Source organism: Stenotrophomonas sp. STEN031 (genome assembly GCF_056759975.1).
Map to the genome: position 1 here is coordinate 1 of NZ_JBRREA010000007.1, position 56158 is coordinate 56158.

52 protein-coding genes (1 of these 52 cut by a window edge) are annotated in these 56158 nt (G+C 63.7%); 27 read left to right on the plus strand and 25 right to left on the minus strand.

The features are described 5' to 3' along the window. Positions 1–145: 145 nt before the first annotated feature. Positions 146–1123 carry a zinc-binding dehydrogenase gene (locus tag ACVOLQ_RS04595; protein WP_481527242.1) on the plus strand — a complete coding sequence of 326 codons (978 nt, stop codon included), beginning with the start codon at positions 146–148 and terminating at the stop codon, positions 1121–1123. A gap of 108 nt (positions 1124–1231) precedes the next feature. Here the strand turns inward: ACVOLQ_RS04595 and ACVOLQ_RS04600 are convergent, their stop codons facing one another. The 8 genes from ACVOLQ_RS04600 to ACVOLQ_RS04635 all read right to left on the minus strand — a co-directional run bounded on the left by ACVOLQ_RS04600 (position 1232) and on the right by ACVOLQ_RS04635 (position 8277). Beyond that, a complete protein-coding gene (locus tag ACVOLQ_RS04600; RefSeq protein ID WP_481527243.1) occupies positions 1232–1669 on the minus strand; it encodes a hypothetical protein in 438 nt (145 codons plus the stop codon). Between the two features lie 28 nt (positions 1670–1697). Then, entirely contained in the window at positions 1698–2561 is an 864-nt protein-coding gene (locus ACVOLQ_RS04605) for an STM4011 family radical SAM protein (protein ID WP_481527244.1), read from the minus strand. Positions 2562–2568: 7 nt separating this feature from the next. Further along, entirely contained in the window at positions 2569–3930 is a 1362-nt protein-coding gene (locus ACVOLQ_RS04610; protein ID WP_481527245.1) for an STM4012 family radical SAM protein, read from the minus strand. After that, positions 3927–4742 carry an STM4013/SEN3800 family hydrolase gene (locus tag ACVOLQ_RS04615; RefSeq protein WP_481527246.1) on the minus strand — a complete coding sequence of 272 codons (816 nt, stop codon included), beginning with the start codon at positions 4740–4742 and terminating at the stop codon, positions 3927–3929. Before ACVOLQ_RS04615 ends, ACVOLQ_RS04610 begins: the two co-directional genes overlap by 4 nt. Beyond that, positions 4735–5844: an STM4014 family protein gene (locus ACVOLQ_RS04620; RefSeq protein ID WP_481527328.1), complete on the minus strand. Its 1110-nt coding sequence runs from the start codon at positions 5842–5844 to the stop codon at positions 4735–4737. The genes ACVOLQ_RS04615 and ACVOLQ_RS04620 overlap by 8 nt, the downstream gene beginning before the upstream one ends. A gap of 22 nt (positions 5845–5866) precedes the next feature. After that, positions 5867–6778, minus strand: a complete 912-nt coding sequence (locus tag ACVOLQ_RS04625) for an STM4015 family protein (RefSeq protein WP_313643013.1) — start codon at positions 6776–6778, stop codon at positions 5867–5869. Positions 6779–7231: 453 nt separating this feature from the next. Continuing rightward, positions 7232–7624, minus strand: coding sequence for a hypothetical protein (locus ACVOLQ_RS04630; protein WP_481527247.1), 393 nt, complete (start codon positions 7622–7624; stop codon positions 7232–7234). Between the two features lie 104 nt (positions 7625–7728). Continuing rightward, complete coding sequence (locus ACVOLQ_RS04635) at positions 7729–8277, minus strand: cysteine hydrolase family protein (RefSeq protein WP_313643011.1); 549 nt, start codon at positions 8275–8277, stop codon at positions 7729–7731. A gap of 104 nt (positions 8278–8381) precedes the next feature. Between ACVOLQ_RS04635 and ACVOLQ_RS04640 the strand changes: the two genes are divergently transcribed. Next, the gene (locus ACVOLQ_RS04640) at positions 8382–9356 is read left to right on the plus strand and encodes a GlxA family transcriptional regulator (protein WP_481527248.1); all 975 of its coding nucleotides are present in this window, start codon (positions 8382–8384) and stop codon (positions 9354–9356) included. Positions 9357–9510: 154 nt separating this feature from the next. Here the strand turns inward: ACVOLQ_RS04640 and ACVOLQ_RS04645 are convergent, their stop codons facing one another. From ACVOLQ_RS04645 to ACVOLQ_RS04660, 4 genes are all read right to left on the minus strand, one after another. Then, on the minus strand, positions 9511–10611 hold the full coding sequence (locus ACVOLQ_RS04645) for a hypothetical protein (RefSeq protein WP_481527249.1): 1101 nt from the start codon (positions 10609–10611) through the stop codon (positions 9511–9513). 176 nt (positions 10612–10787) lie between these two features. Beyond that, positions 10788–11651, minus strand: a complete 864-nt coding sequence (locus ACVOLQ_RS04650; RefSeq protein WP_481527250.1) for a DUF4231 domain-containing protein — start codon at positions 11649–11651, stop codon at positions 10788–10790. A gap of 9 nt (positions 11652–11660) precedes the next feature. Next, on the minus strand, positions 11661–12131 hold the full coding sequence (locus ACVOLQ_RS04655; protein ID WP_481527251.1) for a TIR domain-containing protein: 471 nt from the start codon (positions 12129–12131) through the stop codon (positions 11661–11663). A gap of 272 nt (positions 12132–12403) precedes the next feature. Continuing rightward, complete coding sequence (locus tag ACVOLQ_RS04660) at positions 12404–12727, minus strand: DUF2834 domain-containing protein (protein WP_481527252.1); 324 nt, start codon at positions 12725–12727, stop codon at positions 12404–12406. A gap of 286 nt (positions 12728–13013) precedes the next feature. Between ACVOLQ_RS04660 and ACVOLQ_RS04665 the strand changes: the two genes are divergently transcribed. After that, a complete protein-coding gene (locus ACVOLQ_RS04665) occupies positions 13014–14360 on the plus strand; it encodes an alpha/beta hydrolase (RefSeq protein WP_481527253.1) in 1347 nt (448 codons plus the stop codon). Positions 14361–14487: 127 nt separating this feature from the next. Here ACVOLQ_RS04665 and ACVOLQ_RS04670 read toward each other — a convergent pair whose 3' ends face one another. From ACVOLQ_RS04670 to cyoA, 5 genes are all read right to left on the minus strand, one after another. After that, a complete protein-coding gene (locus ACVOLQ_RS04670; protein ID WP_481527254.1) occupies positions 14488–15162 on the minus strand; it encodes an SCO family protein in 675 nt (224 codons plus the stop codon). A 75-nt stretch (positions 15163–15237) separates the two neighbouring features. Next, positions 15238–15570, minus strand: a complete 333-nt coding sequence (gene cyoD / locus ACVOLQ_RS04675) for a cytochrome o ubiquinol oxidase subunit IV (protein ID WP_481527255.1) — start codon at positions 15568–15570, stop codon at positions 15238–15240. 2 nt (positions 15571–15572) lie between these two features. Continuing rightward, on the minus strand, positions 15573–16202 hold the full coding sequence (gene cyoC / locus ACVOLQ_RS04680) for a cytochrome o ubiquinol oxidase subunit III (protein WP_481527256.1): 630 nt from the start codon (positions 16200–16202) through the stop codon (positions 15573–15575). Beyond that, positions 16199–18181 (minus strand): cytochrome o ubiquinol oxidase subunit I, encoded by a 1983-nt coding sequence (cyoB, locus tag ACVOLQ_RS04685; protein ID WP_303748706.1) that lies wholly within the window; start codon positions 18179–18181, stop codon positions 16199–16201. Before cyoB ends, cyoC begins: the two co-directional genes overlap by 4 nt. 5 nt (positions 18182–18186) lie before the next feature. Further along, positions 18187–19086 (minus strand): ubiquinol oxidase subunit II, encoded by a 900-nt coding sequence (cyoA, locus tag ACVOLQ_RS04690; RefSeq protein ID WP_481527257.1) that lies wholly within the window; start codon positions 19084–19086, stop codon positions 18187–18189. Between the two features lie 182 nt (positions 19087–19268). Between cyoA and ACVOLQ_RS04695 the strand changes: the two genes are divergently transcribed. From ACVOLQ_RS04695 to ACVOLQ_RS04710, 4 genes are all read left to right on the plus strand, one after another. Then, complete coding sequence (locus ACVOLQ_RS04695; RefSeq protein ID WP_481527258.1) at positions 19269–20681, plus strand: aminotransferase-like domain-containing protein; 1413 nt, start codon at positions 19269–19271, stop codon at positions 20679–20681. A gap of 48 nt (positions 20682–20729) precedes the next feature. Beyond that, on the plus strand, positions 20730–21014 hold the full coding sequence (locus ACVOLQ_RS04700) for a hypothetical protein (protein ID WP_057627610.1): 285 nt from the start codon (positions 20730–20732) through the stop codon (positions 21012–21014). Continuing rightward, positions 21011–21616, plus strand: coding sequence for a DUF6436 domain-containing protein (locus ACVOLQ_RS04705; protein WP_481527259.1), 606 nt, complete (start codon positions 21011–21013; stop codon positions 21614–21616). Before ACVOLQ_RS04700 ends, ACVOLQ_RS04705 begins: the two co-directional genes overlap by 4 nt. A 198-nt stretch (positions 21617–21814) precedes the next feature. Further along, the gene (locus ACVOLQ_RS04710; RefSeq protein ID WP_481527260.1) at positions 21815–23173 is read left to right on the plus strand and encodes an aminotransferase-like domain-containing protein; all 1359 of its coding nucleotides are present in this window, start codon (positions 21815–21817) and stop codon (positions 23171–23173) included. A 710-nt stretch (positions 23174–23883) separates the two neighbouring features. Here ACVOLQ_RS04710 and ACVOLQ_RS04715 read toward each other — a convergent pair. From ACVOLQ_RS04715 to ACVOLQ_RS04725, 3 genes are all read right to left on the minus strand, one after another. Further along, on the minus strand, positions 23884–24300 hold the full coding sequence (locus ACVOLQ_RS04715) for an H-NS histone family protein (RefSeq protein ID WP_481527261.1): 417 nt from the start codon (positions 24298–24300) through the stop codon (positions 23884–23886). 294 nt (positions 24301–24594) lie between these two features. Then, complete coding sequence (locus ACVOLQ_RS04720; protein ID WP_313174082.1) at positions 24595–25335, minus strand: GntR family transcriptional regulator; 741 nt, start codon at positions 25333–25335, stop codon at positions 24595–24597. 16 nt (positions 25336–25351) lie between these two features. After that, positions 25352–26596: an acetyl-CoA hydrolase/transferase family protein gene (locus ACVOLQ_RS04725; protein ID WP_481527262.1), complete on the minus strand. Its 1245-nt coding sequence runs from the start codon at positions 26594–26596 to the stop codon at positions 25352–25354. Between the two features lie 134 nt (positions 26597–26730). On the opposite strand from ACVOLQ_RS04725, the gene ACVOLQ_RS04730 reads away from it, so the two are divergent. Genes ACVOLQ_RS04730 through ACVOLQ_RS04750 form a run of 5 tightly spaced genes read left to right on the plus strand, consistent with a single transcriptional unit; the run spans position 26731 to position 33523 of the window. After that, positions 26731–28089 (plus strand): MmgE/PrpD family protein, encoded by a 1359-nt coding sequence (locus ACVOLQ_RS04730; protein WP_481527263.1) that lies wholly within the window; start codon positions 26731–26733, stop codon positions 28087–28089. Then, positions 28089–29480, plus strand: a complete 1392-nt coding sequence (locus ACVOLQ_RS04735; protein WP_481527264.1) for an MmgE/PrpD family protein — start codon at positions 28089–28091, stop codon at positions 29478–29480. The genes ACVOLQ_RS04730 and ACVOLQ_RS04735 overlap by 1 nt, the downstream gene beginning before the upstream one ends. Beyond that, positions 29477–30874, plus strand: a complete 1398-nt coding sequence (locus tag ACVOLQ_RS04740; protein ID WP_481527265.1) for a phenylacetate--CoA ligase family protein — start codon at positions 29477–29479, stop codon at positions 30872–30874. Before ACVOLQ_RS04735 ends, ACVOLQ_RS04740 begins: the two co-directional genes overlap by 4 nt. A 10-nt stretch (positions 30875–30884) precedes the next feature. Next, positions 30885–32282 carry an amidase gene (locus ACVOLQ_RS04745; protein ID WP_481527266.1) on the plus strand — a complete coding sequence of 466 codons (1398 nt, stop codon included), beginning with the start codon at positions 30885–30887 and terminating at the stop codon, positions 32280–32282. After that, positions 32279–33523 (plus strand): CaiB/BaiF CoA transferase family protein, encoded by a 1245-nt coding sequence (locus tag ACVOLQ_RS04750; RefSeq protein ID WP_481527267.1) that lies wholly within the window; start codon positions 32279–32281, stop codon positions 33521–33523. Before ACVOLQ_RS04745 ends, ACVOLQ_RS04750 begins: the two co-directional genes overlap by 4 nt. A 261-nt stretch (positions 33524–33784) precedes the next feature. On the opposite strand, the gene trmL is transcribed toward ACVOLQ_RS04750, so the two are convergent. Further along, positions 33785–34264 carry a tRNA (uridine(34)/cytosine(34)/5-carboxymethylaminomethyluridine(34)-2'-O)-methyltransferase TrmL gene (gene trmL / locus ACVOLQ_RS04755; protein WP_057627589.1) on the minus strand — a complete coding sequence of 160 codons (480 nt, stop codon included), beginning with the start codon at positions 34262–34264 and terminating at the stop codon, positions 33785–33787. 37 nt (positions 34265–34301) lie between these two features. Beyond that, a complete protein-coding gene (locus tag ACVOLQ_RS04760) occupies positions 34302–34706 on the minus strand; it encodes a hypothetical protein (protein WP_313174069.1) in 405 nt (134 codons plus the stop codon). 352 nt (positions 34707–35058) lie between these two features. On the opposite strand from ACVOLQ_RS04760, the gene ACVOLQ_RS04765 reads away from it, so the two are divergent. The 5 genes from ACVOLQ_RS04765 to ACVOLQ_RS04785 all read left to right on the plus strand — a co-directional run bounded on the left by ACVOLQ_RS04765 (position 35059) and on the right by ACVOLQ_RS04785 (position 42295). After that, positions 35059–37914: a M16 family metallopeptidase gene (locus tag ACVOLQ_RS04765; protein WP_481527268.1), complete on the plus strand. Its 2856-nt coding sequence runs from the start codon at positions 35059–35061 to the stop codon at positions 37912–37914. 550 nt (positions 37915–38464) lie between these two features. Further along, entirely contained in the window at positions 38465–38782 is a 318-nt protein-coding gene (locus tag ACVOLQ_RS04770; protein ID WP_313174066.1) for a DUF4156 domain-containing protein, read from the plus strand. Positions 38783–38904: 122 nt separating this feature from the next. Then, a complete protein-coding gene (locus tag ACVOLQ_RS04775; protein ID WP_313174064.1) occupies positions 38905–39921 on the plus strand; it encodes a 3-oxoacyl-ACP synthase III in 1017 nt (338 codons plus the stop codon). A 235-nt stretch (positions 39922–40156) separates the two neighbouring features. Beyond that, positions 40157–41050: an alpha/beta fold hydrolase gene (locus tag ACVOLQ_RS04780; protein ID WP_481527269.1), complete on the plus strand. Its 894-nt coding sequence runs from the start codon at positions 40157–40159 to the stop codon at positions 41048–41050. Positions 41051–41605: 555 nt separating this feature from the next. Then, positions 41606–42295: a phospholipase D-like domain-containing protein gene (locus ACVOLQ_RS04785; RefSeq protein ID WP_313174061.1), complete on the plus strand. Its 690-nt coding sequence runs from the start codon at positions 41606–41608 to the stop codon at positions 42293–42295. Between the two features lie 262 nt (positions 42296–42557). Here the strand turns inward: ACVOLQ_RS04785 and ACVOLQ_RS04790 are convergent, their stop codons facing one another. Further along, positions 42558–42989 (minus strand): YkgJ family cysteine cluster protein, encoded by a 432-nt coding sequence (locus ACVOLQ_RS04790; protein WP_313174059.1) that lies wholly within the window; start codon positions 42987–42989, stop codon positions 42558–42560. 104 nt (positions 42990–43093) lie between these two features. Between ACVOLQ_RS04790 and oleC the strand changes: the two genes are divergently transcribed. From oleC to ACVOLQ_RS04810, 4 genes are all read left to right on the plus strand, one after another. Then, a complete protein-coding gene (gene oleC, locus ACVOLQ_RS04795) occupies positions 43094–44737 on the plus strand; it encodes an olefin beta-lactone synthetase (protein WP_481527270.1) in 1644 nt (547 codons plus the stop codon). A gap of 242 nt (positions 44738–44979) precedes the next feature. Beyond that, on the plus strand, positions 44980–45366 hold the full coding sequence (locus ACVOLQ_RS04800) for an endonuclease domain-containing protein (RefSeq protein ID WP_313494335.1): 387 nt from the start codon (positions 44980–44982) through the stop codon (positions 45364–45366). Between the two features lie 259 nt (positions 45367–45625). Beyond that, positions 45626–46612, plus strand: coding sequence for a 2-alkyl-3-oxoalkanoate reductase (gene oleD, locus ACVOLQ_RS04805; RefSeq protein ID WP_313494333.1), 987 nt, complete (start codon positions 45626–45628; stop codon positions 46610–46612). A gap of 102 nt (positions 46613–46714) precedes the next feature. Further along, entirely contained in the window at positions 46715–46870 is a 156-nt protein-coding gene (locus ACVOLQ_RS04810; RefSeq protein WP_282269396.1) for a DUF1328 domain-containing protein, read from the plus strand. Positions 46871–46945: 75 nt separating this feature from the next. Here the strand turns inward: ACVOLQ_RS04810 and ddlA are convergent, their stop codons facing one another. Next, the gene (gene ddlA / locus ACVOLQ_RS04815; RefSeq protein WP_481527271.1) at positions 46946–48049 is read right to left on the minus strand and encodes a D-alanine--D-alanine ligase; all 1104 of its coding nucleotides are present in this window, start codon (positions 48047–48049) and stop codon (positions 46946–46948) included. A 309-nt stretch (positions 48050–48358) separates the two neighbouring features. Here ddlA and ACVOLQ_RS04820 point away from each other — a divergent pair, with 309 nt between their 5' ends. The 3 genes from ACVOLQ_RS04820 to ACVOLQ_RS04830 are packed head-to-tail and all read left to right on the plus strand — an operon-like array spanning position 48359 to position 51413. After that, positions 48359–49009, plus strand: coding sequence for a ubiquinone biosynthesis accessory factor UbiJ (locus ACVOLQ_RS04820; protein WP_481527272.1), 651 nt, complete (start codon positions 48359–48361; stop codon positions 49007–49009). Further along, a complete protein-coding gene (gene ubiB, locus ACVOLQ_RS04825) occupies positions 49006–50673 on the plus strand; it encodes a ubiquinone biosynthesis regulatory protein kinase UbiB (protein WP_312916569.1) in 1668 nt (555 codons plus the stop codon). Before ACVOLQ_RS04820 ends, ubiB begins: the two co-directional genes overlap by 4 nt. Then, entirely contained in the window at positions 50670–51413 is a 744-nt protein-coding gene (locus ACVOLQ_RS04830) for a pseudouridine synthase (RefSeq protein WP_481527273.1), read from the plus strand. Before ubiB ends, ACVOLQ_RS04830 begins: the two co-directional genes overlap by 4 nt. A 310-nt stretch (positions 51414–51723) precedes the next feature. Here the strand turns inward: ACVOLQ_RS04830 and ACVOLQ_RS04835 are convergent, their stop codons facing one another. After that, positions 51724–52248, minus strand: coding sequence for a DUF2059 domain-containing protein (locus tag ACVOLQ_RS04835; RefSeq protein ID WP_313494328.1), 525 nt, complete (start codon positions 52246–52248; stop codon positions 51724–51726). 311 nt (positions 52249–52559) lie between these two features. Here ACVOLQ_RS04835 and ACVOLQ_RS04840 point away from each other — a divergent pair, with 311 nt between their 5' ends. The 3 genes in view from ACVOLQ_RS04840 to ACVOLQ_RS04850 are tightly spaced (at most 17 nt apart) and all read left to right on the plus strand, a layout consistent with a single transcriptional unit that may run on beyond the window. Next, entirely contained in the window at positions 52560–53621 is a 1062-nt protein-coding gene (locus ACVOLQ_RS04840) for a HEAT repeat domain-containing protein (protein WP_481527274.1), read from the plus strand. Continuing rightward, entirely contained in the window at positions 53618–55141 is a 1524-nt protein-coding gene (locus tag ACVOLQ_RS04845; RefSeq protein ID WP_481527275.1) for a glycosyltransferase family 2 protein, read from the plus strand. The genes ACVOLQ_RS04840 and ACVOLQ_RS04845 overlap by 4 nt, the downstream gene beginning before the upstream one ends. A 17-nt stretch (positions 55142–55158) precedes the next feature. After that, positions 55159–56158: the 5' portion of a YaiO family outer membrane beta-barrel protein gene (locus ACVOLQ_RS04850; RefSeq protein WP_481527276.1), read on the plus strand. It continues 278 nt past the right edge of the window; the window shows 1000 of its 1278 coding nt (coding positions 1–1000); the start codon lies at positions 55159–55161; its stop codon lies off the right edge, out of view.

Sequence of the window (56158 nt, forward strand, 5' to 3'; positions counted from 1 at the left end):
CCGCCCGGGCCTTTTGGGCTTGGGGGGCCCCACACACCCGCCACTTTTTCACCTACAAACCCCCGCCCAAAACCGGGGCCCTTGGGGGGTTGTCTCCCAAACCCCCCCCGCCCACCCCGGTTTTAACCCGCAACAGGAGACAAACATGCGCAGCGCCATCCACACCACCTTCGGTGAACCCGCCGACGTGCTGGCCTTGGGCGACAGCACCATCCCGCAGCCCGGCCCCGGCGAAGTAAGGATCAAGACCCTGCTTGCGCCCATCCACAACCACGACCTGTGGACCGTACGCGGCAAGTACGGCTACAAGCCCACCTTGCCAGCCATCGGTGGCAGTGAAGCGGTAGGCATCGTTGAAGCACTGGGCGAGGGCGTCGAGGGCATCACCATCGGCCAGCGCGTCATGGCCGCCTCGGTGCACGGCACCTGGGCCGAATACTTCATCGCGCCTGCACGCATGGTCATTCCAGTGCCTGACGGCATCGCCGATGAAGCCGCAGCACAGCTGATCGCCATGCCGCTGAGCGCGCTGATGCTGCTGGAGTTCCTGCAGGCCGAACCTGGCCAATGGATCGTGCAGAACACCGCCAACGGTGCGGTCGGCAAGACCCTGGCCATGCTCGCCGCCGCACGCGGCGTGCACGTACTCGGGCTCGTGCGTCGCGATGCCGGTGTCGATGAGCTCAAAGCGCTTGGCATCGACAACGTGCTGTCCACCACCCAGCCGGATTGGAAGGCGCGCGCACAGGCATTGCTTGGCGACACGCTGGCACACGCCGCCGTCGATTCCATCGGCGGCCAGGCCAGCGCGGATCTGGTGTCACTGTTGGGTGACAACGGCACGCTGGTCTCGTTCGGCACCATGGCCGGCGAAGCCATGCAGATTCCCTCAGGCGACCTGATCTTCAAACAGGCCACGGTGAAGGGCTTCTGGGGCAGCAAGGTCAGCCAGCAGATGTCGTTGGAGAACAAGCGTCGACTGGTAGGCGAGCTGCTTCAGCGTGTGCTGAGTGGTGAGCTGGAACTGCCGGTGCAGGCGATCTACGGGCTGGGTGACGTTGCCAAGGCGGTGACGGCGAGCTTGCTGCCCGGACGAAAGGGCAAAGTGTTGTTGCGCCCCTGATTTTGGTCGTCAGAGCGATGTGGAGAGGCGACCTTGAATATGCGTCCAGGGTCGCTTTTCCATTCTTCAATGACAGCCAACGGCATCAATGGATGGCGCGCAAACCAATCAATCTGTGAGAGCTGAATAGATCTTCGCCGCAAGTTCGTGAGCTGTGCCCTGATTTTCAAGAATCAAGGCTTCAACTTCGTCATTTTTGGATTTGTATTTGGGTACCGTAACCAACTTGAATCCTGGGCTGAAGGAATCCAGCATCGCTCCAAAATCGCCCCTTGTGCGAGCTGCGCACACGATGATCTTGCAGTGCTCGGCGGCGAGTTCATCAATAAACCCCCTCAAAGGGGCTGACACATCACCTCGGTTGACGATGCCAACCTTTACGCCATTAATGGCAACGATCGCACTGAAATCTATCTTTCGCCCGATCATCTCGAAACTGATTGGCTTGGTATACGGGTGTGCCAAGAGCAACTTGTACAGGATGTGCAGTGTCGTGCTCTTTCCCACATTGCTGGGGCCACGTAGTGCGATAAGTCGCTTCTTCATCTATGAGCTCTCTATTCGATGGGTGAGATCAAATTCTTGGTGTTGACGGAGGCCGAAACCGCTCCAGCACCCCCGCTGGATAATCCCGCTGAAACGGCAGATCCTTGCGGTGCGCATAGCCGATGTAGCAATCACAGCGCTGGTTCGGGCAGCCACGCGGTCTCAGCTGGGCCGCAAAGCTGCCGTCGTACAGATTGCCCAACGGCTCGGCGACGAAGTGGCAGCGTTTGACGTTGCCATCGCCGTCCACTGACACCACGTTTTCGCCGGTGAAGCAGGGTGCGCCCAGGCTTGCCGAGGGTTCGAGGTTGAACAGGAAGTGCGGGTCCACGCGTTGCAGCTGCTGGATCTCGGCATCGCTGTAATAGCCGGCAGGGCGCTCGTCGTAGGCGTTGATCCACATCGGCACCTTGTCCGGCAGCTCCCCGCGCAGCAGCTGGATTTCATCCAGGTGCTCACGCATCGCCACCATGCCAACCGTGTAACGCACGCCACGCCGGGCCAGTTCATCGCAGCGGGCGAGGAAGGCGGCGCGGGTCACCTGCCCCGGGTGATAGGTGCACCACAGCGCGAAGCTGTCGAGATTGACCTCGTCCAGCCAGCGCGTACCGATGCACAGATTGGTCTGGATCACCACACGACGGACGTGCGGCATATGGCTCAGCTGCACCATTGCGTCGCGGTAGTGGCGGCGCACCAATCCTTCGCCCCAGGGCGTGAATAGCACCGACAGCTCCATCGTCTGCCGTTCCGCCCAATCGACGAAGCGCGCAAGGTCCTCGGCGTCGCGGCGCAGGGCGGCGCGGGTGTCGTAGGTTTTGGCGAAGGGGCAGTACGGGCAGTCGTAGTTGCAACTGCTCAGCCGGCCGCGATAGAGGATGGAAAGATGCATGCGCGGCTCAATCCAACTGATAGTCGCGCATGCGCTCGGCCACGCCGGCGGAGATCAGCCACGGACCGATGGTGTCGGCACGGGCAAGCCCGGTGTCATTCAACGCGACCAGTGCATCCTCGCGCGTCGCCAAGCCTTGCTCGAACAACTCGTCCAGCTGCGGCAAGTCGTCGAAGCACTCCGTGCCGAAGCGCTCGCGGTATTGCGCAAGATCCAACCCCGGCTGCGCCAGCAGTGACTGGATGACGAAGCGGCGACGGCGCTCGTCCTCATCGAGCTGCACCCCGTAGTCGATGTGGGCGAACGAGGCCTCATCGCGTTCCAGGTAGTGCGCAAGAATGTCTGCCACCGAGCGCCGACTGACCCCGTACTCGCTGGAGTAGTGCAGGCCGCTGGTATACGAGCGGGCGCCGCAGCCGATGCCGACCATGCCGTCGCTCTGGCAGCAGTAGGCCGGCCCGCCGGAGTCCGGCGCGTTGGCCGCGCGGAACATGCGCATCGAGACCTGCTCATAGCCTGCGGCAAGCAGGCGCTCGCGGCCGGCTTCATACAGGGCCAGGCGGTTGTCCACCGATTCGGGATGAATGACGAACGAGCGCTTGCCGCCTTCCTTCGCACCGATGCGGTCCAGCCCGGTGTGCGGGCGCACGTACAGCGGATAGAGGTAGAGCTCCTCCGGCTGGAAGGCGAGGGCGCTGTCGATCGAGGTCAGGAAGCTGGCCACGGTCTGCCCGGCAATGCCGTAGATCAGGTCCAGGTTGAGCGTTGGGATACCCGCCGCACGAATTTGCGCGATGGCTTCCTCGACCACCGCGCGTTGCTGCGGCCGCACCAGCGAGCGCACTTCCGCATCGCTGAAGCTCTGGATGCCCATGCTGACGCGGTCGATGCCGACGTCGCGGCAGATTTTCATCTTCGCCGCGTCAACCGTTTCCGGCGACACCTCGATGCCAGCAGGAATCGAATGCAGGTCGATGTTGGCGTGGCGCTGCACGAAGTCGAACAGCCGCTGCAGTTGCGGCGCATCCAGATAGGTAGGCGTGCCGCCGCCCAGCGCGAAGCGCACGAAGCGGTGTTCACCCAAGGCATCGGCAGTCACCCGCAACTGCTTCTCCATCTGCGCCAGATAGGCTTCCACCTGCGCCGGTGCCGGCCGTGCCATCGCGAACAGATTGCAGAAGCCGCAACGGTAGCTGCAGAACGGCACGTGCAGGTACAGGAACAGCGCATCACGCGGCTCGTTCGCCCAGGCATCGGCAAGCAGCGGTGGCTGGGTGATCGGCCGGTACGCTGACTTGTGCGGGTAGGAGTAGGAATAAGCCTGATAGGGCTCGAGCCGCAGCAGCTCTGACAAACGATGGACGGTCATGGGCTCAACAAAAAATGCGCATAGGGGACGTTCATCACCGTCTCGTGGGCGAGGCGGTGGCCGTGGAAGCCATCCTCACCGTAAGCGGTGCCATGGTCGGAACAGAGGATCACGAAGGCCGGCCCACGCGCACGCAAGGCCGCGAACAACGCCGCCAACTCGCCATCAACGTAGCGCAGCGCGGCGCAGTGGCTGTCCAGTCCATCCGCGTCGCAATCGGGCAGGTAATGCCGGTTGGGCTGGTGGATGGCCGAGACATTGATGAAGAGGAAGCAGCGTTGGTCGCCCGCGGCCTGCAGGCGCTCGCAGGCCAGTGCTACCTGGCGCGCGGTGGAGTCGATCGCGGTCACGCCGAGCTCGGGCTGCCAGTGGCTTTCCTCGAACAGGCCTGGCAGTTGCGAGCCCAGCGCATTGCGGCGGTTGAAGAAGCCAACGCCGCCAATGCAGATGCTGCGGTAGCCCTGGTCACGGAAGCCACCGACGATATCGGCACGGCCGGAGAACACGAAGGTTTCCGGCACGATGGTCTCGCTGCCTTCAAATTCCAGCGCGAACAGGCGCGGATGCGGGCCCGGCTGCGCAGGCGTGGGCAGGAAGCCGGCAAAGAACGCCGAGTGCGCCGCATAGGTGAAGCTGCCCGGCGTATGCCGCAGCTCCCAGCCATCGGCCGGCAGGTGCGGCGCAAGCACCGGCAGTTCGCCGCGCTCGAAGCAGCGCTGGGCCGCATCGAAGCGCAGCGCATCCAGGGTGATCATCACCACGTCATGGCTGCCGACGATGCGGTGCATGTCGGGCAAGCGGGTCTCAAGCATGGGCGTACTCGTTGATGGCAGAACGCGTAGGCGCCAACAGCGCCTGGTCTTCGTAGGTGGTGCGCCCGTCATGGCGCAGGTCCAGCAGCAGGTCACCGAAGCCATTGGCTTCCAGCACCCAGCTGCGCGTGCCGCGCACGATCAGGTCGAAGCCGATCATGCGGCTGGCAGGAAATGCAGCCGCGGCCTTCACCGTGGCAGCTTGCAGATGGTGGATGGCATCGGCATCCAGCAGTGCTTCCAGCTGCGTGCGCGCATTGCCCAGGTGCAGGTTGGTCAGCGCACCCGCGCTCATCCGCGCCACCCGCTGCCGTGGCTGGCCATCCAGCGCGACCACGCGCACGTCATAGCGGCGGCCATCGCTGCCCGGCACGCTGGGCTTGGGAATCCAGCGCTCGATGTAGGCGCCTTGCTCGGCCAGCAGGTCCACCAACCGTGCGATATCGCCGTGCCGGTCATAACGGCGCTGCCGCAGCGAATTGAACACCCGCCAGCGGCCGTCCTGTTCCACCAGCTCCGCCGAACCATAGGCCACCTCGCGTCCATCGTGGTTGCGCGCGTAAGCCAGCACGCCCGCGCCGGACGAACCGTAGCGAGCCTTGATGAAGACACGCTGACAGGCCGCATCGCGCAGCCGCGCGCACATATCTTCGTAGCCGCTGATTGCACCGAACAAGGGCGGCACCGCCACGCCCGCATCGGCCAGCAGCTGCTGGCAGCGGAGCTTGTCCGACATGCAGGCCAGATCGGCCGGTGCATTGAGGTAATGCGGCCCCGTCGGAAGCGACGCCAGCACATCGGCAAAGCCGGCATACCAGAACTGCTGATGCACCAGCTCGCCATGCGCGGCAGGCAAGGGCGCATCGGCGGCAGCGCCGGACAACTCCCAGCCACGCAGCACCAAGGCCTGATGCAGCGCAGGTGCTTCGCCGGGTGACTCCAGTTTGACGATGGCGCCGGGCGCCTGCGCGAGTGCCTCAAGCAGGCGTGCAGGCTCGGCGAGCAGGGTTTCGTAATCGAACACATGCGCTGCAGGCGCGCCCTGATCGTGCAGGGCACGCTGCAGCCACCCGATACGGCGGCTGCAGCGCGGGCCGATCAACAGCCAATTGGCCATCTTCGCCTTACTCGGACACCGCCACGTAGCGGTCGCCGTCGTCTTCTTCTTCCGGATCGTCCAGCACCACCGTGCACGGCAGCGCCTGCAGCTTCTGCTGCCAGGCTGCGGAAATGTAGTGATGGCTCAGGTCGATGCGCTGCAGGCTGCCCAGGTTCGGGCTCTCGCACAGCGCCTGCGCGCCAACATCGCCGATCGTGCCCAGCGACAGGTCCAGCGTCTGCAGCGTGCCCAGCCAGGGCTCGCCGGCCAGCCACACCGCCAGTTCGTCGCTGATCATGGCGTTGCGCAGGCCCAGGTACTGCAGGCGCTCCGGCCCGATCGCCGACAACAGGCGCTGGTAGACCGCCACATCGCCATCGAAGCCATAACCGTCATCGCCAAGCCACAGCTCAAGATGGCGCAGGGCCGGCAGCGTGGAGTTGGCGATGGCAATGACGATCTCGTTCGGCAGGCCGCCGCTCTCGATCGCCAGTTCCTGCAGCGACGCATGTGTGAAGGGCTGCAATTCAAGTTCGGAGGTACCACGGATACGCAGCGACTCCAAGCCCGGGAAGGCCTCCAGTAGCGGGTTGTAGGAGATCTGGTTGATCCACGACATCTCGCAGTCTTCGTAGGTCATGTCGCCCACGAACAGCGCCTTCAGGTTGCCCAGCTCGGCACGGCGCGCAATCAACCCATCGATCAGGCCCTGCGGGCCCTCGCCGGAGGCTTCATCCCATGCGCCGATGACCAGCACTTCAATCGACTGCGGATCAACCTGCTCGAAGAAATTGGCCAGCAGCTCCTCCTGGCTCTCGTCGCTGTCGTATTCCTGCATCAAGCGGTAAGCGACATCGCCGGCTACGGCCGAGCCCCCCATCTTGAAGTCAACGACTTTCTTGCCACGATAAACCTGCGTGTATTCGCCAATGGTCACGGTACGTCCTTGCCGGAAATGGTGCCGTAGCATAACCGAGAGGATGCGAATGCTGGCAGCAATGCATCACGTTCGATGGAAGGCATACAGCCTTCGTCGTTCCGTAATCATCCTGTGCTAACGCAGCAATCAAGCGCAAACAAGCACGCAGAAGAACCAGGCGAAGCCAGCTCAACCCCCTCCCTTGCGCGTAGCGCAGGGGAGGGCTGGGGAGGGGTGCTCTCCGCAGCAAGCCAGCAGCGCAAACAATCCCAGCTTCGCGGCTCACGCCGCTCCTACAAAAGCGCGCCAGTTACGCAGCAGCTCAAAGCGAAGCCAGCTCCAGCCCCCTCCCTTGCGCGCAGCGCAGGGGAGGGTTGGGGAGGGGTGCTCTACGCAGTAACCCAGCAGATCAAGCACCCCCAGCTTCGCAGCCAACCCACCTCCCACAAAACCAAGCAACCAGCTTCAGAACTACAACGAACTACAAACAGCCACATAATTCCCCTGGCTGATATTCAAATACTTAACCCCGTTGTAGTACTTGTACCCAACCCCCATCACCCGATGCCCACTCTCGGTAGGGAACACCACAAACTCATACTCATCCCCAAACAGCGGATCAGCAGGCGTAAAGCTCAAATTGACCTTGTCGCCAAGATCATCGTGCTTCCGCTTCCAGGTCATCTTCCCCTGCAAGTCCTCGCCCAGAAGCTTCACCTGCGCCCGCTGCGTCTTGGTGTCCCAGGAGATCAATTCCGGGCCAATCGAATCACCCTCGATCTTGCAGATGGTCGTTTCGGCAGAAGCCGGCGCAGCAACGCCCAACAGAAGAAGGGCAGCCAGGCGAGATGGTTTGAGTTGCATTGTGTAAGTCCAGTAGTTCGGGCCAGCGTTGCTCCGCAACGCCGTGCCGCGTTGTACCAGACACACGCAGTTGAAAGCCATCGTCAGAACCATCCCGCACAAAATCATTCCGCCAAATACACATCCGTAGCAAGCACCCGCCCATACCCGAACTCAAACGACGCCATCATCGCCGCATGCACCTGCGCAGCCGGCGCCACAACGCCGTTGAATTCCAGGTCACGCGTGGCGCAGGCGTCGTGCAGCACGGTGACCGCATAGCCCATGTCGGCGGACGCACGCACCACCGCATCCACGCACATATGGCTCATCGCACCAAGCACAACCACGTCCTCGATCCCACGCGCCTCAAGCTGCTGCTTCAGATCGGTATCGCGGAACGAATTGACGTGGTTCTTGACGATCACCGGCTCATCGCCGATGGGCGCGACAGCGGCCATGATCCGCACCCCATCCGAGCCCGGCACGAAGATCGGCGCATCACTGCTGGCGGATTCATGGCGGACATGCAGCACCGGCACGCCCTTGGTCCGCGCATCGGCAATCACGCGCACCGCATTGGTAGTGGCGGCATCAATGCCCACCAAGGGCAGCTTGCCGGTGGCAAGGTATTCATTCTGAAGATCGACGACGATAATGGCGCGCTTGCTCATGTACGGCTCCCTGATGGGTGGTTGAATGGTGTGGGAGAAGTCTCCGCGACCAGCCTGCCACCACGAAGAGGCGCTACCGACATTCTTGAGGGCTGTACCGACAGATGCGCACCGACGGTCACATCCAAGTGGGAATCCTGCTGTATCCCGGCGCCCAGCTGGCGGCGGTGCTCGGCCTGACCGACCTGTTCGCTCTGGCCGGCAGGCTCGCCAGCGAACGCGCAGCACCCGCCGCCCCCGAGCTGCAGGTCACGCACTGGCGCATTGAGGTGCCCGGCCAAGCGCCGCAGGCCGTCTACAGCTCAAGCCAGTCGCCCAGCGGCACACCGCAGGTAATGATCCTGCCGCCCAGCATGCAACCGCCGATTTCCACCGAAGCCGCCGCGCCCTACCTGGGCTGGCTGCGCGCACTGCACGACGACGGCACCACGCTCGCATCGGTCTGCGCCGGCGCATTCCTGCTGGCCGAAACCGGGCGCCTGGCCGGCCGCACCATCACCACCAACTGGCAATACGCTGACCTGTTGGCCGCGCGCTTTCCGGACGTGACGCTGGACGTGGACCAGATGCTCATCGACGGCGGCGACATCTTCAGCGCAGGCGGTGCCATGGCCTGGACCGACCTCGGCCTGCGGCTGGTAGACCGCTACCTCGGCGCCGCAGTGATGCTGGATGTGGCACGCACGCTGTTGATCGACCCACCCGGCCGCCAGCAGCGCTACTACAGCAGCTTCTCGCCACGCCTGACGCACGGCGACGCCGCAGTGCTGGCCGTGCAGCAATGGCTGCACGACACCCATGCCAAACAGGTCGCATCCGCCGAACTCGCACAACGCGCAGGGCTGGAAGAGCGCACCTTCCTGCGCCGCTTCCAGAAAGCCACCGGCATGACCGCCACCGAATACTGCCAACGCGTACGCGTGGCCCGCGCACGGGAGATGCTGCAGACCAGTAACCTGCCGCTGGAGCGGATTGCCTGGGACGTGGGGTACAGCGACCCAGGCTCGTTCCGGAAGGTGTTCAGTCGGATTGTGGGGCTGTCGCCGGGGGAGTATCGGAGGCGGTTTGGTGGGCGGTGATTGAGTAGTGGTGAGTGGAACGAAAGAACCGCTCTATTCTTCTTGCTCTCATCGGCAGCTTCCGGGTGCTCTTTCGACCGCTTTGAGCAACAAACGGTCGTTCAATGTCGGAGTTAAGAAGGTGTCGCGAAGCGGCGTCGGCTTGAACAAGTCGCTAGATATCACTCATAGCTCCTTTGGGAGACTTCGCGACGCTTGTGTTGATAGAAGTCCGATCAAGGAAACGTTCCATCATTTGAGGAAGATGCTGGATCATGAAGAAAACCTCCTCGTCGTCAGGGCGATACATTTCACGGAGAAACGGCCCGTGCATGGTCGCTTCGCTAATCGCTAGGAAGTTGCGGCGTGCCTCAGAGATTTCTTTCATGCTGCCCTTGCGAAGAGCATGGTAGAGATCCAATCCAAGCTCGTACAGCCAAGGAAAATCGTCCCGCATTAAGGAAATGGACAGCAGCCAAGCTGCGGCGGGTCCTCCGCGTCCTTTGCGAAACACGGGATGAAATAGCAACTCCTCGAACATCATGGGATGTAAGCGACGGACTCGCTTAATGCCTCCTCGCCTCGTCGCTGAGCGCACCCTGTCATCGACTCTTTCGGGAAGCTCCCGAACCATTACTTTCACTTCTTCGAAGAGCTTTGCCACACCGGAGTCGTCTGCACCAGTCTGGGGTGTCGGCTTGCCCTTGGTTGTTTTTAGCTTTGCCGCTCCTTCAAGGAAAACCCGTACCTGCATTCTTACAGCTTCTTCCCGAGGTGATGCTTCGGGATTTCTCCTGATCAATTGGATAACAAGCTTCGTTAACGAGTCTTCGTCATCTCCGCAGTTCTGGAACTGACCGAAAGGTCCAGTGCTTACCTTCTCAAGCGGCACTCCCATTGCCACTCCAAGCACATTCGTGTCGAGCTTGCCCTTAGCCACTCCCGCCTCATACAGAATCCATGGACGATCGATACTGTGCTGGGTGAGAAGTGCAACAACATCTGTTGCGTCGCCGAGCTGGGACATGATGGCTTTGTACCACTCCGTTCCGAACTCGATTCCAGACGTTCCTTTTTTATCAGATGACCGGAATGACTTCATCGTGCCTGCACTAACGTCAGAGAGAAGATTGGCGAAAGCTTCAGCCAAATCTGCGTCACGACTATCATGGCTGATGAACACTAGAGTGCGTCCGCGGGACGTTACAGCCTGCGCTTCATCAACGGATTCACTGATTACTACCGGCAGTACGGGGCCAGTCTTCTTTCGAACCATTGCTTCCCCCTCTTTTGCGGACGGCTAACCCTCCGCGTTGGTTAAATTTTGAATATATGGTTAAGTTTGCAATGGCGGATTTTCGATCGCATAAAGAGGGCTCGGTGCAACCCTTTGTTCATGCCGAAGCATATTTTTGCCACGCCCCACCAGTTCTTTAGATATCTCTGAGCAATTTAGACGTCTTTCCTGGCTATCCACTGGGTATGCTCGCGGGAAAATGCATTCTCGGCATCACCCACAAAAAGTGAAAACTTTTCGTCGGTGTCGGGAAGTAGAGACTGCTCCCTGATCAGACCAATTTCGTGGGCCGTGAGCGCGTAGGAGCTTGCAAGTTCCGAGAACCTCTTTGCTTGCATCCAGCTCAACAAGCTAGCTGCGGCAGCTACAAAAATGTCGGTAGGCCAGAAGGGTTGATCTGGGCTGGCGATCCGGACAATAGCGCAGACGACTGCAATCGAGTTAATGGCAATCAAAGCCCAGAAAAAACCTCTCGACTTACGTCGATTGAAGGCCGCCTTCTTTGCGTACCAAGTGAGCTGATCACCAATCCGACTGGTTGCATAGGTCGCGCGCCGTTTCTCAAGATCTCCGGCTCGCATCTGATCCATGACAGGCGTTATCTGGGCTCCATCCAAGTGCTCAGTGAGTGATTGGACGACATCGCGGTTCTGCTCGACGACCGCCTTAAGCTTCTGGCGAAAGTCGCTTCGGGCCATGGCGTCATCTCCATGGAACGGCTCAGCACGGCAGACATAGCGCCATGTGATGGTCTTGATGGACTCCGCGACCGCTCGACCCGCGTACCAGAGCCTTTCCGGCCTGAGCGCAAATAGGTAGACCGAGCAGCCGAGGGCGCCGAGCAGGGCGCCGAGTTGGAGGGCTGCAACCGACCAGTGCGGGATGCTGATAATCGACAGGATTGCAGCGATCACGAGAGTCACGAGGTGTACCTTCAAGGCTAGCAAGAACTGCGTCTGCGAAGCGAGGGAGAGCTCGTCAGCAGAACGGTAGAGGGCTGGAAAGTCCTGCTCGTGCATGTGTTTGCCTCAATATCCCAACTGTCTGTAGATCTCGTCCTTGTAGTGCCAGTCGTCGTTAGGCTGTTTCACCCAATTCTCCAGAGTATGGGCAATGATCTTCGGAGAGAAGGGAACAAAGATGGTGCCTATATTCCGAATGATCGGCGGGCAGGTCGCGTCAACGACCTTTCGGGAGCCGTCGAGGTTGATGCCAATGATGCGGCAGCCCTTCTCGATTGCGACTTCCATCTCCCAGCGCACGTACTTATGCTTGCTGCGGGTGTCCTGCCCGATCAGGACCGCGAAGGTACCTGCCATGTTTATCCGCTCGCGACACTTGGTCTTGATGTATGCCTCGCTCTCAGAGTTGATCTCTTTATCGAGCTGGCAGTCGGTGAAGTTGAAATCAATATGTTCGTTCGCCTTCCAGGCCTGCATGAGCCAGTAGTGACGAATATCGGTGCTGCTGAAGCTGACGAACGTCCTAGGAAGTCCCATTTCCCGATCCCCTGTGCTGATTGATCCACATATATTTGCATTTTGTTAGGTTTTCAACCACTACCTGCCTCAGAGAATCTCTGTTTAGCGTCGGCAGGAGAGATTGGTTTGGGGGAGGAGTTGGAGGCGCTCTTACGTTTCCATATGCTCCCTGTCTTGTCCTGTCCTGGAACTCGATGACCGCTCTTTTCGTGAAAGTGCTTATGGCAGCACCGTGCACCCCAGTGAGTTGAGTCAATGGCTGCTGCGTCGACCTTCTGTTATCGGGACGATCAGGGTTCTTCCTTCTTTGTTGCGAGGTGGCGTTCCCTGAGATATAAAAATAGCGGTAGTGCCAGCGATGGGCCAATCACAATGCTGGACAACGGCATCCACAAACGACGCATCCCTAGCTTGCGTCCCTCGACGCAGATAAGCGCAATGGTCGCAAGCCCCGAGATCAGTACATCCGCCCAAGCGAATGCTGCAATGTCGCTGGACGTCGCCTGCTGCAGCAGTAGCGGCACATTGAGGCCGTTAGCGGATAGCCATGGCACAAACTGCGCGAGGGGCAGGGCGGTGCCTGCGACGCAGAGAAGTAGGTAAACAAACCGCATGTTGCTCTCCGGCTGATTCGGTTGGGCGTCTCTGCCTTGGATTATCGCTTGGACCAAGGAGACTGGGGTCTTGTCGGCCGGCGAGCTCGGGAGTTTCAGTTCGATCGAGGAACACCAACCCGCAATTATTTCTGAACCCCGTAAGAGCTCGGCGGCACCAAGCAGCACTTAGGCGTGCTCAGCCCCCAATCACCCATTACCGATAGACATTCCCGCCACCCCAACACACTGGCATTCTGTCGCCTGCTCATCAGGGGATGAAAGTCGATGCTTCGATCTGTTGTTCTTGCGGCTGCACTGTTTGCAGCGCTTCCCGCGCGCGGAGCTGGCTTTCGAGGCGCCGGTGGCCTGCGCTGATGCGGATTCGTCTCCTGCACTGAAAGGCAGCCTCTGTGTCACTACCCATGTTCCGCTGCGGCATGCGTTGCCGGCCGATGGTTCGCTGAAGCTGTTCGTGCGGTGGTTTCCGGCCGAGACGGTGGAGCGGCGTGGGGAGGTCTGGTTGTTGGCTGGTGGGCCTGGTGAGTCCGGGGCGTCGTTGTATCCGGTGGTTGCGACCTTCCGGCGTGCGTTTCCCGGTTATGACCTGGTGATTCCGGACCATCGCGGCGTGGGCCGGTCGGAGCGCATCTGCCCGGTGCAGGAGGCGGCGGACAGCGCCGATGGTGTTGCACTGGCCGGGGGCGAGTGGGGTGGCTGCATTGGCGCGATGTATGCGGATGCGGCGCGCACGCAGGCGTTCTCGGTGACCGAGGCGGCGCAGGATCTTGCGCTGCTGATGTCGCGCTATCGCGGCAATGGGCCGACCTATCTGTATGGGGTGTCGTATGGCACGCAGCTGGCCTTGCGTGCGCTGCAGGTGGCGTCGATGCCGCTGGATGGTTTGATCCTGGATGGGTTGGTGCCGCTGGAGACCACCGAGCAGTGGGATCTGAGCCGGCGCACGGCGCTGGTGGATGCAGTGGGGCGTGCGGTGCTGGGCGAGCAGAAGGTGGCGGTCTATCAGCGTGTGCTGGCCGCTGCGCCGACGGCGCCGTGGAAGGACGAGGTGCCGGGTGGTGATCTGCGCCGGTTGCTGGGCTCGCTGCTGAACTTCCCTGCGCTGCGTGCGCGTATTCCCGACATCGTTGATGGGCTGGCGGTGGACGATACGTCCGCGCTGCTGGCGACGGTGGCGGAGTTGAAGACGGCGATGGCGCGGATGGGGCAGGGCGGTAACAACCAGCCTTCGTTGCCGCTGGTGATGTTGATCTCGGCGTCGGAGAACAACGCGCGGCCGGGGCTTACGCGCGAGTTGGTGGAGCAGGAGGCTGCTGGGGCTTTGTTTGTCAGCGCGATCCCGGGGTTTCTGGTGGGGGCGCCTGTGCCTGCTTATGCGAAGGATGCTTGGTTTGGGAAGTCGCCTGGGGTGCTACCGATGACTTTGGTTGTGCATGGGACCCTGGATCCGAATACGGCGTATGCGGGGGCGGTGGAGCATGCGGCTGTGCTTGGGAAGGCTGGGAAGGTGAGCTTTAGTACGGTGGAGGGTGGGGCGCATTTGTTGGCTTACTTTGCGCCAGGGTGTTTTGTTGAGGCGGTTGGGGTGTTTGTTGCTGGGGGGGAGGTTGGTGGTAGGTGTGTTGAGCGGTGAGTTGGTTGGGTCTTGCTGCTGAGTTTGGTTGGGGTGTTGGAGGTTTGGGGTTGGTGGTTTTGTTCTGCCCTCACCCCAACCCCTCTCCCGCGGGCGGGAGAGGGGCTTGGATCGCTTGGGTTCGGGGCTATCCGGTTGCGTCACAGATTGCTGGGTTTGGGCGTGTTGGCTCCAGCGTTAGTCGCTGCACATCTGAAAACAGCTGCTCTACTGGCATGCCGTATGGCGCGAACAAACGCAGCCGTCCTTGGCGATCGAATACGTAGCCGCCTGCGGTGTGGCTCATCGAGTAGGCGCCGGGGTGCTTGCCTTCTTCGCGGTCGTAGAAGGCTTTGAACGATGCTGCCATTGCGGCCAGTTGCGCATCGTCACCAACCAGCGCAGTCGCAGTTGGGTCAAACGCTCTTACATAAGTCTCGGCAACAGCTGGCGTGTCGCGTGCCGGGTCCACGGTGACGAAGATCACCTGCAGTTTGTCGGCGTCCGAGCCCATCAGGTGCTTTACGCGGTTCAACTCCACCATGGTGGTGGGGCAGACGTCTGGGCAGCTGGTGAAGCCGAAGAAGAGATACGTCACTTTGCCGTTGAGATCGGCCGGGCTGCGGTTTACGCCTGTGCTGTCGGGCATTGTCCATTGCTGGCCGAGTGCTTCGCAGGCGATGTCCTTGCCGTAGAAATCCACCTTGGGCTTTGCGGCACAGGCGACCAGCAGCAGGGTGGCGGCGCTTATCGCGATGGTGGACAGGTGCAGTTTGCGGGCCAGTGCGGCGAGGCCGGTGGCGGGGGTGTTGGTGCGGGACATGGCTATGGTCGCTGAAGGACGGACAGCCGAACTGCATGCGACGGGCCGGCATGGTGTGCCGGCCCGTTGCGTGCGTCAGTTGACCATCATGTGGAAGTGCATGCTCCAGATGATCCAGATGGAGAGCGCTACCACGATGAAAAGAATGACCAGGGTGAAAACAAAACTGGCCAGGTTCCAGCCGCCCTCCGAGGAGCGGTTCATGTGCAGGAAGTACATCAGCTGCACGATGATCTGCACGACGGCAAAGCCGACCAGCAGGGCCATCGTCAATGGCCGCGACAGCGTCGGGTTCATCACCAGCAGGAAGGGGATGACGGTGAGCACGGCGCAGATCACGAAGCCGATCAGGTAGGACTTGGTGGAGCCATGTCCGCTGCCGGCGCGGGAGGTGTCGTTGTCGGACATGTTCAGAACACTCCAATCAGATAGACAAAGGTGAAGACGCAGATCCAGACCAGATCCAGGAAGTGCCAGAACAGGCTCAGGCAGGAGATGCGGGTGACGTTGGTCGGGGTGAGCCCCCGACGCTTCACCTGGTGCATCACCACCGCCATCCAGATCAGGCCGCTGGCCACGTGCAGGCCGTGCGTGCCAACCAGCGCGAAGAACGCGGACAGGTAGGCGCTGGTGGTGGGGCCGGCGCCAATGTGGATGAGGTGGTTGAACTCATACACTTCCATGCCGATGAAGCCGGCACCGAGTGCGAAGGTCACGCCCAGCCAGGTCAGCACGGCCCGCTTGTCCTGGCGGTGCATCGCCAGCACGGCCTGGCCATAGGTGATGCTGGATACCAGCAGCAGGAAGGTCTCCACCAGCACGAACGGCAGCGAGAACAGCTCGGCACCGGTCGGGCCGCCTGCATACGCGTTGCTGAGAACCGCGTAGGAGGCGAACAGCGAGCCGAACAGCACCAGGTCGGACATGAGGTAGACCCACATGCCGAAGACCTTCATGCCGCCCTGGTCGTGGCCATGGTCGTCATGGCTGTGCTCGGCCACCTGTGCGTTGTCTACGGCGACGTTGGACATGATGTTCATGCAATCACCCTGTGCTGCTTGAGCTTGTTCTGGTGTTGGTTCTCGATGGCGGCCACTTCTTCGGCGCTGACGTAGTAATCCACGTCCTCGTCGTAGGAGCGCACGATCAAGGTGACGATCATCGCCACGAAGCTCGCACCGGCCAGCCACCAGATGTGCCAGATCAAGGCGAAGCACAGCGCCAGGATCCAGATGTTGAGGATCAGCGGCACGCCGGTGTTACGCGGCATGTGGATCGGTGCGTAGTGCTTGGGCGGCTTGGGGAGGCCTTGCTTCTTGGCTTCGTGGAAGGCGTCCAGGGTGTCGGCCTTGGGCACCACGGCGAAGTTGTAGAACGGCGGCGGCGAAGGCGTCTGCCATTCCAGCGTGCGTGCATTCCACGGGTCGCCGGTGATGTCCTGGTTCTGCTTGCGGTCGCGGATGCTGACGTAGATCTGCACCAGCATCAGCACGATGCCTGCGAACACGAACAGCGCGCCGACGAAGGCGGCAATCAGGTAGGGCGTCCACGCCGGGTTGTCGTACTGGTTCATGCGCCGGGTCATGCCCATGAAGCCGAGCATGTACAGCGGCATGAAGGCCAGGTAGAAGCCGATGATCCAGCAGGCGAACGACCACTTGCCCAGGCGCTCGTTGAGGGTGAAGCCGAACACCTTCGGGAACCAGTAGACGAAGCCGGCCAGGTAGCCGAACAGCGCGCCACCGATGATGGTGTTGTGGAAGTGGGCCACCAGGAACAGGCTGTTGTGCAGCAGGAAGTCCGCGCCCGGGATGGCCAGCAGCACGCCGGTCATGCCGCCGATGGTGAAGGTGACCAGGAAGGCGATGGTCCACAGCATCGGCACGCTGAACTCGACGCGGCCGCCATACATGGTGAACAACCAGGTGAAGATTTTCACGCCGGTCGGGATCGCGATGATCATCGTCATGATGCCGAAGAAGGCATTGACGCTGGCACCGGAGCCCATGGTGAAGAAGTGGTGCAGCCACACCACGAACGACAGGATGCCGATCGCCAGCGTTGCACCCACCATCGACTTGTAGCCGAACAGCTTCTTGCGCGAGAACGTGGCGGTGATCTCGGAGAAGATGCCGAACGCCGGCAATACCAGGATGTACACCTCCGGGTGGCCCCAGGCCCACACCAGGTTGACGTACATCATCGGGTTGCCACCCAGGTCATTGGTGTAGAAGTTGAAGTCCAGGTAGCGGTCCAGGGTGAGCGCGCCGAGGGCGACGGTCAGGATCGGGAACGCGGCAATGATGATGACGCTGGTGACCAGCACGGTCCAGGTGAACACCGGCATCTTCATCAAGGTCATGCCCGGCGCACGCATGCGCAGGATGGTGATGAACAGGTTGACGCCGGTCAGCAGTGTGCCGACACCGGAGGCCTGCAACGCCCAGATGTAGTAATCAACACCTACCCCTGGACTGAACTCGATGCCGGACAACGGCGGGTACGCCACCCAGCCGGTCATCGCGAACTCGCCAAGGCCCAGCGAGATCATCATCAGCGCAGCGCCGACCACGAAGATCCAGAAGCTGAAGGCATTGAGGAAGGGGAAGGCCATGTCGCGCGCGCCGATCTGCAGCGGCACCACGATGTTCATCAGGCCAACCACGAACGGTGTGGCCACGAAGAAGATCATGATCACGCCATGCGCGGTGAAGATCTGGTCGTAGTGTTCCGGTGGCAGGAAACCATCACTGCCGGGACCGGCCGCGGCCAGCTGCGCGCGCATCATCAGTGCATCGGCAAAGCCGCGCACCAGCATCACCAGCGCCACCACGATGTACATGATGCCGATCTTCTTGTGGTCCACGGTGGTGAACCAGTCGCGCCACAGCACGCCCCACAACTTGAAATAGGTGACGGCGGCGAGCAATGCGATGCCGCCAAGCACCATGCCCGCCAATGTCACAACGACGATCGGGTCGTGCAACGGCACGGCGTCCCACGTCAACTTACCGAACATGCTCATTACTCCTGGGAGGCCTTGGAAGCTGCGTTGTGGCCGGACGTGGCCGCGGTGTTCTCACCCACACCGATGAACTGGTCGATGACCTTCTTGAACAGCAGCGGCTCGACGCTGGCGAAGTGGCGCACCGGTTCCTTGCGGGTGGGCGCGGCCAGACGCTTGAATTCGTCGAAGCTCAGTTGATCCGGCGACTGCCGCACCTGCGCAACCCAGTCATCGAACTGCGGCTGGCTCATCGCGGTGGCGACAAACTTCATGTTGGAGAAGCCATGGCCGCTGTAATTGCCCGACATGCCGTCGAACTTGCCCTGCTCGTTGGCCACCAGATGCAGCTGCGTGCGCATGCCGGCCATCGCATAGATCTGCCCACCCAGCTGCGGGATGAAGAAGGTATTCATCGTCGAGTTGGAGGTGATGTCGAAGGCCAGCTGTTGCCCGGCCGGGAAGTTGAGCTGGTTGACCGTGGCGATGCCCAGGTCCGGGTAGACGAACACCCACTTCCAGTCGGTGGCGATCACTTCCACATGCAGCGGCTCGCCGGGAATATCCAGCGGCTTGTAAGGGTCAAGCGCGTGGGTGGATTTCCACACGATCACGGCCAGCACGGCGACGATGATCAGGGGCACGCCCCAGACCACGATTTCCACCTTGGTCGAGTGCGCCCAATCGGGCATGTACTTGGCCTTGGTATTGCCGGAGCGGTAGCGCCAGGCAAAGACGAAGGTCAGCACGATGGCCGGTATCACCACGATCAGCATCAAGGCGATGCAGATCAGGATCAGGTCGCGCTGGGCAATGCCCACGTCGCCCTTGGAGTCCAGTAGTACCCAGTTGCAGCCAGACAGGCCCACGCATGCCAAAGCGGCCAGCGCTGGGCGGATGCGTTTCCAGCAGATATTCATTGAAGGTCGACCCTGTTGAAGGAGCTCTTGAGCGGGGACCGCCGATGCCCGGCGCATAGGCCGGGAGCGGCTACACTGTCCGTACGGCGGTGCCTACAAAAGGATTGCTGATCCAGTCAAGTCCATACAAGATACAACATTGTATGGGTTGGTGCACGTACAAAGCAGGGAAGGTTCACCCGATGCAGCAGCCAGCCGCAGGCCGACGCCTGAAAAAGCCCAACCGGACCTGGGTCCGTCCCTTCGCCGAGGGCAGCGGTCCGCTCTACCTGCAGATTGCCCAGCAGGTACGCGATGCCGTGGACGATGGCGTGCTGCAACCCGGTGACCGCCTGCCGCCGCAACGCGACCTGGCCCAGCTGATGGGCGTGGACCTGACCACGGTCACTCGTGCCTACGCCGAGCTGCGCCAGTCTGACCTGCTCGACGCGCAGGGCGCCGGCGGCACATTCATCGCCATGTCGGCCGGCAACAGCGCCACCTCGGTGGACCTGAGCATGAACATCCCGCCGCTGCTGGGCAGCAGCCCGTTCGCGCAGAGCATGGAGCGCGGCTTCCAGCAGCTCAGCCAGCAGCTGGGGCAGGGTGAGTTGATGAGTTACCACGTCGGCGCCGGCTCCCGCGATGACCGCGCGGCCGCCGTGCAGTGGCTGGCGCCGATCCTGGGCAACGTCTCCGCCGAGCGGGTGGTGATCTGCCCCGGCGCGCAGGCCGCGCTATGCGCCATCGTGCTGGCCAAGACCCAGCCGGGTGACCTGATCGCCGCCGAACAGCTCACCTATCCGGGCCTGCTGGCCGCCGCCCGCGTACTGCAGCGGGGCATCGTCCCCATCGCCATGGACGCCGAAGGCATGCTGCCTGACGCCTTGGAAGCAGCCTGCCAGCAGCGCAAGCCGGCCCTGATCTACCTGATCCCGACCATCCAGAACCCGACCGCCGCGACCATGTCGCAGGCCCGCCGTGCCGCCATCCTGGCGATTGCCCGCCGCCATGGCGTGGCGGTGGTGGAGGACGATCCATATTGGCTGCTGGCCGCCGATGCAGCGCCGCCGCTGGCGGTGGATAGCCACCCGGACGCGCCGGTCTACTACGTTTCCACCCTGTCCAAGTGCCTGGCGCCGGGCCTGCGCACCGCCTATCTGGTGGTGCCGCCGGGCGAGCCGATGGAGCCGCTGCTGGACGCCTTGCGCTCGATCGCGCTGATGCCGACCCAGTCGATGGTGGCGGTGGCCTCGCATTGGATCCGCAGCGGCCAGGCTGATGAGATGGTGCGCCGCTTCCAGCAGGAGCTGCGCCAACGCCAGCAGATCGCCGCGCGCATCCTGCCCAAGCCCTATCAGGCGCACCCGTCCGGCCTGCATGTGTGGCTGCCGTTGCCGCCACGGCTGGACCAGTACCGGCTGATCCAGGCCGCGCAGGCGCAGGGCCTGGGCATCGCCAGCTCGGAGGCTTTCAGCATCGAGGAGCAGGCCGGCAATGCCATCCGCCTGTCCTTGGGCGGAGCGGTGGACCAGCACAGTCTGGCGGCGGCATTGACCAAGCTCACCGAGGTCATCTCGGCTGCGCCTGAGACGCGGACGCAGGCTATCGTTTAACTGGCCTCCGGTCATATCCATACAAAAGTGATACATTGCATATCTTGTATGGATATGCGGGTAGCTGCTGTGCGTCGGGACAAGCTGAAATTTCATCTGGTGATGCTGGGCTGCGCCGGTTTCGTGGTGCTGGCGCTGGCGTCGCTGGTCTATGTCTGCTCGCGGCCGCAGACCGCCGACGTGCAGGCCAGTGAGCGCGCGGCTATCGAGCAGTGCCTGCAGCGCAGCCGCGCGCCGGAGCGCACCGAGATCTACCGCCGCGCCCAGGCAGATTCCTGCGCCGAGATGCTGGAACAGTACGAGCACAAGTTCGGCGCGGACGCCGCCTCGTGAGCCCGCACAACGGCGCATCGCCGCGCCGGCGTGGGATGCGGCTGTGGATCGCGGCGGGCTGTGTGCTGATGGCCGGTATCGCGACAGCGCTGTGGCAGTACTTCGGCCTCAGCGAGCAGGCCACTTTCGCCGAGCAGGCCATCGTCTTCGACGACACCCAACTCAAGCTGCCGCCGGAACTGGCCGGTGCCAACGGACGTATCCGCGTTGTGCATTTCTGGGACCCGGCCTGCAAGGTCTGCAACCGCGAAACCGGGGCGCACCTGAGCTATCTGATCAGCATGTACCGCCGCGCCAACATCGATTTCTACGCGGTGCGCCGCCCGGGCACCACAGGCGAGTTGCCCGAGTATCTGCGTGGTCGTTTGACGGAACTGGCGACGATCGAAGGTGCCGAACATATCCCGGCCAGCCCTGCGGTTGCGATCTGGGACAGGGCAGGGCATCTGGCCTACGCCGGTCCGTACAGCATTGGCATGGTCTGCAACTCGGCCAATAGTTTTGTCGAGCCGATTCTCGACAAGCTGGTTGATGGACAGACCGTGCGCCCGCGTGGACTGCTGGCGGTGGGTTGTTACTGCCCTTGGCAAAGCAAACCTTGATCCGCTGCTGATGAATCCGCATGCATGCCAGCGTGCGTGGACGTTCTGTCCGCGCACAAAACACAGCGGGTACCCGCTCCAACCGACCGATGGTTGTGAGCAGGCACCCGCCGCTGATGCAGACAATACGTGGCTACATCGTCCATACATGGTGCGACAGGATGTCGCAGTTTTTGCCGTTAAATATGGGGTTTGGCGATGAACTGGATGGACAGCGCGCTGCGCAGCAACGGCCCGATCTACCTGCGCATCGTCAACAGCATCGAGCGCAGCATGAACACCGGCGAGCTGGTGCCCGGCCATCGCCTGCCGTCGCAGCGCGCCTTGGCCAAGCAGCTCGGCATCGACCTGACCACGGTGACGCGCGCCTTCCATGAAGCACGCAGACGCGGACTGATCGAAGCGCGCGGTCCGCAGGGCAGTTTCATCGCACCGCCGAAAGCCGCCTTCGGGCAACCGGTGGACCTGAGCATGAACGTGCCACCGGTACCGGATGCCTTGGCTTTGAACGATGCCTTGCGACGTGGCGCTGCTGCCGTGCTCGCACGCAGCAATGCGCCCAACCTGATGACGTATCACCTCGCTGGCGGCAGCCCGACTGACAGACATGCAGCGATAAGTTGGCTGCAGCCGATGCTTGGCGATATTGCCGATACGGCGTTGGTGGTGGCGGAGGGCGCGCAGTCGGCGCTGGCCTCGATCCTGATAAGCCAGACCCAGGAAGGCGAGGTGATTCTCTGCGATCACCTGGTGTATCCGGGCCTGCTGCAGGCGGCACGATCCTTGGGACGACGCTTGCTGCCGGTCGATGGCGATGCGGAGGGGATGTGCCCGGACGCGCTTGAGCGTGCGTCGCGGCAGAGCGGGGCGCGCGTGGTTTACCTCAATCCCACCTGCAACAACCCGACGGCGTTGACGATTCCCTCGCAGCGACGGGTTGAGCTGGCACGTGTGCTGCAGCGGCTGGATCTGCTGGCCATCGAGGATGATCCTTACTGGCATCACGCTGTGGAAAAGCCAGCGCCGATTGCGACGCTGGCACCGGCGCATGTGTACTACGTATCAACCTTGTCGAAGGCGATCAGCCCGGGTCTGCGCACTGCGTTCGTTCGCTGTCCATCGGAGCAGCATGCCGAAGCGCTGGCGACGGCGTTGCGTTCGATCTGTTTGATGGGCCACCCGTTGGTGATGGCGCTGGTAAGCCAGCTGCTGTTGGATGGTTCGGCGACTGCATTGTTGAATCAGGTGTTGGATGAAGCACACGAACGCACCGCGCTGGCCGCTCATCTGCTGGTGCCTTCGTTGAAGGTGCAGGCAGCCGGGTTACATGCCTGGTGCAGCGTACCCGAACCTTGGACCGATGCAGGTTTTGTGCGTGCCGCCCAGCTGCAGGGTCTGGCTATATCGCCTTCATCGGCATTCAGGCCGGACGGCGCACAGCGCAGCCGAGGCTTCAGGCTGTCATTGGGGCAGGCAAGCAACCGACGCCAACTGCAAAGCGCCCTGCGCCGCATCAACCAACTGGTCGACACCCCGGATTCAAGCAGCGCGGCATGAACCCGTAGTGCCGAGCCATGCTCGGCAAGCGGCATTACAAGCAATGCCGCAACTGTAGTGCCGAGCCATGCTCGGCAAGAGGCATTACAAGCAATGCCCCAGCTGTAGTGCCGAGCCATGCTCGGCAAGAGGCATTACAAGCAATGCCCCAGCTGTAGTGCCGAGCCATGCTCGGAAGGGGCTTTACAAGCAATGTTGCAGGAGCTGCGTAAGCCGCGAGGCTGACGATGCATCAACCGAAGATCAACCGCGAACAGCACCCCTCCCCAACCCTCCCCTTGCCTGCGGCAAAGGGAGGGGGTGCAGTGCCGAGCCGTGCTCGGCAGGGGCTTTACAAGCAATGTTGCAGGAGCTGCGTAAGCCGCGAGGCTGACGATGCATCAACCGAAGATCAACCGCGAACAGCACCCCTCCCCAACCCTCGCCTTGCCTGCGGCAAAGGGAGGGGGCAAAAGCGTGCATCGCCAGCCATTTGCAGGCGCAGCACAAGCCTGTAGTGCCGAGCCATGCTCGGCAGAGGCTTTACAAGCAAAGCTGCAATGTAGTGCCGAGCCATGCTCGGCAGGAGCGTTACAAGCGTTGCCGCAGGAGCCGCGAAGCAAACCAGCCAGTCGTAGCCGGGAGCCATGCAACGCCGCAGTTCAATTTCCACCAGCTTCGCGGCTGACGCCGCTCCTACAAGAGCGGCATCAATCGCTGGTCCGCCGCCTTCAGCCCTGCTTGAACAGCTTGCGCTTGCCGGTCAGCACCGTTTCCTTCGGGGTGAGCTTTGCCACGCCGGGGATCAGGAAATCGGTGGTGGTCTGCCCGAAGCGGATCTTGGAGGCCAGCCAGAGCGGCATCTTGCCGCGGCCGGTCCAGGTGTTCCAACGGTTTTCCGGGTCGCGGTACTTGGGCTTGACCTTTGGCCCCTTGCGCCGGGCTGGCTTGCTCTTCACGGCCGCGGCATCGGCCCCCGGGCCGAACAGCTCTTCGATCGTATAGCCGGTCTGCTTGGCCAATGCGGTGAGTTTGCGCCTGACCTTTTCCGCAGGTTGACGTTGGGTGAGCGCTTTGTGCCTGTCCTGTGCGGCGCGGATGAGAGTGTTCAGCTCTCGAAGATCAAGGGGGGTTAGGTCGATACTCATGGCGTAAGCGTCAGTTCTTGGCTTTGGAGTGTCAAGCTGCCGCTGTGAAACAGGGTCGGCGGGGCGGCATTGGGGGCCGGAACGCAGTGAATTGGGGGGGGCCTAGACCGCGTAGCCCCGGTATGGCCCCCCCCGCCCCGGGGGGTTTTCTCCGGGGGGGGAAATATCCCGGGGACCCCAATCCCCGGGGGGCCCTGCGCTTACCCGGGCTACTTCCTTGGCGGGACCTAAAAGAAACCCGATGCCAGGGATCTGACATCGGGTCTCGGGTGGCGCAAATACGGGTGGCTTCGATCAGCGGTGATTGCGCGAAAGCACCATCGAGTACGCAAACCGGCCCGGCGGGTGCAGGCTGGTCGCGATCAGCAGCAGGCGGCCATTGGCATCGCGGTAACGGCGCTGCACGCGCATTGCCGGCTCGCTCTTCTTGATGTCCAGCAGCTTGGCATCAGCCGCTTCAAACGAGGCTGCATCGAATACCTGCTCCACCCGCGACAGCTTGGTCGGGTCGAGGAACTTGGCCAGCGCCCGCGCGGCGCCGGCCACTTCCAGCAGTTTCTCGGTCGGCACCCCGGTGCGCACCGGGATCAGCATCTCGGTGACGGCGATCGGCTCGCGGGTCTGTTCTTCCAGGCGCAGGCAGTGCAGGCGCAGGTATTCCTTGCCTTCGTGGATGTCCAGGCGCTGCGCCATCGCAGGGTCGGCCAGTTTGCGCTCGGCTTCCAGCACCTGCAGGCGGGTACTGTTGCCGTACTGCATCAGCAGATCAACGGTGTCTATCTCATGCTCGTAGCGCATCGCCGAGTTCTGCGCGATCACCCGCGTGCCAGCGCCGGGCCGGCGCTGCACCAGGCCGGCGCTGATCAGTTGCGCCAAGGCTGCGCGTGCGGTGTGGCGGCTGACGCTGAAGCGTTCGCACAACTCCAGCTCGGTGGGTAGCAAGGTACCAACGGCGTACTCGCCCTTCTCGATTGCCGCCTGCAATAAGTCGCCCAGTTCGGCATAGCGGGGCTTGCTGCGTCGCGTACCAGTCATATGTACAGATCCTTGTTCAAAGTCTGAGCGAGAGTTCCTGCCAGCTGCGCTGCAGGGGTTCACGGTGTTCGGGTGCGGCGATGGCGATCAGGGCCTGGGCCCGTGCATGGACATCGAGATGGCGTAGATCGGCTACGCCATGTTCGCTGACGATGCAGTCGGCATCTACGCGGGCAAGGCTTACGGGACCGGCGGGGAGCATCGGCACGATCCTGCTTTCGCCCTTCGGGGTACTGGCAGGGAGTGCAATGATGCCGCGACCGGCACTCGATTGGCGAGCGCCTTGCAGGAAATCGGGCAGGCCACCCACACCACTCAGTTGGCGTCCAGACAGGAATTCGCCGTTCACCTGGCCCAGCAGATCCACTGACAACGCGCTGTTGATGGCGGTCAGGCGTGGGATACCACCCAGTACGTTGTGGTCGTGGGTATGGCCAACCTCGCGGAAGCTGATGCTGCGCGGGGCGATGTCGTACAGCGCCTGTGTGCCCAGCGCGACGCCGGCCACCATTGCATCCGGTGCCGCCGACAGCGCACCGGATTCGAGCAGGCCCAGCAGCCCGTCCGAGACCATGCCGCTGTGGATGCGCAGATTGCGGCGCTCGCGCACCGCGCGCAGCACCGCTGATTGCAGGCGGCCCAGGCCGAGCTGCAGGGTCGCGCCGTCTTCCACCAGGGTGGCGACCTGCGCGGCGACCGCGTCCATCGCGGCATCGGCAGGCGGATCGGGAATGGCCAGCAACGGCGCATCCTGCTCGATGGCGGCGGTAAACCGCGCCAACGGGATCGACGGCCCGCGCGTGCGCGGCATGCGCGGGTTGATATGCGCCAGGATGCGGGTGGCGCGCGGCCATACCGCGGGGGTGAAGTCGCAGGCAATGCCCAGCGAACAGTTGCCATCCTCGTCCGGCGGGGCCACCTGCACGAGGACGGTGTCAAAGGCCACGCTTTCGCGCAGCCAGCGCCAGGTGGCGGTATAGGTCATCGGCAGGTAGTCGACGCGGCCATCCAGCCACGAGCTGCGCAGATCGCCGCTGAGGAAGATCGTGCGCTGGCGTGCCTGTGCGTGCAGGCCGGCAAAGTCGAAGGTATTGACCGTGGGGATGTGCACGCCGGTGAAGCGCAGCCCGCCGCAGCGCTCGCTACCGCTGCGCAGCCAGTGTTCGAACAGCAAGGAATGGCCGGCACAGCCGGGCGCGAAGACTTCGGGTCCTTGCGCGAGGTAATCAAAGAAAGTGTCGACATCCAGAATTCGGGGCATGGGGCGGATTGCAGCGTTCGGGAGACGGATCATATGATATGTCCGGACAAAGTCGGTTATGCTCCTTTCACGCGGTTGCCGTTCCCACCACCCAAACCCGCTGTTGCGGGCCTGCACCGAGACCTCATCGCGCGATGACCACGCCTGCTGCCAGCCTTACCGAACAGCTTGCCCGGCGCCTGCAACGGCCGGTGGATGCCGCCGCCAGGCAACGCGCCGCGTTGTTGCTGGTCGATTGGCTGGGCTGCGCCTTGGCTGCCTTGCGCTACCCGCTTGCAAACCAGCTGCGCGCGGTGGTGCAGGCGCAGGCCAGTGGCAATGTGGTTGCTCTGGGGGCGGGCCGGCGAACTGCCGCCGACGCCCTGCTGCTGAATGCCGCACTCGGCAATGTGCTGGAAATGGACGATGTGCATCGGGGGGCCATCCTGCATCCTGGCCCGGTAGTGATCCCGGTTGCACTTGCTGCGGCGCAGGCCGAAGGCGCGGATGCGACGGCGCTGCTCGATGCCATCGTGCGTGGCTATGAGGCCACGATCCGCGTCGGCCGTGCGTTGGGCAAGGCGCATTACCGTTACTGGCATCCTACCTCGACTGCTGGCGCCTTTGGTGCCGCCACAGCGGCAGCATCAATACTGCGCCTGCCACAAGAATCGCTGGCCGACGCGCTGGGCAATGCCGGCAGTCGCACCGGCGGGCTGTGGCAGATGCGCCACGAGCCGGTGCCGACCAAGTCATTGCATAACGCAGAGGCCGCACGCAGTGGCTGGCTGGCGGCACAATTGGCGCTGGCTGGCATGCGTGGGCCGCGCAGGATACTGGAAGGCGAGCAGGGGCTGTTTGCCGCTACCGCGCCGGACGCCGTGCCGGAACTGGTGGTTGCCGATGAGGACAACTGGCTGATCCACAGCACCAGCCTGAAGCCGTGGCCGGCCTGCCGGCATGCACATCCGGCGATCGATGCGATGCTGGAAGCGATGGCGCAGCTCGATGTAGCAGACATTGCGCAGATTGAACGCATCGAAGTACGCACTTATGCCGAGGCCTTGCGCTTCTGCGACCGCGCCCAGCCGCAGACCGAGCTGGAGGCCAAGTTCAGCCTGCAGCACGCGCTGGCCTCGATCCTGGTCAATGGTCGGCCGCAACTGGAGCACTACACCGCCGAAGCCTGTAGCGATGCCGAGCTGGCGCCGTGGCGGCAGCGCATCGCGCTGGTCGCCGATGCGGCCTGCAGCGAGCGGTTCCCCGCGCACTACGGCGCCAACGTGCAGCTTTGGCTGGCCGATGGCCGCAGCGTGCAGGCCGAGCGCGTCGATGCCTGGGGCGACCCGGAATGCCCGATGTCGGCCGAGGATGTGCTGGCCAAGGCGCTGGCCTTGGCACAATGGGGTGGCGTATCCGCGGGCCTGGCGCAACCCCTCTTTGGGCAGGTGCAGGCGCTGGCCGAAGGCGGCAGTCTGGATGCCTTGAACGCCATGTTGGCGCGGGTGGCCTGATGCGATTGACTGAAGCATTGTTGCAGCATGCAAGCACGCTGCGTTTTGACGACCTGTCACCGGAAGCGGTGGCGGCAACGCGGGTCTTCGTGATGGATTCGGTGGCGGTGGGCATCTCCGGCTCCGGTCCGCAGGTGCCACTGACCCAAACTGTTCGACGCACTGCCGCGAGCTTCGGCAGCGGCAATGCCGCGCGGGTCTGGGTGACCGGTGAAGCCATGCCTGCAGCGAGCACCGCGATGGTCAATGGCTACCAGATACACAGCCAGGAATTTGATTGCGTGCATATGCCGGCGGTAGTGCATCCACTGGCGGTGATCCAGTCGGCGCTGTTTGCCGCCGCCGAGCAACGAGCGAATGCTGATGCTGTGGCGGTCGATGGCAAGGCCTTGATCGCAGCGCTCAATGTTGCGGTCGATGTAGCTACCTTGATCGGCATCAGCGGCCGGGCACCGATGCGTTTCTTCCGCCCGTCGATGTGCGGCGCACTGGGTGCGGCAGCGGGTATCGCCCACCTGCACGGCGCCGATGAGGAGCTCCTGCGACGCGCGCTCGGCCTGACCTACAGCCATCTGTCCGGCACCATGCAGGCACATGTGGAAGGATCGCCGACCCTGGCCTTGCAGGTCGCATTGAACGCGCGCGCCGCCTTGAGCTGCTGGGAGCTGGCGCGCAATGGCTTCCCGGCGCCGCGCGAGATGCTGGAAGGTCCGTTCGGTTATTTGCCGTTGATTGAAGGCGAGTTCGATGTCGGCCCGGCGCTGCAGAAACTGGCCACACGCGAAGCGCAGATCCTCACTGTCAGCCACAAGGTGTTCCCGACCGGCGGCGCCGCGCATGCCGCGCAGGACATGCTGATGGAGCTGCGCCAGCAGCACGGCCTGAATCTGGACAATGTTGCCCGCATCGAATTGCAGGCACCGCCGCTGGTGCGCCGGCTGGTCGGCCGCAGCTATCAGCCCGCGATGGAGACGAGCTACGCACGACTCTGCCTGCCATTCCTGCTTGGCACCGTCTTGCTGGATGGCAAGGTCGGCCTGTCGGCGTATGCGCGGGAGAAGTTGGCCGACGCACGGCTGGCGGCGTTCGCCACGCAGGTCAGCCTGATGCCGAATGACTGCGAAGACCCCAATGCACTGGTGCCGCAGTCGATCACGGTGACCCTGCGTGATGGCCAGGTGTTGCACAACCACCGGGATGCCGCCATCGGCTCGCCGCAACGGCCGCTGTCGCGCGCCCAGCAACTGGAAAAGTTCCACCACTGCCTTGACCACGCCGCGCGTCCGTTCGATGCCGGCCACCGCAATGCCCTGATCTCCCACTTCGACCATCTGCAGGACATCGACGATGTCAGGCAGCTGGTCGACCTGCTGATTGTCGAGACCCCATGACCTACGCCACCTATTTCGAGTCGTTCGATGTCAAGGAGCTGCTCAAGCAGTTCCCGCTGGACCAGGCTTTCACCGACAAGTTCAAAAACATCAGCCGCGAGGAACTGCGTGCCGAGCAGAACGCGATGTTCCTGCGTTGCGTGGCCCGCGCCTGGCAGATCCCGTTCTACCAGCGCCTGTGGGGCAATGCAGGCATCAAGCCTGAAGACATCCAGAGCCTGGATGACATCACCAAGCTGCCGGTATTCGGCAAGCACGAAATCATGGCGTCGGTGGAAGCCAATCCGCCGCTGGGTGATTTCCACGGCTGGCAGGACGGCACCGAAGCCGGCAACAAGCCGCTGGTGTTCCACACCACCTCCGGTACCACCGGCCGCCCGCAGCCGCTGGTGTTCTCGCCGCATTCGCGCGAAGTGCAGAGCCTGCTGCTGGCGCGCCTGTACCGCTGGCAGGGCATGCAGCCCGGTGACGTGGTGCACTCGGTCTACGGCCACGGCATGATCAACGGCGGCCACTACGTGCGCGAGGCGGTGACGCACTACACGCAGGCGCTGTTCTGCTCGGCCGGCACCGGCATCGAGATGCGCTCGGCGCAGCAGGTGCAGCTGATGAAGAACATGGGCGCCAATGTGATTGTTGGCTTCGCCGACTACATCAAGAAGCTGGCCGACGTGGCCCGCGAGAACGGTCTGGTGCCGGGCAAGGACATCCCGGTGCGGATGATCTGCGGCCACCTCGGTCGTGAATCGCGCGAGTCGCTGTCGGCGGCCTGGGGCGGTGTCGAACTGTACGACTGGTATGGCGTGGGCGACACCGGCGCGATTGCCGGGCAGGGCCCGGATCAGGATGGCCTGTACCTGATGGAAGACGCGCAGTACGTCGAAATCCTCGACGTCGACAGCGGTACGCCGGTGGCTGACGGTGACACCGGCGACATGGTGGTCACCTGCCTGTACAAGGACGACATCTACCCGATCATCCGCTTCAACACCCACGACGTGACCCGCGTGCTGACCACGCCGTCGTCGCTGGGCATGAACCTGCGCCGCATCGAGGGTTTCCTCGGCCGCAGCGACAACATGGTCAAGATCCGCGGCATCAACGTATTCCCGCAGGCGATGGCGCCGGTACTGGAAGAACACGCCGCGTTCGCCGGTGAGTTCATCTGTGTCGCCAGCCGCGACGAAGGCGGCCGCGATGATCTGGCCGTGCACGTCGAAACCCGAGGCGCGCTGGATGACGCACAGCTGGCCGCGGAGTTCGCTGCGTTGCTGCGCCAGCGCCTCGGTGTTGAAATGAGCATCGTGCTGGCGGCGCCGGGTGAGCTGGCGGCGTTGACCGGTATCGAGGTACGGCAGAAGCCGGTACGCCTGATCGATAAACGTTTCGCTTGAGGAAGACCGCGTGAGCAAGGCCGATGCGCAGTTGTTGAGCATGGACATGACGGCACAGGCAGCCTTGCTGGCGGCCGGCGAAATCAGCTGCACGCAGCTGATCGAGCAGCAGCTGGCGGCCATTGCCGCCAGCCAGGCGCAGATCAACAGCTATATCCACATCGATGCGGAAGGCGCATTGGCTGCGGCCGCGCAGTCCCAGCAACGTCGCCAACGTGGCCTGGCGCGTCCGTTGGAAGGCCTGCCGATCGCGGTCAAGGACAATATCGATGTGGCCGGCATGGTCACCACCGCCGGCATGGAAACCCGTCGGCACAGTGCCCCGGCTGTCACCGACAATCCTGCCGTGGCGGCATTGCGGGCGGCGGGTGCGGTGATTGTCGGCAAGCTCAACATGCATGAAGCGGCGATGGGCGCCGACAACGACAACCCGTTCTACGGTGCCTGTCACAACCCGCACAGGCACGGTCATACGCCGGGCGGTTCCAGTGGCGGCAGCGGTGCAGCGGTTGCGGCGGGCTTGTGCGCAGCGGCGCTGGGCACCGACACCATGGGTTCGGTGCGCATCCCGGCAAGCTATTGCGGCGTGGTCGGGCTCAAGCCCAGTTGGGGCGCGATCAGCACGCGCGGCACGGTGGCCCTGTGCCGGCGGCTGGATCACATCGGCCCGTTGACGCGTTCGGCGCGTGACCTGCGTCTATTGCTGCAGCTGATGTCCGGGTTCGATCCGGACAGCGCGCAGTCGCGCTTCATCCAATACGCAGCGCCAGATGTGCAGGGACTGCGTATCGGCGTAGTGGACCTGTTCGACGCAACCGATGTCGCGCCCGACGTGCAGGCCGCATTCGAGGATGGGCTGCGCGTGCTGGTTGGCCTGGGCCATCAACTGAAGCCGTTGGCGGCGCCGGCATTTGCCTCGGCCCGCGCACGTCGCGCCGGCCTGCTGATGAGCGAAGCCGAACTGCTGGTCGAACACGCCGATGCCTGGGCCGGTGATCGCAGCAAATTCTCGCCGTTGCTGGTCAAGCTGATGTCCTGGGCCGAAGGCCGCAGCGCTGCCGAACTGGCTGCCGCCTCGCAACTGGCCGACCGTGGCCAGGTGCAGCTGCAGCAGTGGCTGGCGCGTTGCGACGTGCTGGTGATGCCGACTGCGCCGCAGCGTGCATTCGCCTTCGGCACCCCGGTGCCGGCCAGTCAGGCCGACCTCACCGCTTACGCCAACCTTGCCGGCAACCCCGCCTTGTCGGTACCGCTGCCGGTAACTGCGGGAGAGTTGCCCGCCGGCATGCAGCTGATCGGCAATGTGGGCGACGAACTCACGCTGATTGCGCTGGCGGAGGCGTTCCAGCAAGCGATTGGCTGGCAGCCCGCGCTGCCGGAAGCCTGCAAGACCTGGTGGCCGCAATGAAGCTGCTCGATGGTGTTCGTGTTCTCGACCTGTCGCGCATCCTTGCCGGCCCCTGGGCCACCCAGGTGCTGGCCGACTTCGGCGCCGATGTCATCAAGGTCGAGCGGCCTGGCGTGGGTGACGATACCCGCAGTTGGGGGCCACCCTATCTGAAAGACGCCGAGGGCAATGACAGCAGCGAGTCGGCGTATTACCTGTGCGCCAACCGCGGCAAGCGCTCGGTGGCGATTGATTTCACCACCGCCGAAGGACAGGCGCTGCTACGCGAGCTGGTCGTGCACTGCGACGTACTGGTGGAGAACTACAAGGTTGGCGGCCTGAAGAAGTACGGGCTGGATTACACCAGCGTGCAGGCCATCAACCCGAAGCTGGTGTATTGCTCGATCACCGGCTACGGCCAGGATGGTCCTTATGCGCAGCGCGCTGGTTACGATGCGGCGATCCAGGCCATTGGCGGATTGATGAGCGTCACTGGCGAACCGGACGGCGCGCCGGGTGCAGGCCCGCAAAAGGTAGGTGTGGCGGCGACCGATCTGATGACCGGGATGTATGCGGCGACGGCGATCCTGGCTGCGTTGCGTCATGCCGAGCGTACTGGCGTGGGTCAGCAGATTGATCTGGCATTGTTGGATACCCAGGTCGCCTGGTTGGCCAACCAGGCCTCCAACTATCTGATCGGCGGTGTGGTGCCGACCCGGCAGGGCACGGCGCATCCGAACATCGTGCCGTACCAGGTGATGCCGGCCGCTGATGGCTATTTCATGTTGGCGGTGGGCAACGATGGCCAGTTCGCACGCTTGTGCGGGGTGATCGGTGAGCCGGAGCTGGCGCGCGATCCGCGCTATGCCAGCAACAACGCACGGGTTGCCCACCGCGAGATGTTGGTGCCGCATCTGCAGCAGGTGTTGCGCACGCGGCCGGCGGCTGAGTGGTTGGCGGCGCTGGAGAAAGCGGTGGTGCCGGCCAATCCGGTCAATCGCATCGATCAGGTGTTTGCCGATCCGCAGGTGCAGGCGCGTGGTTTGCGGATCGAATTGCCGCATGCCGGCGGCGGCAGTGTGGCGATGGTGCGCAACCCGCTGAAGTTCTCGGCGACGCCCTTGCGTCATGAGCAGGCGGCGCCGGTGCTGGGGCAGCACACCGCTGAGGTGTTGGGTGAGGTGCTTGCTGTTGATGGCGAGCGGCTGCGGGTGTTGCAGGAGTTGGGTGTGGTTGGGTTTGCTGCTGAAGCTAAAAGCTAAAAGCTAAAAGCTAAAAGCTAAAAGCTAAAAGCTAAAAGCTAAAAGCGTTACCCCTCCCCAACCCTCCCTTTGGCTGCGCCAAAGGGAGGGGGCGCATGCCTGCAATCTGTCAGGTCGCCGCGACCCGCTCTGCTCCCTCCCTTTGGCGCAGCCAAAGGGAGGGTTGGGGAGGGGTGCTTTTGGCGATCAACTGTCAGCCGACGCATTGCCAGCTTCGCGGCTTACGCCGCTCCCACAAAAATAAAAAAAACAAAGCGCCAATCACGCCCCGCCAGGGAACCCCTGCTGCCGCCACGCCTCATACACCACCACGGCGACCGAGTTGGACAGGTTCAGGCTGCGGTTGTTGGGCTGCATCGGCAGGCGCAGGCGGTGGCCATCCGGCAGGGAATCAAGCAGATCCTGCGGCAGGCCACGGGTCTCGGGGCCGAACAGGAAGGCATCGCCATCGGCGAACTGCACGGTGTCATAGCGAACGCTGGAGCGGGTACTCAATGCAAACAAACGCTTCGGGGCGATGCGCGCCAAGGCGGTTTCCAGGTCCGGATGGACCTGCATCTGTGCGTACTCGTGATAGTCCAGGCCGGCGCGCTTGAGCTGCTTGTCACTGAGGTCGAAACCCAAAGGCTCGATCAGGTGCAGCCGCGCGCCGGTGTTGGCGCAGAGCCGGATCACATTGCCGGTGTTCGGCGGGATCTCGGGCTGGTAAAGCACTACATCGAAAACAGGGGCAGAAGTCATCGGCGCAGTTTACGCCGGGTATTGCGTCATCGCTGGCTTAGTTGGAAACCATGCCCTGCGCGACGACCTTGCCGATGGCTTCGGCGGCGGCTTCAGCTGCCATGGCCTGCACCTGCTCCACCTCCGGGCGGACGGTGATAGCCGGCAGCGACACCATCCATTGGCCGGCGCGGGTGCCGATGGCGACCGGGCTGGCGGAGGCCAGCTGGCTGGCGGTCTGTTCGGCCATCAGTTCGACGATCTGACCGACGGTCGGGCGGACCTGCACGACAGCCAGGGTCGGGATGTTGCTGTTGGCTTCGTGCTGGGCCTGCGCCAGCTGATCAGCGGAAGGGCGGACCTGTACGGCGTCGAGGGTGACGATATCCGAAGCCTGGACCGAAGAAGCAAAGCCGGTGCTGGCGACCAGGGCGATGGCAAGGGCGAGAGACTTGGCGTTCATGGCGGGACCTGTTTGGTGTGTGTGGGCAGTGGTGTGGTAGTAAGGTAGTACAGTGATTTTCGTAGCGCAAGGACTTTCGCTACTTTTTTTGTTTTGTTCAGTAATCAGTCATTTATCGTCTGAAGCGATCTGGCTGCGAGTAACAGGCAGCAGGATGCGTGCCAATCGCATCTGATTGATAAATAAAGAATTGTTGTTTATGGAAAGTGTCCGCTGTCCGGACACTCCCCGCGTCTGCAGTGACCGGACGGACACCGGCGCAGCTGCTTCGTTACCCATGACGCATGGCGTATGCCGTTGTGACGGTGCCCGGTTAGGATCTGCGTTCACCTTCATACCCAAGGGAAATGGAATGAACGCAGCTATGCCCCGTACCGCCTTGTTGACCCTGGCCCTGAGTGCCGCCCTCGGCGGATTTGTTGGCATGCCACTGGTTGCGGAGGCCAAGCCGGCCGCTGCCGCTGCGTCGGTGGACATCCCGTATGAAGAGTTCACCCTGCCCAACGGCCTGCGCGTGGTGGTGCACACCGACCGCAAGGCACCGATCGTGGCGGTGAACATCTGGTACCACGTCGGTGCCAAGGACGAACCGGCTGGCCGCACCGGCTTCGCACATCTGTTCGAACACTTGATGTTCCAGCGCAGCGAAAACCACGACGGCGAGTTCTTCGAACCCTTCAAGCAGGTCGGCGCCACCGACCAGAACGGCACCACCAATACCGACCGCACCAATTACTTCCAGAACGTGCCGACCACCGCGTTGGACATGGCACTGTGGATGGAGTCGGACCGCATGGGCCATCTGGTCGGCGCCATCGATCAGGCTGCACTCGATGAGCAGCGCGGCGTGGTGCAGAACGAAAAGCGCCAAGGCGAAAACCAGCCTTACGGCCAGGTCTGGGACAAGCTGACCCGTGCCATGTATCCGGCCGGCCATCCGTACCACCACGGTGTGATCGGCTCGATGAACGATCTCAACGCCGCCTCGTTGGACGACGTCAAAACCTGGTTCCACACCTGGTATGGCCCGAACAACGCGGTGTTGGTGCTGGCCGGTGACATCGACGTGGCCACCGCCAAGGAAAAGGCTGCCAAGTTCTTCGGTGACATTCCGGCTGGTCCGACCATGGCGCAGCCGGCGGTGAACGTTGCGCAGCGCGCTGCCACCACCCGCGAAGTGATGACCGACAAGGTGCCGCAGGCGCGCATCTACCGCGCCTGGAACGTGGCCCAGGTCGGCACCACCGATATCGATCAGCTCGACTTGTTCTCCTACGTGCTGGGCGGCGCCAAGTCCTCGCGGCTGGACCAGCGCCTGCTGCACAAGGACAAGCTGGTCGACAACATCAGCGCGATGACCGATGCCTCGCAGCTCGGCTCCAACTTCCTGATCATGGCGACGGTCAAGCAGGGCGTGGACCCGGCCAAGGTCGAGGCGGCCATCGACGAAGAACTGAAGCGACTGATCGCCGAAGGCCCGACTGCCGATGAGCTGGAGCGCGCCAAGGTGCAGTCACGTGCCGGCTTCGTGCGTGGCATCGAGCGTATTGGTGGCTTCGGCGGCAAGGCCGACGCACTCGCACAGTGCGCCGTCTACGAAGGCAACCCGGGTTGCTTCCGCACCTCGCTGGCCAATGTGGAGGCGGCTTCCGCTGCAGACGTAAAGGCTGCCGGTGCCAAGTGGCTGGGCGTGGGCGACCACACCCTGGTGGTCGAGCCGGGCGAGCGCGTTGCCTTGGCCGAGCTGCCGTCGGTCAAGCCGGCGCCGTTCAACGTGCCCGCCGTGGACCCCAAGTACAAGACGCTGCCGAGCCAGGTGGATCGCAGCGCCGGCGTGCCCAAGACCACCAGCTTCCCGGAACTGAAGTTCCCGCAGCTGCAGCGTGCAACGCTGAAGAACGGCACCCAGGTGGTGCTGGCCGAGCGCCATGATGTTCCGGTGGTGCAGTTCAGCTATGAGTTCCCGGGGGGCTTCACCGCCGACCGTGGCCGCAAGCCGGGCACCGCCAACTTCACCATGGGCATGCTGGACGAAGGCGCTGGCCAGCTCGGCTCGCTGGCGTTCGCCGATGCTGTGGAAAGCCTGGGTGCCCGCGTCAGCGCAGGTGCGTCGTTGGATGGTTCCAACGTGTACCTGTCGGCACTGAAGGAAAACCTGGCGCCGTCGCTGGCGCTGTATGCCGACGTGGTGCGTGCACCGCGCTTCGAGCAGGGCGAGATCGACCGCATCAAGGCCACCTGGATTGCTGGCATCCAGCAGGAAAAGGCGCAGCCGAACGCGGTGGCGATGCGCGTGCTGCCGCCGCTGCTGTACGGCGCCGGCCACCCGTATGCGATTCCGTTCACTGGCAGCGGCAATGAAGCGGCGATCCAGTCGCTGACCCGCGACGACCTGACTTCCTTCCACAAGCAGTGGATTCGTCCGGAAGGCGCCACCCTGATCGTGGTCGGTGACACCACCATGAAAGACCTGGTGCCGCTGCTGGAGCGCAGCTTCGGTGACTGGAAGGGCGAGGGCGCACGGCCGAAGGTGGAGACCCTGACCAATGTGGATCGCCCGCAGGCATCGCGCGTGTTCCTGATCGACCAGCCGGGCGCGGTGCAGGCCAACCTGTTCGCCGGTCAAGTGGCGCCGTCGACGATGGACCCGGGCACCACCCGCTTCGACATCGCCAATGGCGTGCTGGGTGGCGACTTCACCTCGCGCCTGAACATGAACCTGCGTGAGGACAAGCACTGGTCCTACGGCGCGCGTTCGTCGGCCTCCAATGCGCTGGGCCAGCGCCCGTGGATGGCGGTTGCACCGGTACAGATCGACAAGACCGGTGATGCGATGAAGGAGATGAACGCCGAGATCAGCCAGTTCGCCAGCGGCCAGCGTCCGCCGACCGATGCCGAGGTCAACCGTATCCGCAACATCCAGACGCTGAGCCTGCCCGGTGCCTACGAAACCGCATCGGCGGTGATGAGCACCATCGGTGGCATCGTGCGTTATGGCCGCCCGGACGACTATGTGTTCAAGCGCAAGGCCGAGATCGAAGCGATGACCCCGGCGCAGGTTGCCGAGGCCGCCAAGACCCTGGATCCGTCCAAGCTGACCTGGGTGGTGGTAGGCGACCTGAAGCAGACCGAGGCCCCGGTGCGCGCACTGAAGCTGGGCGAAGTGACCGTGATCGACGCCGACGGCAAGCCGGTGGAGAAGAAGTAAGCGGCAGGGCGCAGCCCGCCGCCTCGGCTTAAGCCCCTCTCCCGTTTACGGGAGAGGGGTTGGGGTGAGGGCAGCTTTCGCTGGTAAAGCCCCTGCCGAGCATGGCTCGGCTCTACATTTCCGCCTCCTCCCTTTCGCGCAGCGAAGGGGAGGGCTGGGGAGGGGTAGTTTTTGCTTTGAGCCCCTTTCCCGTTTACGGGAGAGGGGTTGGGGTGAGGGCAGCTTTTGCTGGTAAAGCCCCTGCCGAGCATGGCTCGGCACTACATTTCCGCCCCCTCCCTTTCGCGCAGCGAAGGGGAGGGCCAGGGAGGGGGGCTTTTGCTTTGAGCCCCTCTCCCGTTCACGGGAGAGGGGTTGGGGTGAGGGCAGCTTTTCGCAGGTAAAGCCCCTGCCGAGCATGGCTCGGCACTACAGCCCCCTCCCTTTCTCGCAGCAAAGGGGCGGCCGGGGAGGGGTAGGTTTTGTCTTTGCCGCGCGCCCAATCACCGGGATCACCACCTGTTCATCCATTCGCGGCACAATCCGGGTTGATCTTCACAAGGAATAGTCCATGCGCGTCCTGCTTCTGTCCGCCCTGATCGCCAGCACCGCCGCCTGCACCTGGGTGCCGATTGAATCCGGCGGCAAGGCCGTACGGGTATTGCCTGCCGGCCCGGTGGCCCCGGGCTGCGTGAACAAGGGCGAGATCGTGGTGTCGGTGAAGAGCAAGGTCGGTTTCTACAACCGCAACCCCTTGCGCGTGCAGGAAGAACTGGAAACCCTGGCCCGCAACGAGGCCCCCAGTGCCGGTGCCAATGCCGTACAGGCCAGTGGCCAGCCGGCCGATGGCAGCCAGCGCTTTGCGGCCTTCCAGTGCCCGCCGCGCTGAGGTCCCAGGCCCTCTCACGGCCCCGGCGGCTCCATACGCCGGGCCGCCGATTTGTAAAGATGCGGTAAAAAGGCGCAGGCGCTAGAATAGCGACCCCTTCGCCTGAGTCTTGGCGCTTTCTGATGCCTTTTCAAAATGTCTCGATCGCGGGACTGGCGCATATTGATGCGCCGCATACGCTGACCTCAAAGGAAATCAACGAGCGGCTCCAGCCCACGCTGGAACGCCTGGGCATCCGTGCCGACGTGCTGGGCGATATCGCCGGCATCCACGCGCGCCGCCTTTGGGACCAGGGTACACAGGCCTCGGACGCCGCCACCATGGCTGGCCGCAAGGCGCTGGAAGATGCCGGCATCACCGCCGACAAGGTGGGCCTGCTGGTCAACACTTCCGTCAGCCGTGATTACCTGGAGCCGTCCACCGCTTCCATCGTGTCCGGCAACCTGGGCATCGGCGAAGACTGCGTCACCTTCGACATCGCCAACGCCTGCCTGGCCTTCATCAACGGCATGGACGTGGCCGCGCGCATGCTGGAGCGCGGTGACATCGACTACGCGCTGATCGTGGACGGTGAAACCTCCAACCTGGTCTATGAAAAGACCCTGGAGCGCATGATGTCCCCGGACATCACCGCCCAGCAGCTGCGCGACGAAGTGGCCGCGCTGACCACCGGTTCCGGTGCGGCAGCAATGGTAATGGCGCGCTCGGAGCTGGTGCCGGACGCCCCGCGCTACAAGGGCGGCGTGACCCGTGCGGCCAACCAGTGGAACAAGCTGTGCGTGGGCAACCTGGATCGCATGGTCACCGACACCCGCATGCTGCTGATCGAAGGCATCAAGCTGGCCACCAAGACCTTTGAAGCCACGCGCGAAGCGCTGGGCTGGGCGGTGGAGGAGATCGACCAGTTCGTGATCCACCAGGTCAGCCAGCCGCATACCAATGCCTTCATCAAGGCCTTCGGCATCGACCCGAAGAAGGTGATGACCATCTTCGGCGAGCACGGCAACATCGGCCCGGCCTCGGTACCGATCGTGCTGAGCAAGCTGCGCCAGCTGGGCAAGCTCAAGAAGGGCGACCGCGTCGCGCTGATGGGCATTGGCTCGGGCTTGAACTGCACGATGGCCGAGGTGGTCTGGTAAGTTCCGGCCCTGTCGCGAACCTCGGGACCACATGTTTTTCCTTCTCCCCTTGCGGGAGAAACAAAGGGCCTGCCCCCGCGAAGGCGGGGGTGCCCGAAGGGCGGAAGGGGGACGCGTGCGCAGCACGCAAGCGCCTGGAGTTCGAGCAGTTGTTCAAGCTCCTCCGCTCCGACCAACCCTCTCCCCAACCCCTCTCCCGACGGGAGCGGGGCTTAGCAGCCGCAGGTGCAGCCCGATGAACAAACTTCCCGGTTACCCCAGCAAGACCCATCGCTTCGAAGTGCGCCCCGGCGTGTCGATGAACTACATCGATGAAGGCCCGCGCGATGGCGAGGTAGTGGTGATGCTGCACGGCAACCCGTCGTGGAGCTATCTGTGGCGGCACCTGGTCAATGGCCTCAGCGACAAATATCGCTGCATCGTGCCCGACCATATCGGCATGGGCCTGTCCGACAAGCCCGGTGACAGCCACTACGAATACACCTTGCAGTCACGTGTGGATGATCTGGATGCGCTGCTCAAACACCTGGGCATCACCGGCCCGGTGACCCTGGCCGTGCACGACTGGGGCGGCATGATCGGCTTCGGTTGGGCGCTGTCCCACCACGACCAGGTCAAGCGCCTGGTGATCACCAATACCGCCTCGTTCCCGTTGCCGCCGGAGAAGCCGATGCCGTGGCAGATCGCCATGGGCCGGCACTGGAAGCTGGGTGAGTGGTTCATCCGCACCTTCAATGCGTTCTCGTCCGGTGCCTCCTGGCTGGGCGTGAGCCGGCGCATGCCGGCGGATGTGCGTCGCGCCTATGTGTCGCCGTACAACAACTGGGACAACCGCATTTCCACGATCCGCTTCATGCAGGACATCCCGCTGTCGCCGGCCGACAAGGCTTGGTCGCTGCTGGAGCGTGCAGCGGCGGCATTGCCGTCGTTCGCCGATCGCCCGGTCTACATCGCCTGGGGCCTGCGTGACATCTGCTTCGACCATCACTTCCTGACCGGCTTCCGCAAGGCACTGCCGCAGGCCGAAGTGACCACGTTTGAAGATGCCAACCACTACGTGCTGGAAGACAAGCACGAAGTGATCGTGCCGGCTGTGCGCGCCTTCCTGGAGCGCAACCCGCTGGGGTGAGCCGGGGCTTGTGGGAGCGAGGGCACTTGTAGGAGCGGCGTCAGCCGCGAGGCAAGGGATAGATCCGCTACGGCTACCTCTGCATCCTGCAAGCTGTTGCCTGGCGTTTCGCGCAAAGCGCGCGCGATGCCTGCTTCTGCCCCCTCCCTTGCGCCGCAGGCGGAGGGGAGGGTTGGGGAGGGGTGAGCTTTAGTGGCCTATCCCCTTGCCCCAGCTTCGCGGCAGACGCGGCTCCTACAAAACAGCTTGGCGCGCGCGATGCCTGCTTCTGCCTCCTCCCTTGCGCCGAAGGCGGAGGGGAGGGTTGGGGAGGGGTAAGCTTTCGTGGACTTTCCCCTTGCACCAGCTTCGCGGATTACGACGCTACAACCAAACAGCTGAGCGCCCGCCATGCCAGCATCAGCACCCTCCCTTGCGCCGCAGGCGGAGGGGAGGGTTGGGGAGGGGTAGCTTTTGCGGCCGTTCTCTTTGCACCAGCTTCGCGGCTTACGCCGCTCCTACAGGGGCGCGCGCGGGTATGCGAAGCTCTGTGCTTCTTTGCACAGGGAGTGAAGGATGGATTTCGACAGCCTGGACCGTCAGCTGCGCGACAGCGCGCAGGACCTCAGCTTGAGCAACGAGGAACGCTCCGCACTGCGCGAGCTGGGCGTCGAACTACCGCCCGACCGCCTGCGCTTCCTGCGCAATCGTGCCTTCGATATCGCCCGCGAACAGATAACCAGTGATCCTGCCGAAGCGCTGCCGATGCTGAAGTGGGTAGAACAGGTGGTGCGCACGCTGGACGTCAACGCCGGCCCGATTGAAACCCTGACGAGTACCTACTTCTCGCCGGGCGATGCCTGCATGCAACGCCTGCGCGCGCTGTGCGCCAGCGCGAAGCAGACCCTGGACATCTGCGTGTTCACCATCTCCGATGACCGCTTGAGCGGGGTCATCCTGGACGCACACAAACGCGGCGTGACGGTGCGCATCATCAGCGACAACGACAAGGTCTACGACGATGGCAACGATATCCGTCGTTTGAATGAAAGCGGCATACCGGTACGGGTGGACCACAGCGAATACCACATGCACCACAAGTTCGCGCTGTTCGATGGCAAGCAACTGGCCAACGGCAGCTTCAACTGGACCCGCACCGCGACCGAGCACAACGATGAGAATCTGGTGGTCAGCAATGACCGCAACCTGGTGCGCAGCTTCACGCAGCAGTTCGAGGTGCTTTGGGGGCGTTACAAGGCGCTTTGAAGGGCGGGCTTTCGCTTCTCGCCTTTCGCTTCTGACTTTTTGCTTTTATGTCGTTGATTTATTTGCCGTCATTCCCGCGCAGGCGGGAATCGCTCTGGCTCTTGCTTCGGCTTCTGCCTTGGCTTTGGACAGGGCAAGGGCGAAGAGCAACAGCAAGAGCGATTCCCGCCTGCGCGGGAATGACGGCGTAAGGGCAAAGCCCAAAGCCCAAAGCCCAAAGCCCAAAGCCCAAAGCCCAAAGCCAACAACTACCGCATCATCCTCAAGCCGCAATCGGCGTATTCGGCGGTGACGACGGGCTGTTGCCGTTGTCGTCGGGATGGTTGTCGTCGTTGTCTGCATCATCGCGCCAGCGCCAATCGGCCAGGGTCAGTGGCTCCATGCCGTGGGCGACGCGGGCGCGGTCGCACTGCGAGCTGGCCTTGCCGTATTCCCAGGAGGCGTCCACCTCGCGGCAAACGCTGGGCCGGTTCGGGTGGATGGTGCAACGCGAGTACACGCCAATCTCCGAATCCAGGGCCACGCAGCGGATCGGGTCCGAGTAGGTGCCCTGCATGCACAGCCGGTGCGGGTCCAGGCGCTGGGTCAGCTGATGGGGCACGCCGCCTTCGGTGACTTCGTCCGATTCCATCCAGTGGAAGGCAACGCGGTATTGGGTGCAGCAGGCACCGCAGGTCAGGCAGGGATGGGGCATGGGATACCGGCCTTGGCGGCAGGAACAGGACAGAAGGAAGGTGCGAAATTTTCCACGGTGACGGCCTGCGCGCAAGATTTTTCTGCATTGGCGACAATAGGAAGATGAACGAAACCTGCAATATCGCCGCGCGCCTGCCCGAGCTGGCGCGTGAACGGCCCGACCAGATCGCCATCCGTTGCCCCGGCAAGCCTGCCGCCAACGGCATGGCCGCCTACGACGTGACCCTGGACTACCGCACGCTGGATGCCCGCAGCGACGCCATTGCCGCTGGGTTGGCGGCCAACGGCATCGGCCGCGGGGTGCGCGCGGTGGTGATGGTGCGGCCGGGGCCGGAGTTCTTCCTGCTGATGTTCGCCCTGTTCAAGATCGGCGCGGTGCCGGTGCTGGTCGACCCGGGCATAGATAAGCGCGCGCTGAAGCAGTGCCTGGACGAAGCGCAGCCGCAGGCCTTCATCGGCATCCCGCTGGCGCAATTTGCGCGGGTACTGCTGGGTTGGGCCAAGGCGGCCAGGGTCAAGGTCACGGTGGGCCGGCGCTGGGGCTGGGGGGGCATCACCCTGGCAAAGATCGAGGCTGACGGCGCCGGTGCGGGTAGTCAGCTGGCTGCCACCGCGCCGGACGATGTGGCCGCGATCCTGTTCACCAGTGGCTCCACCGGCGTGCCCAAGGGCGTGGTCTATCGCCATCGCCATTTCGTCGGCCAGGTGGAACTGCTGCGCAATGCCTTCGGCATGCAGCCCGGTGGCATCGACCTGCCGACCTTCCCGCCGTTCGCGCTGTTCGACCCGGCGCTTGGCCTGACCTCGGTGATTCCGGACATGGACCCGACCCGGCCGGGCAGCGCCGATCCGCGCAAGCTGCACGATGCCATTGCCCGTTTTGGCGTGACCCAGCTGTTCGGTTCGCCGGCATTGATGCGGGTGCTGGCCGAGCACGGCCAACCGCTGCCAACGGTGACCCGCGCCACCTCGGCGGGTGCGCCGGTGCCGCCGGAGATCGTGTCGAAGATCCGTTCGCTGATGCCGGAGGACGGCCAGTTCTGGACGCCATACGGCGCCACCGAATGCCTGCCGGTTGCCGTGATTGAAGGTCGCGAACTGGTCGATACGCGTGAGGCCACCGAGGCTGGTGCGGGGACCTGCGTTGGTCGCGTGGTCACGCCGAATGTCGTGCGCATCATTGCCATCACCGACGAACCCATCGCTGACTGGAGTGGCGTGCGTGAACTGCCAGCCAGGGAGGTGGGTGAAATCACCGTGGTTGGCCCGACCACGACCGACAGCTATTTCAACCGACCGCAGGCAACGGCCGCGGCCAAGATCCGTGAAGTGCTCGCCGATGGCGCCGAGCGCATCGTGCACCGGATGGGCGACGTGGGCTGGTTCGATGCCGAAGGGCGGCTGTGGTTCTGCGGGCGCAAGACCCATCGCGTCGAGACTGCAGCGGGGGCGCTGTATACCGAGCAGGTGGAGCCGGTGTTCAACACCGTGGCTGGTGTGCGGCGCACGGCTTTGGTCGGTGTTGGTGAGCTGGGCCAGCAGGTGCCGGTGCTGTGTTACGAACTGCTGCCGGATCAGCACTTCGCTGAAATCGAAACGCAGTTGCGGGCCATGGCATTGCGTCATCCAGGTTTGGCAGGTATCGAACATTTCCTACGTCATCCGGGCTTCCCGGTGGATATCCGCCACAACGCCAAGATCGGGCGTGAGAAGTTGGCGGTGTGGGCGCAGGCGCAGTTGGGGTGATGCCGAAGGGCTTGGGGCGTAAGGCCTTAAGCAGAAGCACCCCTCCCAACCCTCCCCTCCGCCTTCGGCGCAAGGGAGGGCTAAGGCTTTGCCCCCTCCCTTTGCCGCAGGCAAGGGGAGGGTTGGGGAGGGGTAAAGCGCAGTGCTCTTTGAGTCGAGGGATAGCTTTAATCCAGTGATTCCCTGACAGGCTCCCATCGCCAGCAATCGCAGGCTTTCCGTAATAAAAACGGGGCGCTGCAATGGACAAGCTGCGAAGGCGCGCAAGAGCCCTGCGCAACACACCCACCGATGCAGAAGACCGTCTATGGCAGCAACTGCGCCGACGGCAGTTGGCTGGCTTCCGCTTCCGTCGGCAGATGCCCTTGGCCGGGTACATCGCCGACTTCGTCTGCCTTGATGCACGGCTGATCGTCGAGCTGGACGGCGGGCAGCATCTTGAGCAGCTTGCCTATGACCAACGGCGAACCGAGGTGCTGCAGGGATTGGGCTTCAGGGTGCTGCGCTACTGGAATGACGAGGTTCTGCAGCGGATGCCGGCTGTGTTGGAGGATATTCTGCGGGCCTTGGCGTACGGCGAAGAGCACCCCTCCCAACCCTCCCCTTCGCTGCGCGAAAGGGAGGGCTAAAGCCTGGCTGCTCGACGCACCCGCAGCGCTGCTGCTGTTGCCCCCTCCCTTTGCCGCAGGCAAGGGGAGGGCTGGGGAGGGGTGCTTTGGCTTCCTCCCTTGCGCCGAAGGCGGAGGGAGGGCTGGGGAGGGGTGACGCTCTCCGCCAACATCCCCGGCAAAGCACCCGAACACCACTGCTGCGATACTGACGGACAAATCTCATCGCTTCCGCCACCGCAGGTCGGCGCGGAAGCCCAGCAGCAGAGCGATCAAACGAATGAAGATTCTGGTTACCGGTGGTGGTGGTTTTCTCGGTCAGGCCTTGTGCCGTGGCCTGGTCGAACGCGGTCATCAGGTGCTGAGCTTCAATCGCGGGCACTACCCGGCATTGCAGGAAATCGGGGTCGGCCAGATCCGTGGCGACCTGGCCGACGCCAATGCCGTGCATCACGCCGCGGCAGGTGTTGATGCGATCTTCCACAATGCCGCCAAGGCCGGCGCCTGGGGCAGCTACAACAGTTACTTCCAGGCCAATGTGGTCGGCACCCGCAACGTGCTGGCCGCCTGCAAGGCGCATGGCATCGGTCGCCTGGTCTACACCTCCACGCCCAGCGTCACCCATCGTGCCACCCATCCCGTGGAAGGTCTGGGGGCGGACGAAGTGCCCTATGGTGAGGACTTCCAGGCACCGTACGCCGCCACCAAGACCATTGCCGAGCAGGAAGTACTGGCTGCCAATGGTGCCGATCTGGCCACCATCGCCCTGCGCCCGAGGCTGATCTGGGGCCCGGGTGACAACCAGTTGGTGCCGCGCCTGGCCGAGCGTGCCCGCGCCGGCCGCCTGCGTTTTGTCGGCGATGGCAACAACAAGGTCGATACCACCTTCATCGACAATGCCGCGCAGGCGCATTTCGATGCCTTCGATCATCTGGTGGTTGGTGCGGCCTGTGCGGGCAAGGCCTACTTCATTTCCAACGGCGAACCGCTGCCGATGCGCGAACTGCTCAACCGCCTGCTTGCAGCGGTGGGCGCGCCTGGCGTGGAGAAGTCGATCTCGTTCAAGACCGCCTACCGGATCGGCTCGGTCTGCGAAAAACTGTGGCCATTGCTGCGCCTGTCCGGCGAACCGCCAATGACCCGCTTCCTCGCCGAGCAGCTGTGCACGCCGCACTGGTACTCGATGGAGCCGGCACGGCGTGATTTCGGCTATGTGCCGCGGGTCTCCATCGAGGAAGGCCTGCGGCGGTTGGCGGCGGCACGCTGAACGCAGGGGGGTGATCGTCATCTCGCGCTCACGTACCCATCACTGCCTCACTACCGGCGATTGCCGAGGATGGAGCCCTGATTCCAACAGAGGACCCAGCCCATGCTGCATTACGCCGTCGTTTTCTTCGTCATCGCCATCATTGCCGCCGTGCTTGGCTTCAGTGGCATTGCCGGTGCGGCCAGCAATATCGCGTGGATCCTGTTCGTCGTCTTCCTGATCCTTGCGGTGGTGTCGATGTTCCGCAAGAAAGGCTGATCGTTCCTGACGCCAGAAACAGAACGGCCCGCATCCTCCTGGAGGGTGCGGGCCGCGTCGTTTCAGTGGTTTCGATCAGGCCGACGTGCTGATCGAGCTGCGCAGACCCTTGTCTGCAGCGTGACGCTCCAGCGCCAGCTCGATCAGGCGCGTGATCAGCGCGGTATAGCCCAGCCCGCTGGCGCCCCACAGCTTGGGATACATGCTGATCTTGGTGAAACCGGGCAGGGTGTTCAGTTCGTTGATGACGACGTCGCCGGCCTCGGTGAGGAACACGTCAACGCGGGCCATGCCGATGCAGTCCAGCGCCTGGTAGGCGCGCACGGCGATTTCGCGGATGCGCTGCTGCGCGTCCGCGGCGATATCGGCCGGGATCACCGTCTCCGCGCCGCTGGCGCTGATGTACTTGGTGTCATAGGCGTAGAAGTCGTCATGCACCACCACTTCGCCGCAGACGCTGGCTTCGGGCAGGTTGTTGCCCAGCACGGCGCATTCGATCTCGCGGCCGACGATGGCCGATTCGACCAGCACCTTGTGGTCGAACGACAGCGCCAGCGCCATCGCGGTGGCGAACTCGTCAGCATTGCGCACCTTGCTCACGCCTACCGACGAGCCCTGGTTGGCCGGCTTGACGAACAAGGGCAGGCCAAGCTGGGCGACCAGTGCGTCGTAATCGGCCGCTGCGGCGGTGACGTGGTTGAAGCAGGCAAACGGTGCCACCGCCAGGCCGGCATCACGCAGCAGGCGCTTGGCGATGTCCTTGTCCATCGCCGCCGCCGAGCCCAGCACGCCGGGGCCGGCGAACGGCAGGTTGAGCGTGCGCAGCAGACCCTGCAGGGTGCCGTCTTCGCCCAGAGTGCCGTGCACGATCGGGAACACCACATCCAATTGCGGTACCTCGCGACCATCGGCGGCCAGCAGCTGGCCGCGCTCGGCACCCGGCAGCACCGACAGGATCGGCCCAGAGGTATCCAGCGCGATGCGCTTGGGGTCATCGGCGTTGAGCAGGAAACCGGCGGTGTCGCACAGGTGCCACAGGCCCTGCTTGTCCACGCCGATCAGGCTGACGTCGAACCGCTCCTTGTCCAGCGCATCGAGGATGTTCTTCGCCGACTGCAGCGAGACCTCGTGCTCGGCCGAACGACCGCCGAAGATGATGCCAACCCGGGTCTTGCCCATTGCCTGTGTGCTCCTGCCGCTGTGTTTGGTGGTGTCTGCATAGCATGAACGCAAACGCCGGGATTGGGGATGCGGGATTGGGGATTTGTTTATCGCGGCGCGGCTGACATGAACAAACCCTGTGCGGACGATGCATCAGAGCCCGTAGCCCGGGTAAGCGCAGCGCACCCGGGAGCAAGCCCGCACCGCCCTTCCACGCGTCCGCCAACGGCCCCGGGTGCGCTGGGCTTACCGGGGCTACGTCGTGGGGGCTTCGCAACATCGTGCCTGGCAGGCTCCCGATCCCGGCCCTCCGGTAGAATGCCCGGCATGCCTGCATCCCCCTTCAAAATGATCAAGCCGCTGGCCGGCCGTGCGCTGGAAGTGGCCTTGAACCGCGCGCTGGCGCTGGACCCGGATACCCGCACCGCACTGGCCTCGCTGGATGGCCAGTGCATCGCCCTGACCCTGGAATCGCCGTCGCTGGCGATGCAGATCGGGGTCGCCGGCGAACGCCTGACCGTGGGTCCGGTCGATACTTCGCTGGAGCCCGACCTGGCCGTGCGCAGCACCCTGGGCGGGGTGCTGGCGCAGCTGCTGTTCCTCGCCAACGCGCGCCGCGGCAACAATGCGCCGGCCGGCCGGGTCAAGGTCTCCGGCGATGCCGAGCTGGCGCGCCGCCTGCAGCAGCTGGCCACCCGTTTTGATCCGGATTGGCAGCAGCCTTTTGTCAAAGCCTTTGGCGAGATCCTCGGCGTGCAGATCGCGCAGACCCTGCGTGCAGCCCTGCTGCAGGCCAGGCGCAGCGCCAAGGATCTGGCCGAGACCGCCGCCGAATACGTTACCGAGGAGTCGCGTGATGTCGTTGCCCGTGCCGAGCTGGATGCCTTCCATGATGATGTGGACGTGATCCGCGATGACGTCGAACGCATGGCCGCGCGCATCGCGCGCCTGCGTCAGCGCGCCGGAGGTGCTGCATGAAGGCGACCCGCGCCATGTTCCGCGCCAGCCGTATCGGCCGGGTGATCCTGCGCTATCGCCTGGATGACCTGCTCGATGGCACCCCGGTCGAGCGCTGGTTGCGCCTGGCCAAGCCCTTCGTGCCGCGCGCCAGTGCCGATATCGCCTCGCAGTCGCGCGGTGCGCGCCTGCGCCTGGCGCTGCAGGAGCTGGGGCCGATCTTCGTCAAGTTCGGGCAGATCCTGTCCACCCGCCGCGACCTGGTGCCGCCGGATGTGGCCGTTGAATTGACCCTGCTGCAGGACCGGGTCAAGCCGTTCGACGGCGAGCGCGCGCTGCAGATCGTCGAGCAGGCGCTGGGCCTGCCAATCACCGAGGCCTTTGCCAGCTTCGATACCACGCCGCTGGCCTCGGCCTCGATCGCGCAGGTGCATGCTGCCACGCTGGACGGTGGCCGCCAGGTGGTGGTCAAGGTGTTGCGCCCGGATATCGAAAAGCAGATTGCCGGCGATATCGCCCTGCTCAAGTCGCTGGCCGCGCTGGTCGAGCGCACCCACCCGCGCGCCGACAAGATCCGTCCGCGCGAAGTGGTGGCCGAGATCGAAACCACCCTGGCGGCAGAGTTGGACCTGCAGCGCGAAGGCGCCAACGCCAGCGTGCTGCGCCGCTTCTGGGAAAACTCGGACGACCTGTACGTGCCGGAGGTAATCTGGAGCCACACCGCCGAACGCGCACTGACGCTGGAGCGGGTCTGGGGCATTCCTTCCGACGACATCGTCGCGCTGGACAAGGCCGGCATCGACCGCAAGGCGCTGGCCGCCAAGGGCGTGCGCGTGTTCTACACGCAGGTGTTCCGCGACAACTTCTTCCACGCCGATGCGCATGCCGGCAACATCTGGGTCGACATCGATCCGGCACGCCGCGACAACCCGCGTTTCATCGCGCTGGACTTCGGCATCATGGGCCAGCTCTCGGAAGAGGATCAGTTCTACCTGGCCGAAAACTTCATGGCCATCTTCAACCGTGACTACCGCCGCATCGCCGAGCTGCACCTGCAGGCGCAGTGGATGCCGAACACCGTGCGCATCGACGAGCTGGAGGCGGCCGTTCGTGCGGTGTGCGAACCGTACTTCACCCGCCCGCTGTCGCAGATTTCGCTGGCCGAAGTGCTGATGAAGCTGTTCCGCACCGCCCAGCGCTACCAGCTGACCCTGCAGCCGCAGCTGATCCTGCTGCAGAAGACCTTGTTGAACATCGAAGGCGTTGGCCGCCAGCTCGACCCGCAGCTGGATATCTGGGAAGTGGCCAAGCCGGTGCTGGAACGCATCCTGCGCGAGCGCTACAGCCCGCGCCGCGCGCTGAAGGAGCTGCGCAAGCGCCTGCCGGAAATCATGACCCAGGCCCCGGACATGCCGGCCCTGCTGCACAGCTGGCTGCGCCAGCAGGTAGAAGGCAAGCATGAGCTGGCGATGCGCTCGCAGGACATCGTCAACCTGGAAGGTACGCTGCAGCGCATGCAACGGCGTGTGGTTACCGCCGTGGCTGGCGCCGGCCTGATGGTGGTATCGGCGTTGTTGTATGGCCTGCATGCCGGCGGCCCGCAGTTGGCGTCCATCCCGGTGTGGTCGTGGGTGAGCGGCGTGGTCGGTGCGGTTGCCGTGGCGTCAGCGTGGTTGCGTCGATGAGTGATGTTGTCGATGAAGCAGTGGAAGCGCCGGTTGTCTTTGAACCGCTGCCGCTGCTGTACGAAGACCCGTGGTTGGCGGTGGTCAACAAGCCGGCCGGGCTGATGGTCCATGACAGCAAGCTGGCGCGCGGCGAGGATGACTTCCTCGCCGACCGTCTGCGCGAGCAGCTGGGCAAGCCGATCTTCCTCGTCCACCGCCTGGACCGTGCCACCAGCGGCTGCCTGCTGCTGGCCTTCGACCGCGAAAGCGCCAGCACCTTGGGTAAGACCTTGATGGGTGGCGAGGTGGAGAAGGATTACCTGGCGGTGTGCCGAGGCTGGCCGGCGGAGGATGCGTTCACTGTCGATCACGACCTGGACGGCGGTCCCGGCAAGCCGATCAAGAAGCAGGCCATCACCCACTTCCAGAAATTGCTGGAAGGCGAGTTGCCGATTCCATCGACGGGCTTCCCGACCTCGCGCTATGCCTTGTTGCGCTGCCAGCCGCAGACCGGGCGTTTCCGGCAGATCCGCCGGCATCTGAAGCACATGTTCCACCACATGATCGGCGACACCAGCCACGGCGACGGCCGGCACAACCGCACGTTCCGCATGCAGGGCGTACACCGCATGCTGCTGCACGCCGAGCGCCTGGCCTTCCCGCATCCGCAGGACGGCCGCCGCATTGAAGTACGTGCCCCGCTGGACCGCGAGTTCCAGAAAGCGCTGGACCTGTTCGGCTGGAAGCTGCCGCATTGAGGTAGTGCCGAGCCATGCTCGGCAGGGGCTTTCCCCGCGAAGAGCACCCCTCCCCAACCCTCCCCTTGGCTTCGCCAAAGGGAGGGGCGTAGTGCCGAGCCATGCTCGGCAGGGGCTTGCCCAGAAGCCCATCAACACGCGCAGGATTGTGGGAGCGGCGTCAGCCGCGAAGCTCCCAAATCATCAGATTGCGGGAATGCCGATTCCAACATCGCCAGCTTCGCGGCTTACGTCGCTCCCACAAAAAAAGCCGGAGCGGCAGCGCCGGTAACGCCTCTTGCCGAGCATGGCTCGGCACTACGGTGCGCGCTTATTTGACTTCGCTGTTGATCTTTTCAAGGTCCTTCTGCAGGTCCGCCATCAGCGGCGTCATCTTCTGCTGGATGGCCACCATCAGGTTCTGCATCAGCGCCGGGGTCTTGTCGAGCAGGCTCTGGCCGGCTGGGCTCTCGTAGAACTCGGCCATCGCCAGGACGTCTTCCTTCGAGAACGACTGCTTGTATAGGTCCACATACATCGGCCGCATCTGCGACCAGGCCAGGGCCTGTCGCAAGGTCTGCGAGGTGCGTTGCTGGATGCGCTGCAGCGATGCCCGCTGCTCTGCGCTGAGTGTTTGCTGCTCGGCGATCTGCGCGAACTGCTGTGCCTGCATCGCCTCCATCTGCGGCAGCATCGCGTCGAGCATGTTCTGCGCACGCGAGGCCGCCAACAGGCGATTGACGTCGGCGTCGGTGGCGGGCGTGGCCCAGGCCGGTGCGATGCTGGCCAGCAACAGGCCGGCGGCGACCAGCAACGGGACGCAACGGGTGCGAAGGGTAGGGCGGCAGCGCTGCATGGATCGTCCTTGTGATGGGCAGGCTTCGAGCATAACCGCGGGCAGGCCACAGCCGAAGACAGTTTCCCCGGCCCCCTTCACAGAACGGCAGCACAACCGGTACAGGTGCAGATGCAATAAATCCCTACGTTTAATGAAATATTTACATTCATGGTATTGCTAATAGCATAATTGCGTTGCGGAAAACCTACTGAAATTGCGAAAAATAGAGACGTAGATCACGTTTCTGTCTATGCTTGGGGCCAGGAGTTGTACTCAGGGGGGGTAAGTGGTCTCGCAAACCACCTACCCGCAACAAGTAGGAAAATGCGATGGACAGTCTGTTCGAGGGGCCGACCGTAATCGTCGTGGCCAGTTGGGTGGCGATTCTCACCCTGCTGTTGGCCACGGTACTGCTGTTGATCATTGTGTTCCTGCGGGTCCGGGCGCAGCGCCGCGAAAAGCGCGATACCCAGGCCCGGCTGTACTGGAACGATGTTCTGCAGCGTGAGCTTGCCGGCGAAACGGTGCCGGTACATCGATTGCAACGCGACGAGGTCACTGGCTTCCTCGAAGCCTGGAACAGCGTCTGCGAGAGCCTGCCGGAGGCGTCGGTACGGCGCCTGGCCTCGCTGGGTCACCGGGTGGGCCTGGAAGAGGCGGCGCAACGCATGTTGCGCGGTAGCTACCACGACCGCGCCATGACCATCATTGCGCTGGGTCACCTGCGCGACCGGCATCTGTACGACCTGCTGGCCAAGTTCCTCAACGACCGCAGCCCGATCGTCTCGCTATGCGCAGCGCGGGCATTGGCGCAGGTGGATCCGCCGCGCGCCATGTCCGCTTTCGTGCCGATGATCACCGAGCGCGAGGACTGGGTGCCGGGCAGCGTGGCGCGGATCCTGGCCGAGAACAATGACGGCAGCGCTGCGCGTGAGATCAGCAACGCGCTGCTGCGTGCAAATGCCGATTCGACGGTGAAGCTGGTGCGCTTCCTTGCCGACATTGATCCGCAGCGTGCGGCGGTGGTGGTGCGGCAGTTGCTGGAAGGGCACGTCGATGACCACATCATTTCGGTATGCCTGCAGTTGATCAACGATCGCCAGGATCGCGAGCGGGTGATTGGGTTCCTCACGGCGTCACGTTGGCACGTGCGCATGCACGCGGCAGCGGCCTTGGGCCGCATCGGCGAGCTGGGCGATGCCGGACGGCTGGAAGCATTGCTGTCAGACAGCGTCTGGTGGGTGCGCTATCGCACCGCGCAGGCCTTGTTCGGCCTGCCGGGCATGGGTGCCGAGGCCCTGCGTGAAGTGCAGTCGCGGCAGAGCGATGGCTACGGACGCGACATCATCGAACAGGTGCTGTCCGAGAACGCGATGAGGAGTGCGACATGAGCGCTTATTGGCAGATGCTGGTGAGCTACGTGCAGCAGATTCCCTGGGTGAGTATCGCCGACTCGCTGCAGTGGTTCTTCATGGCGTACTTCGTCGCGATCAACCTGGCCTACCTGCTGCTCAATTACATCTCGGCCTACCAGATCGTGCGCTACATGCGCGAGTACCGCGCCAATTACCTGCCGGCCGGCCTGCGCGAGTACCAGCCGCCGGTCAGCATCATCCTGCCGGCGTACAACGAGGAAACCTCGGTGGTTTCCTCAGTGCGCTCGCTGCTCAAGACCAGCTACCCGGCATTCGAGATCGTGGTCGTCAACGACGGCTCCAGCGACCGGACGCGCGATGCGCTGATCGAGGCATTTGGCCTGGTGCGGGTGCCCGAGGCCTACCGTACCCGCCTGCAGACCGAGCCGGTGCATGGCGTCTATGCCTCGGCACGCTGCCCGCGCGTGCGCATGGTCGACAAGGATAATGGCGGCAAAGCCGATGCGATCAACGCCGGCATCAACTGCGTGCGCTATCCGTTGTTCTGCGTGGTCGATGCCGACAGCATCCTGCAGCCGGAGAGCCTGTCACGGGTGGTGCGGCCGTTCCTAGAAGACAGCCGCGTGGTCGCCAGCGGCGGCGTGGTGCGTGTGCTCAACGGCTGTACCGTGCGCGACGGCATGCTTGACAAGATCGGCCTGCCCAACAGCTGGCTGCCCAGCTTCCAGCTGGTGGAGTATCTGCGTGCCTTCCTGTTCGGGCGCATGGGCTGGTCGCCGATGAACGCGCTGCTGATCATCTCCGGTGCCTTTGGCGTGTTCTACAAGGAGCGGGTGATCGCCATTGGCGGTTACCGCACCGACACCGTCGGCGAGGACATGGACCTGGTTATCCGCCTGCACCGCAACCTGCGCGAGGAGCAGCGCGACTACCGCATCGTGTTCGTGCCCGACCCGGTGTGCTGGACCGAGGCACCCACCGACCTGGCCTCGCTGCGCAACCAGCGCATGCGCTGGCAGCGCGGTCTGGCCGAAAGCCTGTGGACCAACATCGGCATGCTGTGCAATCGCCGCAGCGGCGCCGCCGGCTGGGTTGCCTTCCCGTTCATGCTGTTCTTCGAATTCCTCGGGCCGATCATCGAGGTGGTGGGTTATGTCTCGATGATCGTGCTGGCGCTGTGCGGGCTGGTGCAACTGGATGTGTTCCTGATCTTCCTCGCCGCCGCGGTCGGCATGGGCATCCTGTTGTCGGTCAACGCGATGCTGCTGGAGGAGCTGTCCTTCGGTCTGTACTCGCGGCCAGCGCAGCAGTTGCGCCTGTTCGTGGTCGCGATCCTGGAGAACTTCGGCTATCGCCAGCTCAATTCCATCTGGCGTTTCTCCGCCACCCTGCGCTGGATGTTCACCCGCCGCAAGCGGCATAGCTGGGGCCGCATCAGTCGCGATGGCTCATGGCAGCAGAGCCACAAGGAAGAAGTGCCGGTGTCGATGGCAGCGTCATCGTCGGCGGTCAGTGAATCGAGTACCCACCAATGATTTCCAGGAACCGCTCCATGACCCAGCCCACTACCCTTGGCGCCTCCCGGCATGCGTTGTCGCGCTGCCTGCTGCTGGCGCTGGCCGCTGCGCCGCTGCTGGCGTTTGCCCAGGAGGCCCCCGACAGCCTGACCCTGCAGCTGCAGCAGATCCGCGCGCAGTCCGACGCAAACAACCGCGCCGCGACCATCGCCCGCTACAGCGCGCTGCTGGCCGAGCACCCCGGCAACGGTGACGTGCTGTTGGCGCGAGGCCGCACCTATGCCTGGGATGGCCAGTACGCGGCCGCCGAGGCCGACCTGCAACAGGTGGTGCAGAACAGCCCGACCTATGCGGACGCATGGTCGGCGCTGGGCGATATGTATCGTTGGAGCGACCGCCCACAGCAGGCCGCCGATGCCTACTCGCGCTGGGTGGAGCTGGCGCCACAGGATCCGGCGGCGCGCATCGCACGTGGCCGCGAACTGCGCGCGCTGGGCCAGACCGCCGCTGCGCGTGCCGACTTCGATGCCGCCGCCAGCCTGGGGGCAGACCCGGCCGAGGTCACCCAACTGCGTGACAGCCTGTTGCCGCGCATGGCCAATCCCGACGTGGTGGCCAGCAATGGCTACCGCTGGGGCGCGAGCCTGGGCTGGGATCACACCCGTTTCAGCGGTGACCGACAAAGCTGGAACGACAATGACCTGACCATCCGTCGCTATTTCCCGCGGGGTTCGTTGGGTCTGGAACTGCTGCGCGCCGATCACTTCAACACCGCCGACACCGCGTGGGCCCTGGATGGCTATGCGCCGCTGTGGTCGCGTGCCTACGCCAACCTGCGTTACCAGCACGGCCCCTCCAGTGGCGTCTTGCCCCGCCAGGCCTGGCGCGTGGAAGTGTTCCAGGGTGTGGGCAGTGGCTGGGAGCTGTCGGCCAGCGTCGACCACCTGCGCTTCTCCGACAACACCGAGTTCTACGGCATCGGTGTCGGCCGCTACGTCGGCAACTGGTATGGCCGCTACAAGCTGCAGCACGTGC

Excerpts from the sequence above, each read along its gene's own strand:
- ACVOLQ_RS04595 (WP_481527242.1), top strand. The coding sequence starts at position 146 with ATGCGCAGCGCCATCCACACCACCTTCGGTGAACCCGCCGACGTGCTG.
- ACVOLQ_RS04600 (WP_481527243.1), bottom strand. The coding sequence starts at position 1,669 with ATGAAGAAGCGACTTATCGCACTACGTGGCCCCAGCAATGTGGGAAAG.
- ACVOLQ_RS04605 (WP_481527244.1), bottom strand. The coding sequence starts at position 2,561 with ATGCATCTTTCCATCCTCTATCGCGGCCGGCTGAGCAGTTGCAACTAC.
- ACVOLQ_RS04610 (WP_481527245.1), bottom strand. The coding sequence starts at position 3,930 with ATGACCGTCCATCGTTTGTCAGAGCTGCTGCGGCTCGAGCCCTATCAG.
- ACVOLQ_RS04615 (WP_481527246.1), bottom strand. The coding sequence starts at position 4,742 with ATGCTTGAGACCCGCTTGCCCGACATGCACCGCATCGTCGGCAGCCAT.
- ACVOLQ_RS04630 (WP_481527247.1), bottom strand. The coding sequence starts at position 7,624 with ATGCAACTCAAACCATCTCGCCTGGCTGCCCTTCTTCTGTTGGGCGTT.
- ACVOLQ_RS04635 (WP_313643011.1), bottom strand. The coding sequence starts at position 8,277 with ATGAGCAAGCGCGCCATTATCGTCGTCGATCTTCAGAATGAATACCTT.
- ACVOLQ_RS04640 (WP_481527248.1), top strand. The coding sequence starts at position 8,382 with ATGCGCACCGACGGTCACATCCAAGTGGGAATCCTGCTGTATCCCGGC.
- ACVOLQ_RS04645 (WP_481527249.1), bottom strand. The coding sequence starts at position 10,611 with ATGGTTCGAAAGAAGACTGGCCCCGTACTGCCGGTAGTAATCAGTGAA.
- ACVOLQ_RS04650 (WP_481527250.1), bottom strand. The coding sequence starts at position 11,651 with ATGCACGAGCAGGACTTTCCAGCCCTCTACCGTTCTGCTGACGAGCTC.
- ACVOLQ_RS04655 (WP_481527251.1), bottom strand. The coding sequence starts at position 12,131 with ATGGGACTTCCTAGGACGTTCGTCAGCTTCAGCAGCACCGATATTCGT.
- ACVOLQ_RS04660 (WP_481527252.1), bottom strand. The coding sequence starts at position 12,727 with ATGCGGTTTGTTTACCTACTTCTCTGCGTCGCAGGCACCGCCCTGCCC.
- ACVOLQ_RS04670 (WP_481527254.1), bottom strand. The coding sequence starts at position 15,162 with ATGTCCCGCACCAACACCCCCGCCACCGGCCTCGCCGCACTGGCCCGC.
- cyoD (WP_481527255.1), bottom strand. The coding sequence starts at position 15,570 with ATGTCCGACAACGACACCTCCCGCGCCGGCAGCGGACATGGCTCCACC.
- cyoC (WP_481527256.1), bottom strand. The coding sequence starts at position 16,202 with ATGAACATCATGTCCAACGTCGCCGTAGACAACGCACAGGTGGCCGAG.
- cyoB (WP_303748706.1), bottom strand. The coding sequence starts at position 18,181 with ATGTTCGGTAAGTTGACGTGGGACGCCGTGCCGTTGCACGACCCGATC.
- cyoA (WP_481527257.1), bottom strand. The coding sequence starts at position 19,086 with ATGAATATCTGCTGGAAACGCATCCGCCCAGCGCTGGCCGCTTTGGCA.
- ACVOLQ_RS04695 (WP_481527258.1), top strand. The coding sequence starts at position 19,269 with ATGCAGCAGCCAGCCGCAGGCCGACGCCTGAAAAAGCCCAACCGGACC.
- ACVOLQ_RS04700 (WP_057627610.1), top strand. The coding sequence starts at position 20,730 with ATGGATATGCGGGTAGCTGCTGTGCGTCGGGACAAGCTGAAATTTCAT.
- ACVOLQ_RS04710 (WP_481527260.1), top strand. The coding sequence starts at position 21,815 with ATGAACTGGATGGACAGCGCGCTGCGCAGCAACGGCCCGATCTACCTG.
- ACVOLQ_RS04715 (WP_481527261.1), bottom strand. The coding sequence starts at position 24,300 with ATGAGTATCGACCTAACCCCCCTTGATCTTCGAGAGCTGAACACTCTC.
- ACVOLQ_RS04720 (WP_313174082.1), bottom strand. The coding sequence starts at position 25,335 with ATGACTGGTACGCGACGCAGCAAGCCCCGCTATGCCGAACTGGGCGAC.
- ACVOLQ_RS04725 (WP_481527262.1), bottom strand. The coding sequence starts at position 26,596 with ATGCCCCGAATTCTGGATGTCGACACTTTCTTTGATTACCTCGCGCAA.
- ACVOLQ_RS04730 (WP_481527263.1), top strand. The coding sequence starts at position 26,731 with ATGACCACGCCTGCTGCCAGCCTTACCGAACAGCTTGCCCGGCGCCTG.
- ACVOLQ_RS04735 (WP_481527264.1), top strand. The coding sequence starts at position 28,089 with ATGCGATTGACTGAAGCATTGTTGCAGCATGCAAGCACGCTGCGTTTT.
- ACVOLQ_RS04740 (WP_481527265.1), top strand. The coding sequence starts at position 29,477 with ATGACCTACGCCACCTATTTCGAGTCGTTCGATGTCAAGGAGCTGCTC.
- ACVOLQ_RS04750 (WP_481527267.1), top strand. The coding sequence starts at position 32,279 with ATGAAGCTGCTCGATGGTGTTCGTGTTCTCGACCTGTCGCGCATCCTT.
- trmL (WP_057627589.1), bottom strand. The coding sequence starts at position 34,264 with ATGACTTCTGCCCCTGTTTTCGATGTAGTGCTTTACCAGCCCGAGATC.
- ACVOLQ_RS04760 (WP_313174069.1), bottom strand. The coding sequence starts at position 34,706 with ATGAACGCCAAGTCTCTCGCCCTTGCCATCGCCCTGGTCGCCAGCACC.
- ACVOLQ_RS04765 (WP_481527268.1), top strand. The coding sequence starts at position 35,059 with ATGAACGCAGCTATGCCCCGTACCGCCTTGTTGACCCTGGCCCTGAGT.
- ACVOLQ_RS04770 (WP_313174066.1), top strand. The coding sequence starts at position 38,465 with ATGCGCGTCCTGCTTCTGTCCGCCCTGATCGCCAGCACCGCCGCCTGC.
- ACVOLQ_RS04775 (WP_313174064.1), top strand. The coding sequence starts at position 38,905 with ATGCCTTTTCAAAATGTCTCGATCGCGGGACTGGCGCATATTGATGCG.
- ACVOLQ_RS04780 (WP_481527269.1), top strand. The coding sequence starts at position 40,157 with ATGAACAAACTTCCCGGTTACCCCAGCAAGACCCATCGCTTCGAAGTG.
- ACVOLQ_RS04785 (WP_313174061.1), top strand. The coding sequence starts at position 41,606 with ATGGATTTCGACAGCCTGGACCGTCAGCTGCGCGACAGCGCGCAGGAC.
- ACVOLQ_RS04790 (WP_313174059.1), bottom strand. The coding sequence starts at position 42,989 with ATGCCCCATCCCTGCCTGACCTGCGGTGCCTGCTGCACCCAATACCGC.
- oleC (WP_481527270.1), top strand. The coding sequence starts at position 43,094 with ATGAACGAAACCTGCAATATCGCCGCGCGCCTGCCCGAGCTGGCGCGT.
- ACVOLQ_RS04800 (WP_313494335.1), top strand. The coding sequence starts at position 44,980 with ATGGACAAGCTGCGAAGGCGCGCAAGAGCCCTGCGCAACACACCCACC.
- oleD (WP_313494333.1), top strand. The coding sequence starts at position 45,626 with ATGAAGATTCTGGTTACCGGTGGTGGTGGTTTTCTCGGTCAGGCCTTG.
- ACVOLQ_RS04810 (WP_282269396.1), top strand. The coding sequence starts at position 46,715 with ATGCTGCATTACGCCGTCGTTTTCTTCGTCATCGCCATCATTGCCGCC.
- ddlA (WP_481527271.1), bottom strand. The coding sequence starts at position 48,049 with ATGGGCAAGACCCGGGTTGGCATCATCTTCGGCGGTCGTTCGGCCGAG.
- ACVOLQ_RS04820 (WP_481527272.1), top strand. The coding sequence starts at position 48,359 with ATGCCTGCATCCCCCTTCAAAATGATCAAGCCGCTGGCCGGCCGTGCG.
- ubiB (WP_312916569.1), top strand. The coding sequence starts at position 49,006 with ATGAAGGCGACCCGCGCCATGTTCCGCGCCAGCCGTATCGGCCGGGTG.
- ACVOLQ_RS04830 (WP_481527273.1), top strand. The coding sequence starts at position 50,670 with ATGAGTGATGTTGTCGATGAAGCAGTGGAAGCGCCGGTTGTCTTTGAA.
- ACVOLQ_RS04835 (WP_313494328.1), bottom strand. The coding sequence starts at position 52,248 with ATGCAGCGCTGCCGCCCTACCCTTCGCACCCGTTGCGTCCCGTTGCTG.
- ACVOLQ_RS04840 (WP_481527274.1), top strand. The coding sequence starts at position 52,560 with ATGGACAGTCTGTTCGAGGGGCCGACCGTAATCGTCGTGGCCAGTTGG.
- ACVOLQ_RS04845 (WP_481527275.1), top strand. The coding sequence starts at position 53,618 with ATGAGCGCTTATTGGCAGATGCTGGTGAGCTACGTGCAGCAGATTCCC.